Source organism: Limnohabitans sp. Rim8, assembly GCF_943326455.1.
Lineage (GTDB): Bacteria > Pseudomonadota > Gammaproteobacteria > Burkholderiales > Burkholderiaceae_C > Limnohabitans_A.
This window is the reverse complement of record NZ_CALPTI020000007.1, coordinates 55830-110183: the sequence shown is the minus strand read 5'-3', so window position 1 is coordinate 110183 and position 54354 is coordinate 55830. Positions and strand designations below refer to the sequence as shown.

Here is a 54354-nt window from a genome sequence, read left to right as displayed (position 1 = left end):
ACTGACGGGCGAAGTGCCGCAAGTCGTGTATGCCCGCGACATCGACTTTGCCAGCCAGCCCGAGCTGTATGGCCTGTACGCCAGCCGCCATGCGGCGCTGAATGCGCTGCGGGCCGTGGCCGACCAACACAAACTTTGCTACGGGCCGCTGGGCCTGGAAAAATTGCCCCCCGGCAAAGCCTGCTTCAGGGCTGCCATCCGCCAGTGCGCGGGTGTGTGCCGGGGCGACGAAATGCCTGAGGCGCACCGCGAGCGCTTGTTCAGCAGCCTGCTGGCGCTGCGCGTGGAATGCTGGCCTTACCCGGGCGCGGTCGGTTTGGTCGAGCGCGATGCCGAACTCACGCAAATCCACGTCGTGAAGCACTGGTGCTATCTGGGTAGCGCCCCGACCCCCGAGGCCGCTCGCCAACTGAGCCAGTCGGTCAGCCAAGTGGCTGCCCACTTTGACGCCGACGGCTACAAAATTTTGTGCCGCCCGGTGCTCACGGGGAGTGTAGAAATTTTGGCGTTGTGAAGCATCACACTTGTTCAAGCACGGCCTATTGAGTCCCCGTCAACCCTTCGCATCATGAAAATCCACCTGCAAACGCCCGAGGACATACGCCCCCAAATTTGGAAAGAACTGGGCCGCGCCAGCTTGGACCGGCACCACGAATGGCGCACACCGGTGTTGGCTTCCATCGATGCAGACGGCTTGCCCGATGCCCGCACCGTGGTGCTGCGGCAGGTGGACGTGGGGGCTGGCCTGCTGACTTTTTACACCGACAGCCGCAGCCCCAAAGTGGCCCAACTGCAGGCCCAAGGTGCAGCGATGTTGGTGTTTTGGAGTGCACGTTTGAGTTGGCAATTGCGGGTGCGGGTGACTTGCTCCGTGATCACTTCTGGCCCAGAGGTCGAGGCGCTTTGGCAAGGGGTCAAGCAGTCGGCGGCTGCGGGCGATTATTTGTCGCCCTTGGCACCGGGTGCGGTGTTGCCGCATGGCAGCAGATCAGCCGGTGCAGATGCAGCGCACGCCCCCACGTCCACGCACAGCTTTGCCGTGCTGCGTGCGCAAGTGCTGCAGATGGACTGGCTGGAGCTGTCGCGCCAAGGGCACCGCCGTGCGCAGCTGAGCGCCAACACCTGGGAGTGGCTCACGCCCTGAATACTTTCAGCGCCTGCTTTTGAGCCGCTGACTCTTGCGGCTTTTTTCAAAAAACGCGTCGGGTTTGGTTTGCACCCACTGGATAAAGCGGGCCATCTCTTCGGGCTGCTTCAAGGCTTCGACCGTGGCGTAGGTGCGGGCCAACTCGGTCTCGGTGAACAGCGCGTGGATTTGGCGGTGGCAAATGCGGTGCAGCAGCACGGTGTGTGCACCGCCATGCGACTTGGGCACCAAGTGGTGCGCATCTTGTTGGCTGGGCGGAATGGGGCGGTTACACAGTGGGCACAGCACGTCGTCAGCGCGCGGTGCGGGCAGGGCTTCAAGCTGGGCTTGAATGCGCTTTTTGCGAATCCGCCCTGTCACGGCTGCAAGACTGAGTTGACCATCGCCCAAGGCTACAACAGACGACCCGCTGCCTAGGCCGCTCCGGGCGATTGAGCCCAGCCGCTTTCAGGGCATCCGGTCATGTTGAATGGCCGTGACTTGGCCTGGATCAATGTCCGGCTTCAGTCGATGGGGAGTGCGTGCGCAGCCAATCTTTGAGCGCTGCATCAATGCGGGTTTGCCAACCATGACCGGTGGCACGAAAAGCCGATGAGACCTCGGGCGACAAACGGATGGTGGTGGGCACTTTGCGGTCTGGCTTGACGCTGCCTACAGGGCGACCTGCACCACGTGCCCGAATCGCTTGAGGCGTGTGGCTTGCGGCCAGTTCACCCTTGAGCGCCTGATCGACCGAGCGCAGCAAAGCCGCTTCAAATTCAAGCATTTCGGGGTCCACGGGGGACACTTGAGTGGTTTTGGATTTAGGCATCGAATCGCTCCTTCAGTTTCAGCAGCAGTTCAGGTCTCAGGTTGTCAAATTTGGCTTTGGCGTAAACCAACAAAAGAACAATCTCTCCGTTGGTCAAGTGGTTGAAATAAATCACTCTGGTACCGCCGCTCTTGCCCATGCCTTGGCGTGTCCATCGCACCTTGCGCAAGGGACCAGCCCCGGGAATCACATCTCCAGCCATTGGGTTTTCGCTGATCCACGCTATGAACTCAAACCGTTCGGAATCGGTCCAGACCTTGGCTGACCAAGCGATGAAGTCTGGGGTTTCGTGCACGGTCAACATTAATTAATTGTACTAGCAAAAAATTAGTTGATCGAACGATGGCAGCTGCAGGAGGCAGCAGATGCTCGGGGCTCGAGCATCTGCTAATGAAGCCGCGTGGGCTCAGTCTTAGGGCAACAAGTCAATCAAGATCTCGTTGCGCCGGTTCCAAGGCAAGGTGAACGGATCGTCGTAACGGGCCACTTGGGCCGTGGGGCTGAGCTTGAGGTTTTTGGCTTTGGCCCAAGCCTTCAGCCGCTCGGTTTGCTCTTCAACGCTGGCCTGCGTGGTGAAGCCGCTAAAACGCACGGCTACCACTTCGTGCTCGGCCACAGGACGCAGCTGAACTTGGGGGTTCAGTGGCTTGGGCAAGGTCTGCATGCTCTCGGCGGCGGGCATCACAAAGTGGACGCGCCAGCCTTCTGACTCGGGGGCGACGGTGACGGGCGCTGTCATCGAGATCTTGCGCTGCGCGCCCACCTCGGCTTGGACGTTGTCACCAAAAATATAAGACGCGATGCGCCGAAAGCCATTGCGGCTGGCCGCGTCAAAGTCGCCACTGATTTGGGTTTGCGCCACGGTGAACGCGGCGTAGCGGCGCACTTCAAAAGGCGGGTCTGAGACCAGCACGGTGTAACGCGGTTCTTCAACGGCCATGGCGGCTCCACAAAAAAGAAACAAAACAGAAAAAAACCAACGCATAAAAGCTCGCTTGAAAAAGGGGTCTGGTCAGACATTAAAGCAAATGGGGGGCAGGCCATCGGTCCGCTGGCGCACGCTTGCGCGAGCTGGGTGTCAACACCGCGGGTAACACCACCTGGTCCGTTGCTTCTTTTATTCTCTATATACTGTTTATAAATACAGTATTTGGCCATGCCCCTCCCCATGCTCGCCCTCATCGACGGCAACAACTTTTACGTCTCTTGCGAACGCGTCTTCCAGCCCTGGCTGCAAGGCCGGCCGGTGGTTGTGCTGTCCAACAACGACGGCTGCGCCATCGCCCGCAGTGACGAAGCCAAAGCCCTGGGCATCAAGATGGGCGCGCCTTACTTTCAGCTGCGCGAGCTCGAGCGCGATGCTGGCCTGATCGCGCTGTCTGCCAACTTCGCCCTGTATGGCGACATGAGCGACCGCATGATGAGCCTGGCCGCAGGCCTGGGCCATACCCAAGAGGTCTATTCCATTGACGAAAGCTTTGTGGACCTGAGTGGTATCTCTGGTGATTTGGTGCGCCGCGCCCGCACCATCCGCAGGCGCATCTTGAGGTGGATCGGCATCCCGACCTGCATCGGCATCGGGCCCACCAAGACGCTCGCCAAATTGGCCAATGCGATTGCCAAAAGCGCCGAGCGTAAGCCCGGCAGTTACCCGGCCCACCATGCGCAGATCTGCCACCTGGGGGCGTGCAGCCCGCAAGAGCTGGCCGAGCTCTTGCAGGCCACTGAAGTGGGCGAGGTGTGGGGCGTGGGTCCGCGCATTGCGGCGCAACTGCGGGCGCAAGGCATCACCACAGCGCAAGACCTGGCCGTGATGAGCCCGGCGGCTGCGCGGGCCATGTGCTCGGTGGTGCTGGAAAAAACCGTGCGCGAACTGAACGGCACGCCCTGCATCGAGTTTGAAGACGAACCCCCGGCCAAGCAGCAGATTGCCTGCACCCGCAGCTTTGGCCGCCCGGTGACCGAGCTGGCCGATTTGCAGCAGGCCGTGACCGAGTTCGCTTGCCGCGCGGCAGAAAAACTGCGCAAGCAAAAGGGCCATGCGGCGCAGGTGATGGTGTTCATCCGCACCAGCCCGTTCAGAAAGCAAGACGCGCAGTACAGCCGCAGCGCCTGCCTGCCGCTGCCCGTGCCCACCAGCGACAGCGCGCACATCACGCAGGCGGCATTGGCTTTGCTGGACAGCATTTACCAGCCGGGCTTTTTGTACGCCAAAGCGGGTGTGATGCTGATGGGCTTGCAGCCAGCCACGCGCCAACAGATGACGCTCGATTTGTCGCGCCACGCAGGCGATACCCAGCCCGCCAACCGTACACGCTTGATGCAGGCCATTGACCAGATCAACCAGCGCCACGGCCGGGGCAGCCTGAAGCTGGGCAGCGCGGGCACAGGGCACGCGGCGCAAATTTGGCACATGAAGCAAGATTTCAAAACCCCGGCCTACACGACCGACTGGCGGGGCTTGTTGACGGTGCAAAACGACGCCGTGCGGGCGGTCGATCAGTGGCCCTCAGCCCATGGCGGGTATTGAAAAGCGCTCTGACCCCAATGGTAGACTCAGGGCTCAAAAAATTTTTGCCCACTTTGTTTTGCCTCTGATTCCCAAGACCACCGCGACCGCGTTGGCAAATACCCCCCATACCAACGACCGACCCATCGACGTGGTGTACCTGTGGGTCGATGGCAATGACGCGATTTGGCGGGCTAAGCGCGAAGCGGCTTTGGCGCAATTGCCCCAAGACACGGGTGCGGCCATGGCGCGTTACAGCAACGTGGAAGGGCGCTTTCGTGACAACCATGAGCTGCGTTACAGCCTGCGCGCCCTGGAGAAGTTTTTCCCCCAGCACGGCCACGTCTACATCGTCACCGATGCCCAAGCCCCCGATTGGCTGCGGCCCTCGGACCGCTTGACGCTGGTGGACCACCGCGATCTGATGCCCGAGGCTTCACTGCCCACCTTCGATTCGGGCCACATCGAGTCGTGGATTCACCACATTCCGGGCTTGTCTGAGCGCTACTTTTATTTCAATGACGATGTGTTTTTGGGTGCGCCCCTGAACCCGGACGATTGGTTCACTGGCGATGGTTTTTATGTGACCTGGTCAGACGAGCCGGAGGTGACGGACGAGGCCATGCGCACGGACGCCACCTCGCTTGAAAATGCCTGCCGTTTGTCGATCGAATGGCTCACGGCGCAGGCCCGGCTGGCCTTGGCCGGACAGGCCGCAGCCCCGCTCAGCCGCACGCAAGACCCGCTGTACCAAAGCACCTTTCGCACCTTTGCCCATTCGCCCAGGCCCATGCGCCGCTCCATCTTGCTGGAGCTGGAAAACACCGCGCCTGAATTGTTTGCGGGTGTGCGTTCCACGGTCTTTCGCAGTTGGGACAAGCCCACCATCGTGTCTGACTTTGTCTTGCGTTGGGCGCTGGCACACGGCTTGGCCCAGTTGCGCACTTACCGACACGGCCATGTGTCCACGGGTGATGCCGATCAAGAGGCGCAGTTGCAAGTCTTGACGGCTGAGTTTGGTGCCTTGGATTTCTTTTGCATCAACGACACCACAGACGATGCGCAACACGACGATCCGCGTTTGCTCAAAGTGCAAACGGTGTTGCAGGCCATGCTGCCGAATGCCTCGGCTTTTGAGCAAGCGGGCCAGCATGCCAGTGGCTTGAGGACCGAAGTGGGCATTTCAGAAGCGGCAGCGGCCGAAATTCACCAAGGTGCGCAAGCCCCTGCGGCGCACCAAAGCCCGGTGTCAGGCGCTCGCCGAAGGGCTTGAGCGGAAAGACGCGGCCAGCGCCACGGCTTCTTTGACATCGATGCAAATGCCGTCTGCGCCCAAACTGCGGGCGTCGTGCTGTTGCAGTGTGAAGATGGGGCCACCCAGCAAAACCCCCGGTTCGGGGTTGCCAGAAGACGACTTGAGGGCGCGGATCAGACCCGGCAATGTTTTGAGCTGCGCCTCGGTGGCGCAAGAAATACCGATCACGTCAAACCATTCGTTGTTGACCGCGTGCATCAGTTCTTTTTCGCTGAGCGAGATCTCGATGACCACGTCCCAGCCGGCTTTGCGGAAAAAATCGGACACGATGGTCATGCCCAAAAAGTGCTGCGATCCCGGGGCTGATGCCAGCATGATGCGCTGCACATCGCCGCCCAGTTGTGGGCCGTTTTGGTATTCAAAACCCAGGCGGTGGGTGATCTCGTGCATGCGCACCAAGCCGCAGGTGACCTCGGTGAAGTCGCACAGATCTTGCTCCCACATCAAGCCCAGTTGACGGGCGGCGGGGGCGATCAGTTCCAGAAAAATCCGGTCGGTGGTCACGCCCTGGTGCAGCAGTTCATCGATGAATTGGGTGGTCTCGCTGGCGGAGCTCGATTTGCTCAACGCGACAAAGGTGGCCAACTGTTTGGGCGATATGCCCGGGCCTGCAGTGGGTGCGTTGGCGTCGTGCAGGTCGATCCTGTGCGCCTGCACCAGGCGCGGGATGATTTGCGTCTCGATGACTTCGGTCAAAGACCGTTTGCATTCGTCTTGACCGTTGGATGAGTCTGCGTTTTGCGGTTGCATGGCGCGGTGGGTCAAACTTTGTCCGAGGGATGACATGAGTGTCAACAAAGCGCTTGCATGTGCCTTCAACGGGTTGAAAGAAAGGCCCGGTAGATTGAGGTACATCAAGGTGTCCAAAAGTTAGTTTTGACCTTAACGGTTTCAACCTCCCTGTGCAAGTCACATTGGCCTGACATTTCTAGGGGTTATCACCTGTAAATCAAGGTGTACAGCAGGCTCGCATTATTCAAGGCTTAGCCGCGTTACAGGGCTTTCGCGCAGCGGAAATTCATCGGTGTTGTCTGCCAAGGCCAGTGAAGCTGGCGTTGGCGTGTGCGCAGTTTGTCGCGCTTGTTTGACGGCGTGTTTGCTGCTTCTGCCGCGTACCCGTTGGCGCCAAACTTGGAATGAGCGCGCTTTCAGGTTTTGCCGCATCAGGGCGATCACTTGCGTTTCGTCCAAACCATAGTTCAGCGCAATCGCTTCAAACGAGGTGCTGTCGTCCCAAGCCATGGCAATGATCTGTGAGGTGTCGGCAGCGTCGAGCCCCTCCAGCGGGGCGGCTTCAAATGCCACTGGGGCGCCTGAAGGAACGGTTGCGGTCGCCGGTGACGAGTTCAATTTGCCGGATTTGGCCCTGACGGCGGATGCTGAGCGTCAGGGGGCTGCCTGCAGGCCCTAATGCCGACAAACGTCGGTAAAAATCGGCCAAGCTGACCAAGGTTTGGCCTTGCAGGGCCAGCAAGGTGTCGCCGACCATCACGCCGCTTTGGGCCGCTGGGCTGTCGGGCGAGACACGCAGTACGCCCAAGCCGCCGCTGGGCAAAGCTTGGCTGCTGATGCCCAGCCACGAGGGCGCAGGGCCTGGGCGCTTGCCGGTGCGCAGCAGGTCGGGCAGGGGGTCTTTGAGCAGGTTCACCGGCACATACAGGTTGCCCGGCATGGGCAGCTGGTCGCCGAAGACGTCTTGCACCAGCAAAGAGCCGATACCGATCAGTTGCCCGCGCTGGTCAAACAGCCCGGCGCCACTCCAATTGTTCACGGCGGGCAGGGTCATCAAGGGGGCTTCCAGCAGGTACTCCCAGGCAGCCGCAAAGGGTTGGCGAGAGACCAGTTCCAGCGCCGTCAGCTCCGATTCTCTTTGGCCGAGTGTCCAAAGTTTTCCAGGGGTGGGCAAGGTGTCAGAGTCGCCCAAGGGGACGGCCTCCAGGCGCAGGGGCACCAAGGCCCGAATCAGCCCCAAACCACTGGCGTTGTCTACGGCACGCACTTGCCCCGGGACCCGTCTGCCTTGGTGGTCAATCAGGTCCACGCTTTCTGCCTCCAGCAGCAGATAACCGATGGTCAGCACCGTGTCCGGGGCGATGACCACGCCAGAGCCCTGTCTTTGTTGGCCCAAGGTGCGCGTGGTGTTGGCTTGTTCGTCACTGCGGGTTTGCACGCCCACGACCGATTGCATGATGCGCTGGACGGTGGATTCGTTCAGTGTCTGCCCAGGCTGTGCCCAAGCCAAAGGCCAAGCCAACAAGCCTGCACACAACACCATCAGCAATGGGTGGTTCATGGTCATTCCCCGTAAAAACGGCCAACAATGGTTCGATAAACGGCTGTCGATGGTCGTACACCGTTAACAGCCCAAATGCATTGTGTGCCGGTGCGACTTAACCCCATGCCCGGGGAGCCTACTGCTTACTTGGGCAAATCGCGCGCACCGCTGGCGGGGCGGTACATCTTGAACAGTTGCTCTGGCCCAATGCTGAAGTAATCGGCCGGACCACCGCCGCGCAGGATGTGTCCCGCGTTGGCCGTGTCATAAACGCCGTCCTTGAGCAAACGCTGCGCGATGTGAATGCCCACCACTTCACCAAACACCATCCAGGTGTCGATGTTTTGGCCTTGCAAGTCTTTCAGTTGCAAAATTTGTGTACAACGGCATTCAAAACTGACCGGACTTTGTGCCACGCGTGGCACGCCCACGATGCGCGAGGGCTCGGGCGTCAAACCCGCCAGATCGAACTCACTCACCTCAGGGGGCACGGCTTCGCAGGTTTGGTTCATCACCTCGGCCAGTTCGCGGGTGACCAGATTCCAGACAAACTCGCCAGTGGCTTCGATGTTGTTCAAAGAGTCCTTGCGCCCGATGCTGGAAAAACCAATCACCGGGGGCACGTAGTTGAAGGCGTTGAAAAAACTATAGGGCGCCAAGTTCAAAACGCCGCTGTTGCTGCGGCTGGACACCCAGCCAATGGGCCGCGGGCCTACGATGGCGTTGAAGGGGTCGTGTTTGAGGCCGTGGCCTGCTTTGGGTTCGTAAAAGTGCTGCATGGCTTGACTGTAAGCGGCAAAGGGCGGCTGGGGCAGTCATGCACCGGACAAGCCTTGCAGACTATGATCGCGTCCTCTTGAGGACCACCATGACACGAACCCTTCTCGCCGAATCGGCCATCCACCCGGCCATTCGCCAACGCATTGCCGAGCACCACTTGCCCGTGATCCAGCAGGTGCAAACTGCCATTGCCCAGCACGCCGTCGTGGTGGTGGGTTTGTCGGGTAATCCTTTTGTGGGCAAGGCTCGTAAGGCGCTGGCCGCAGCGGGCGTGGCGCACGAATACATCGAGCTTGGCAGCTATTTCTCTAAGTGGCGCTTGCGCAATGCCCTGAAAATGTGGACCGGTTGGCCCACATTTCCCATGGTCTTTGTGCGCGGCACGCTGGTCGGTGGGGCCGATGACCTGCGCCGCCTGATCGACAGCGGCGAACTGCAAACCCTGCTGCAATCCTGAAGTCCATGGCGTCCATCGCAAAACCTGAGTTGTGGCGCACCGAGGTGGGCGATGGGGTGGCCGTGCTTCACATTCCTGGCGCACTCAAGCGTGCACGCACCTTTGACATCGATGTGAGCCTGTGGGTGCGCGTGCCTGAAGACAACGCCGAGGCTTGGCACGAATTGACGCTGGAGATCGATGGCAAGCAGCAGTGGCACCGTCGCATCGCCAGCAGCTGCCCGGGTCAGACCGACGGGCTCGATTACCACTGCCGTGTGGTCCTTGAAGCCGGTCCGGCCCTGCGCATCCGCGCTGTGGCGGGCACCCGAGGCTCGGTGGTGCAGCGTTTGCACATCGAAGCCCGCGAAGACCTGATGGATTAGCCAATGACTTGGAGTTCAAGCAGCGGCCTGTTCTGCACCAAGCGCTCAAAGCCCAAGGCTTGCACATCAATGGTTTTGGACTTGCCTTGCAGCATCCACTCGGCCAGTGCCAAACCGGCCCCAGCGGAGTGCTGCATGCCGTGACCTGAAAAACCATTGATGAAATACAGGTTGCGCATGTCAGGGTGTGGGCCGATCACGGCGTTGTGATCGAAGGTGTTCATCTCGTAGTAACCCGCCCACGCCCGCTCGACGCGCAAAGCCGCCAGCGCCGGGATGCGGTGTGCCAGCGAAGCCCATTGTTCGTCGTTCCATTCGGCCCAGTTGGGCTCCAGCGGCAGCTTGGCTTCGGTGTGCAAAGGCTCTGCACCGGTGATCAAAAAACGGCCTTCAGGCCGCAGCCACCAGCCGCTCGGGTCGATCAGCAAGGGGCATTGCGGCAGTGGCTCGGGGCAAGACAGCACAAACACCGTGCGCCGCGCGGCTTCAATGGGCAATTGCACCCCGGCCATGGCCGCCACTTCGCCAGCCCATGGCCCCGCAGCATTGACCACTTGGCCGCAGGACAAGCTCCCGCCGCTGGCCAGCTGCACTGCGCTCACTTGCGTGTCGGTGTGCGCCATGCCCACCACCCGGTCGTGCACGCGTTGCACGCCTTGTGCCATGGCTTTTTTCAAAAATGCCTGGTGCAGGGCTGGGCCATCGAACCAGCCTTCGCCGCTCAGACCCAGACTGCCCAGGGCCACATCGTCCACGTTCAACCAAGGAAAGCGCTGGCGCAGGGCTTCGGGCCCGAGCAGCGCGACATCGGCCCCGGCTTGTTGGTGAATTTGATGGGCGTTTTGCATGCCAGCCACTTGCTCGGTTTGCGCCAAATACAAATAACCGGGCTCTTGCAAACCGAGCGCCACAGCTTGATCGGGCAGGCCCAAGTGCTGATCGGCCTGGCGCAAAAAACCGATGCCGTATTGGCTCAGGTGGATATTGACCGGGCAGGTGAACTGCTGGCGAATCGAGCTGGCCGACAGGGATGAAGAAGCTTTTTCGTAGCGCGTGTCCGACTCGACCAGCGTGACGCGCAGTCCAGGCTCCAGGCAGGTCAACCAATAGGCCGTGGCCGCGCCCATGACGCCGCTGCCCACGATCACCACATCGGCGCGGTTCACAGACGAAAGCCCTCGGCCAACGCCGCGCGGTAAACCAGTCGTGCGGCCACAGTGTCTTCAACCGCTTGGCCCAGTGACTTGAAAATCATGGTGGTGCCTGCCGGAGGCGGTGCAACACGGCCGCACAAAATTTCGCCGATCTCGGCAGCTACCGTTGCGCCCGAAAGCATCACATCGCCCGACTCTTTTTCAGCCGCTTCACGTTGATCGGCCACCACCCAGTTGGCCATGGCCGCATCGTCCAGCTCGCGCCAAGTGGGGCGGGGTGCACCCACGGCGGCGACAAAGGCGCCGGGCTTGAGCCATGCCCCTTGCAGCACCGGTTCGCTGGCGTTGGTCACCGTGCACACGATGTCGGCCCCGCGCACCGCTTGTTCTGCACTGGGGTAAGCCACACCATCGATGTCGCGTGCGCACAACTGGGCGTTGGCGGAGTTGGGGCTCCACACCCGAATCTCGGACACCTCGCGCACGGCGCGCAACATTTGTGCATGGCTGCGGGCCAGCACGCCGCTGCCCAGCATGGCCACCACCTGCGGGGTGCGCGGCACCAGCTTGTCTGCCGCTACGGCAGATGCAGCCGCCGTGCGCATGGCAGTGATGGTGTTGCCCTCCATCACTGCCAAGGTTTGCCCAGTGGCGGGGTCCATCAACACGATGGTGCTGAGCAAGGTTGGCAAACCCTTTTGTGCGTTGCCGGGCACCAGGGTGATGAGCTTGGTGCTCAGGGCATCGCCCAGTTGTGCGGGTTTGAGAAACAGCAGGCCGTCGTTGGAGGCTTGGCCAATCGGCATGACCATGCGCAGCGGCTGCACCACTTGCCCCAGCGACAATGCCACCAAGGCATCGCGCACGCCTTGGAGTAAATCGGGAACGCTCAGCAGTTCTTGAACGCGGGCTTCGTCAAAGTAATGGACCATGGGGCATCTCCAAGAGGCGCTTTTAGGGGGTGGTGTGATTTTGCCTTGGCGCAGCCCATGGAGAAGCCGTGTGGTACCGAGTTTCAAATTCTCGGATGTCTTGGGCATGCGTCAGGCTCATGCCCACGGCGTCCAAACCATGCAACAGCATCTCTTTGTGCAGAGGGTCGAGGTCAAAACGCAAGCGTTGTACGTCCCCTGAGGTGTACAAGCTTTGCGTTGGCAATTCCAGTTGCATGTGGCAAAGCAGAGGGTCTTGGGCCAAGCGCATCAAACGCGCCACATCGACTTCGGGCAGGACCAAGGCCAGCACACCATTGCGCAGGCAGTTGTCACTGAAAATGCCGCCAAAGCTGGCCCCGATCACGCAGCGGATGCCCAACTGTTGCATGCCCCAAACAGCGTGTTCACGGCTGGAGCCACAGCCGAAGTTGGGTCCGGTGATCAAAAATTGGGCTTCGGTCCAAGGCGCTTGGTTCAGCACAAAATCGGCGCGTTTTTGGCCTGCTGCATCAAAACGCATGTCGTGCAAAAACCCCTGGGACAGACCTTCACGGTCAATGCCCTTGAGGAATTGCTTGGGCATGATTTGGTCGGTGTCGACGTGCGGCAAGCTCAGGGCGGCCGCAGGGCCGGACAGGGTGGTGAGGGGGCTTCGGGTGTGGGAAGCTGGTGGCTTAAAGGTCATATGGTTGAGAAGTCCTGCGTGATGCCTCAGAGACTGGACAGGGTGCGCAAGTCGGTCAGCACTCCGCTCACGGCGGCAGCAGCCACCATGGCGGGGCTCATCAAATGGGTGCGCGCGCCTGCGCCTTGGCGGCCTTCAAAATTTCGGTTGGTGCTGGAGGCACAGCGGTCACCCGGGTTCAGGTGGTCTTCGTTCATCGCCACGCACATCGAGCAGCCCGACTGGCGCCATTCAAAACCGGCTTCTTGAAAAATACGGGCCAAGCCTTCTGCCTCGGCTTGGACGCGCACGCTGGAGGACCCCGGCACCACCATGGCGCGCACGCCGGGCGCCACGCGGCGGCCTTTCACATAGCGCGCGGCATCACGCAAATCGTCGATGCGGCTGTTGGTGCATGAGCCAATGAACGCATGGCTGATGGGCAAGCCCTGCAGTGCTTGGCCAGGTTTCAAATCCATGTAAGCCAAAGCGCGTTGCATGCCTTGGCGCCGTTGAGCGTCGCTTTCAAGAGCAGGGTCGGGCACCACACCGTCAATGGCCACACCCTGGTCTGGGCTGGTGCCCCAGGTGACGCGCGGCGCGATGAGGCGGGCGTCCAAGCTGACCTCGCGGTCAAACACGGCAGCGTCGTCGCTCTTGAGTTTTTGCCATTGCGCCACGGCGGCATCCCACAGTGACCCTTGCGGCACACGCGGGCGACCGTGCAGGTAGTCAAACAGGGTATCGTCCGGTGCCACGATGGCCCCACGCGCTGCGGCCTCCACGCTCATGTTGCACAGTGTCAGTCGGCCCTCTACACCCATCGCGCGTACCGCGTCGCCTGTGTACTCGATGACGTGGCCAGCAGCGCCATCGGCACCGATCTGCGCGATCAGGCTCAGCACCACATCTTTGGCCGTGATGCCCGACGGCAAGAAGCCGTGTACCGTGACGCGCATGTTTTTTTGGGGTCGGTACACCAAAGTCTGGGTGGCCAGCAGGTGTTCGATTTCGCTGCTGCCAATGCCAAACCCCAAAGCCCCCATGGCCCCGTGGGTGGTGGTGTGGCTGTCGCCAGCGGCCATGACCATGCCTGGCAAAACCCAGCCTTGTTCGCTGGCCACCACGTGTTCGATGCCTTGGCGTGTGTCCAGCATGTCAAACAGCTCAATGCCGTGGCGGGCACAGTTGTTGGCCAAGGTGTGCACTTGCCGGGCGCGGTCGGCATCTTGCAAAACCATGGTGCGGGCGTTGCGTACAGGCGTGGTGGCGTTGACGTGGTCGACCACAGCCAGGGTGCAGCCTGGCCGCCACACCGGCCGGCCTTGCGCATGCAGCGCCGCAAAAGCCTGTGGGCTGGTGTATTCGTTGAGCACCTGCCGGTCGACATAAAGCAGGATTTGCCCGGTGTCACCCAGTGGCCGCACCGTGTGCGCATCCACGATGCGCTGGTACAGGGTGCGCCCCGTCATGTCGGGGATGCAAGTGGCGATGTCTCTGCCCGTGAAACGGTGCCCGCAGCGTAAGCGGCGGTAGCGGCCACCACGTCAGCGACCGCTATGTCTGCGGCCGTCAAACCCGTGGGCAGCACGATCACGCCATCGGCATCGGCCACCAGATGGTCGCCCGGGGTGAAGGTCACGCCGCCGAAATGCAAAGGCTCATCGCGTTCGCCAGAGCCCGTGCGGCTGCCGCGCTTGGGCACCGTGCCCAGGGCTTTGACGCCGATGGCGATGGTGTTCAGTTCGTTGGCATCGCGCACCACACCGTGGATGACCAAACCCGCCCAACCGTTGCGTGAGGCGAGTTCGGCCATGACGTCGCCAAACAAGGCGCGCGCGATGGAGCCCCCGCCGTCAATCACCAGCACCTGACCGTGTCCGGGTTGGCTCACGGTGTCGCGCATCAGGCCAATGTCCTCAAAGCACCGCAAGGTGCGTATCGGCCCGGTAAAAGCTTGGCGCAGGCCGTAACTTTGGAACAGCACGGCACAGGCTTGCACATCCTCGCGAGCGTCGCAAAGGTCGGTGGTTTTCGGGATGGCTGACATGGCTCAGTCCATGCGCACGTTGGCTTCGCGCACCAGCTTGGCCCAAGAGGCGCTGTCTTCCGGGATGAAAGCCGCAAACGATTCGGGCGTGCCGCCAATGATTTCGCCGCCCTGAGAGGCGATTTTTTCGGCCACTTCGGGCAAGCGCAAAATGGCGGCGATTTCGCTGTTCAAGCGACGGGTGATGTCGGCAGGCAGTTTGGCTGGACCCAGCACGGCAAACCATTGCAGCATTTCAGCGTTGGCCACGCCCGCTTCGGCCATGGTGGGCACGTTGGGCATCAGGGGCGAACGTTTGTCGCTGGTGATGGCCAAGACCCGCAGCTTGCCCGCTTGGTAGTGCGGCATCACGTTGGGAGGGCTTTCAAAGTTCAGGTTGACTTGGCCCGACAGCAAATCGACGATGGCTTGACCACTGCCTTTGTAGGGGATGTGATTCATCTGCGTCTGGGTGGCCAACATGAAGCGGGCCGCTGCCAGGTGTTGTGCGCTGCCGCTGCCCGATGAGGCAAAACTCAGGCCCATGGGTTTTTGTTTGGCCAAGGCGATGAAGCCCTTGACGTCGTTGGCAGGCACACCAGGATTGACGGTCAGCAGCAAAGGCGTCGAGGCGACGCGGATGATGGGTGTGAAGTCTTTCACCACGTCGTAAGGCAGTTTGGGGTAGAGCGCAGGTGCCACCGAATTGGAGTTGCTGTGGCCCAGCAACAAGGTGTAGCCATCGGGCCGGGCTTTGGCCACGATGTCGGCGCCTACGGTGCCAGCCGCACCGGCTTTGTTGTCCACCACCACGGGTTGGCCCAAGCGGTCTTGCAGCTTTTGGCCAATGGTGCGGGCCAGCACGTCGGTGAAACCACCGGGTGCAAATCCCACCACGATGCGGATGGGTTTGTCAGGCCAGGTTTGCGCCATGGCGCCCGCGCTGAAGGACAGCCCCAAGGCCAATGCCATCGCCGTGCGGCGAGAAAAAGAAGCATGTGTCATCGTCTTTCCTTGTGGGGTATCAGTCAATTTGGGCGCCGGACTCTTTCACCACCACGGCCCATTTGGCCAGGTCGCGCTTGAGCATGTTGGCAAATTCGGCCGGTTGAGTGATCAGCACATCGGCCCCTTGCGCGTTGAAGCGCTCAATCACGTCTTTGTTTTTCAGGATGTCTTGCACATCTTGGTTGATGCGCCTGACCACCGCAGCAGGTGTTTTGGCGGGGGCAAACAGCCCGAACCAAGGCGATACATCGAATTCTTTGTAGCCTGACTCCGCGATGCTGGGGATGTTGGGGAAGTTGCCTGAGCGCACCGCGCTGGTCACGGCCACCGGGCGCAATGTGCCGGCCTTGATGGCGCCCGAGACCGAGGGCAGGCTGGTGAAGACCATGTTGATCTGACCGCCCATCAGGTCTTGCATGGCGGGCGCTGCGCCCCTGTAGGGAATGTGTTCGAGTTTGGTTTTGGCGGCAGCATTGAACATGACCCCCAACAAATGGTTGACCGAGCCGTTGCCCGCTGAGCCAAACGTCAGGGGTGCGCGGCTGCCTTGCTCGACCAAATCCTTGATGCTCTTGACTGGCGAGTCAGGCCGAACCACCAAGACAAAAGGCAAGGTCGCCAAGGTGGCCACAGGCTCGAAATCTTTTTCTGGATCAAAAGGCAGTTTTTTGTACAAGGCGGCGTTGATGGCGTGAGAGCCCGCGTAACTCATCAGCAAGGTGTGGCCGTCTGCTGCAGCCAGGGACACATGCTCCATGCCCACGTTGCCACCCGCGCCTGCGCGGTTTTCGACCACCACGGATTGGCCCCACTTTTCGCTGAGTCTTTGCGCCATGATGCGTGCCAATGCATCGGACGCACCGCCCGGGGTTTGCGGCACCACAATGCGCACGGGTTTGGACAAAAACTCTTGCGCCAGCACAGCGCTTTGAGTCAGACACAGGCCCAAAGACAAGGCCAAGATTTTTATACCGCGTAGGATCATTTCCGCTCCAATGAAAAGGTGCTTCAGAATGACACAGCACGCACGCCGTGCTTGTCTCACGGCGGACAAGCCACGGGGTGGCCCAGCCCAGGTGCTGTGACACAATGAAAAGCATGATGATTCGCCGAATTGCAGGTGCCCTGGGCGCCGAGCTGCACGGGGTCGATTTGACCCAAACTTTGAGCGGGGAGCAGCAACGCGAAATCCGCGATGCCTTGTTGCAAAACCAGGTCATTTTCTTCCGCGACCAAGACCTTTCGCCCCATCAATTCATGGCGTTCGCGCAAACGCTGGGGCAGCCGATCGAATACCCTTTTGTCAAAGGGCTGGAGGGTTTTCCGTGTGTCATCGAGGTCAAAAAACTCGAACATGAAAAAGTCAACTTTGGTGGCATTTGGCACTCCGACACCACCTATTTGCCACAGCCCCCCATGGGCTCGATGCTGTTGGCCAAAGAGATTCCACCATATGGCGGTGACACGCTGTTTGCCAACCAGTACTTGGCTTGGGAAGCGCTGTCGGACACCATGAAGCGCCTGCTGGACGGGTTGGTGGGCATCAGCAGTTCGGCCAAAGCCGACGTCTCCAAAACCCGCGAGGACCGCATCAAATCGGACGGCAAGGACAGTTCGCCCCAAGCGCATCTTGCGCACCACCCTTTGGTGAGAACCCACCCCGAAACCGGCCGCAAGGCGCTGTATGTCAATGTGGCGCACACCGCAGGCATCGTGGGCATGACGGACGCCGAAAGCGCGCCTTTGCTCAACTTTTTGTTTCAGCACCAAGTCAAGCCCGAGTTCACTTGCCGATTTGTTTGGCAGCCTCATTCGCTGGCGGTTTGGGACAACCGCTGCACGCAGCACAACCCCGTCAATGATTACCATGGTTTTCGACGGGTCATGCACCGCATCACACTGGCGGGTGACACGCCTTGCTGAGCGAAAATAGCGCCTGCTTTTTTCAGGTTCAGGAGTCGGTGTGAAATTCAAAATGTCAGAGAAGTCGCTGTTCGCGGTGTTATTGCGTTCACCGTGGTGGATCAGCTTTGTGTTGGTGGCGGTGATTGCTTTGGCGGCAGGAGCCTTGTTGCCCAAAGAATATGCCGGTGTGGGCATGCTGGGCGGTTTCCCTTTCTTTGTGATTGGCTGCATGGCCATGTGGCGCCAGCGCAACTTGCCCAGTGCCGCAGAACTTGAAAAAGGCATGAGCATGCTCTCGAGCATGGGTTGGCGTGATTTTTCTGCCTTGCTGGAGACAGCGTTCACCCGCCAGGGCTACACCGTCAAGCACCTGAATGGCGCTGCCGACATGCAATTGGAGAAAAAAGGTGTTCTCACGGTGGTCAGTGCCAAACGCTGGAAGGCCGCTGCCCTGGGGGTGGAGTCCTTGCGTGAATTGGTGGCTGCTCGGGACGCACTGGAGGCGCGCAACTGTGTGTGCATCACCCTGGGCCAAGTCAGTGCCAAAGCCAACGAATACGCCGAACAAAACCGCATCACCCTCATCTCGGATGCAGACTTGGTCATGCTGACAGCTGAAACCATCAAAATTTTGTGAGGCTTTGGCACCATGACCACTGAAAACCAGGTGCTGGACGCGCAAGCCTTGCGCGCACTGGCAGAGCGCCACACACCCAAAGCTTGCGATTGTTCTCTGGGGGCGTGTGAGGGCTGGGAAAGCGTGAGCGGTGACCGTTGGCCAGAAGGTGCCGTGCAACAACTGGGCAGCTTGCGGGCCACACTGGACGCCGATGGCTCACCTTTGCCAGAACCCAGTTTTGCAGAATTTCACCCCGCCGGCACACGCTACGAGTCACCCGAGGCGCCGATTGCCCCCCAGTTTTTTCCCTACAACCGTTGTGATGTTTTTGCGTGTGGCCAGTGCGACCGCGTGTTGCTCAAGTACACCGAGTTTGGTGGCTACTACGTTGACCACCGCGTTCGGGTGTTGAACCCCGAACGGGTGACCGATGCGCCCCTGCCAGACGCCGATTGAGATCAGTCGGGCTTGATGCCGTTTTCACGCACGACTTTGGCCCAGGTGTCGAGTTGGCCGTCGATGAAGGTCTTGGCGCGTTCCACACTGCCCCCTGCAATGCTGATGCCTTGCGCCTCCAAGCGCTTGGAGACTTCGGGGTTGCTCAGTGTCTTGTTCAATTCTTCATTCATGCGCTTGATGATGTCGGGTGGCGTTTTGGCCGAGGCCAGCAGAGCCCACCAAGCAGGTGCTTCAAAACCTGGAAAGCCAGCTTCGGCAATGGTGGGCACATCGGGGAATTCCGCCACACGCTTGGATGAGGTCACCGCCAGAGGACGCAGGCGTTTGCTGTCGATGTGTGGCTTGTTCAAGAACACTGTGCCAATGGTCAGCGGAATGTGACCTGCGATGGCGTCGTTCATCAAGGGGCCGCCGCCTTTGAAAGGCACATGGTTGAATTCCAGACCGCCATTTTTGGCCATCAAGGTCATGGCCAAATGGCCCAGACTGCCGTTGCCAATTGAGCCGTAAGCCACATTCTTTTTGGCCTTGGAGGCGGCAATCACATCGGCAAAGCTTTTGTATTCGCTGGCCGCATGGGTGGTGAGCATCATGGCCGACGTGCCCACCAGCACCAATGGCACCAAGTCCCGCTTGCTGTCGTAGGGCATGTTGGGCATCAGGCTTTGGTTGACGCCATGCGTGTCAAACACCACCGCAAAGGTGTAGCCGTCGGCCGGCGCACTGAGCACGCCTGCAGTGCCAATCACGCCGGATGCGCCGCCTCTATTTTCAACCACCACACTTTGTCCCAATTGTTGCGACAAAGGGCCGGACAAAATGCGTGCGACTTGGTCGACCGAGCCGCCTGGCGGGAAAACAGCGACCAATTTGATCGGTTGCTTGGTTGGCCAAGCTTGCGCCCAAGATACAAGGGGCATGCACGTCACCAAAGCAGCGCAAGCTGCACGGGTCATCCAGGATTTCATGGTTTTGGCTCTTGGAAATATCAAAAGCATGAGTATGGCCTGATCCCGTCGATCATGGTTCTAGCGCAAACCCTGAACAGGGCGGTTATTGGCAACAGTGTCGAACAGCTTAGACCGTGGCGATCGGGGTCGCTGGCGAGCCAATTGCTCCGGGCAAGCGCAGCGGTGGCGCGGTGAGCAAAAACCGTTGGCGGTCGTGGCTGCGCAGCCAATCGGCCAGCGGGGTCAGGTGCCAGATTTCGCCCAAGTGCACGCCCAGCTTGAACAAGCAATGCTCGTGCAAAGGCAGGGCGGCGCAACTGCCCGGCCGGGGCGTGGCGGGCAAGCCCTCGACGGCGTAGTTGTCGGCGATCAGGGCCACCAGACCCGAGTCGGTGATCCACTGCAGCAAGCGCTCGTCTCGACCCTCGAGCACCGCGCAGGCGTTTTCGACCGTGTGTGGATCGGGCTGTTTGTTCATCTCCAGCAGCATTTGGGCAAAGCCCGTGTGCAAACACACCATGTCGCCAGGCTCAATCACCACCCTGTCTTTTTGCAAGATGTCCATCAACAGGTCGTAGTCCACCCGCACCCGTTCACGCCCGAAGTGGGCGTGCAGGTCGATCATCACGGCGCGGCCTTGGACGCAGCGTTCGGACATTTTTTCGATGCCCAGCGCTTTGGCCGAGGATGTGGATTCGCGGGCAATTTCTGGAAAACCAAAAATACCGGCACCGCCGCTTCCGCTGGGGCCGATCACATCTGTACCGGCCCGAAAGCCGTTGTAATAAACCGCTTCGGGTATGCCATCGCCATTGGCATCGAACATGGAGCCCACATGCGCCAAACTGTCCCATTGGGTGCTGTACTGCAAGTGCATGATCACCAGATCGTCGCAAATCACATCGGTGCAGCTGGGGTCATCGCACCAAAGTTGGTAATTCATGTTGGCCTTGCCCTCGCGCAAGGTGGGGCGCAGCACGGGCGGCTGGCGTCTGGGGTTGAGCACATTACCACCCGGAAAATCCAGCGGCAAACTCAGGTTGAAAGTCTGACCCGTGCGGACTTCGGCGATGCCCTGCAAAACTTTCTCGGGTGTCAGAAGGTTCATGCGTCCGCATTGGTCGTCGGGGCCGAAGTCGCCCCAGTTAGAGCCCGGAGGGCGGTGTTTCCAGCGGGAGGATGAGGACATGATGGACTCCTGTTGTGCTGAAACCCTGGATGGGTCAGTCGGTTAAAGGAAGCGGGGCGGGTTTTTGAAACTCGCGCCACAGCAGATACAGACCGCTGGCGACCACCACCAAGGTGCCCAGCACCACGGTCAAATCGGGCACTTGGCCAAACACCCACCAGCCCAGCACGCTCATGTAAATGATCTGCTGGTACAGAAACGGGCCCAGCACCGCTGCCGAGGCATAGCGGTGGGCCACCGCCACAAAATAGTGGCCAATCCCGCCAGATAAACCGGCCAAGCCCATGATCAGCCATTCGAGCAAGGTGGCTGGGTTTTGCCACTGCCACAAGGCGATCGGCGTCATGACCAAGGTGGCCACTACCGCCGAAGTCAACTGGGTTGTTGCTGGGTTGTCGCTGCTGGCCAGGTAGCGGGTCATCATGTTGAACAGCGCGTACAAGACGGCATTGAGTGCCGACAGCAAAATGGCTGGGTGAAAGCCGCTGCTGCCCGGGCGGATGATGACCAGCACGCCGACAAAACCCATCGCAATCGCCAGCCAGCGCTTGGCATCCAGCCGCTCGCCCAGCCACCAGGCCGAGAGCAGTGCAATCAAGATCGGCACTGAAAACTGCATGGCCCCGGTTTCGGCCAGTTGCAAATACTGCAAGGCCCAAAAGTTGAGGCCTGTCATGCTGGCCAACATCAGGCCCCGCAGCAATTGCAGGCGGGGGTGGCGCCAGCGCCATAGGTCTCTCTTGAGGGAGGGCGCAAAGACAGCAATCGAAAACAGCGAATGCGTCAAAAACCGCATCCACACCACCTGCATCACGGGCAGGGTCATGACCAGCCATTTGGCAGACGCGTCCAGAACAGCAAACATCACCGTGGTCACGGTGACCAGCGCTATGCCGATACGACGGTTGCGGGCGCTGTCGCTGAAAAGTTGGCTCATGGGGCCAAGAAGAGTTTGGTCTTGGTTCGACTCGCCAAGCTCATGGTTTGGCTGGGGTTTCCAGGCCACCGGTGTAGAAGCGGTTGAAAGTGGGCGAGATGATCAGCTCATTGATGCAGGTGCGAGCCGGCATCTGAGCCAAAAACAAAATGACTTGACCCATGTCTTCGGCTTGCACCATGCGCTCGCGCTGCGCAGCCGATGGCGGCACAGGCCGTTTGTCCAGAATCGGAGTGGCCACTTCGCCGGTCAAGAGTGAGGTGGCGCGGATACCGTGCAGGCACTCTTCCATGTTGATGGACTCGGTCAGCGCCAGTACCGCGCGTTTGGTGGCGTTGTAAGCGGGGCCTGTGAGCTTGGACGCGTAAAGCCCAGCCCATGAGGAGACATTGATGATCAAGCCACCTTGTTGTTGGCGCATGGTGGGCAATACCGCGTGCACGCAATAAAAAAGCCCCGACAGGTTGATGGCCACCACGTCGTCCCAAGCCTCTGGGGTGACCACATCGAAATTGCGCTGTGTGGCGTTGGTGCCCGCGCTGGTGATCAGCATGTCGATGCGGCCGTGCCTCGCCACGATGTCTTGGGCGGTGGCTTTGACGGCGTGTTTGTCTGCCACATCCAGCAGCACCGCTTCGGCGCTGCCCAGACTTTGCAGTTGGGCCAGTGCGCTGGCGTTGGTGGCTGCATTGCGCCCGGAAATCACCACATGGGCACCGGCCTTGACCAGTTCAACCGCCCCAGCCAGTCCTATGCCGCTGCCGCCGCCCGTGATCCAGGCCACTTGACCATTGAGTGAAGTTGTCATTTGCTGTCCTGATCAAAATTGAAGACTTGGCTCCGGATCTGCCCAGAAAACCATGGGGCTATTGAAGCAGCACCAGTGCCTGGCGCCCTGATGCAGAGGTGACAGCAGGCGAAGCTATTTGAGGGGGCTAGGGGGATGTGGCGCGTTGGGTACCGCCAAAGGGTATTGCCCAATTCAAGCCAGTGCAGGAGACCGACCGCCATGAAAAAAGGGCTGTGCTTGCACACAGCCCTTTGATTTCTGGCTCCTCAACCTGGGCTCGAACCAGGGACCTACGGATTAACAGTCCGGCGCTCTACCGACTGAGCTATTGAGGAACAGCTTTCAATTATAGGGTTGTTTTTGACCTGTTTTGAGAGCGGGGTGCGGTTTTTTGTAATTTTTCGATCAGGTGTTTCAGACCCTTGGCGGTCTGCTCGGGCTGGTGGGCACCGGTGATGGCGCGCACCACGGCGATCGAACCCACACCGCTTTGCATCACGGAGGGCATGCGCTCTTCGTCGATGCCGCCAATCGCCACTAGAGGGTGGTGCTGCATCAGCTGGGCGTAGGCGTTCAGGCGTGACAGGCCTTGGGGCGCTGTGGCCATGCGTTTGAGCGTGGTCGGGAAAATAGCACCCAGCGCCAAATAACTGGGGCAGGCGGCATCGGCACGCAGCATTTCTGCGTAACCATGTGTGCTCAGGCCCAAGCGCAATCCGGCCAGCCGCAATTGCGCCAAAGGCGCGTCATTCATGTCCTCTTGGCCCAAATGCACGCCGTAAGCACCTTCTTCGATGGCGATTTGCCAGTGGTCGTTGATGAACAGCAAGCTGTCGGTGCCGCGCACGGCTTGAACCGCGAGCCTAACTTGTTGGCGAATGGCATCAGGGTCTTCGGATTTGAAGCGCAACTGCAGCGTCTGCACCCCGGTCTGGGCCATGCGGTGCACCCATTGCGCATCGGGCAAAACCGCATACAGGCCAAGATTGCGCGGGCAGGGCGCAAAGGCCTTGTCTCTGGGGTGGGCGCTGAGGCCAAAATCTTGCGGCTGTGTGGGCCAATCGGCCACAGAAAAATGGCCGGTACGCAGGGTTTGCTGGCGCCATGCCTGCGCCACGCATTGGGCGTCATGCTCCAAAAAACCGAGTTGTCGGCATGCTTGCAAGACCCCTGCGTGTTCCACATCCCAACCGGCCTCTTGGTCTTGCATGCTCATGTCGTCGATGCGGGGCTCGCCTGCCAGCATGCCTGCATGAGTTTGGGCTAAGGTTTGTGCAATGCCCTTGCTGGTGGCCATGGATGTGTTCATGCTTGGTGCCAAAAAGGGGTGCCGAGCACGGGTGTGCTGGGCTGAGCGTTGTCTTGCGCTTGCATGGCGCCCGCCAAAAACGCGGAGCGGCCTGCCGCCACCGCATGGGCAAAGGCCTGCGCCATGCGCACCGGGTCTTGCGCCAAGGCCACGGCCGTGTTGAGCAGCACCCCGTCGTATCCCCACTCCATGACTTGGCAGGCGTGCGAGGGCAAACCCAAGCCCGCGTCCACGATCATGGGCACATTCAGCCGTTCTCGCAGGGTGCGGAGCGCGTACGGGTTGATCGGGCCTTTGCCGGTGCCGATGGGGGCTGCCCAAGGCATCACAGCCTGGCAGCCCACGTCCACCAAGCGTTGGCACAAGACCAGGTCGTCGGTGGTGTAAGGCAAAACTTTGAAGCCGGACTGGATGAGCGCCGCAGCTGCAGCGGGCAAGTTCAGGGTGTCGGGCTGGAGTGTGTAGTCATCTCCGATCAATTCGAGTTTGATCCAGTCGGTCTCAAAGACTTCGCGCGCCATCTCTGCCGTGGTGATGGCCTCTTGTACGCTATGGCAGCCTGCAGTGTTGGGCAAGACAGGCACTTTGACTTGTCGCAGCAGGTTCCAAAAACTTTGCGAGGCCTCGCCGCCACTGCCCGTTTGCCTTCGCAAGGAAGCGGTCAACATGGCCGGGGTTGAATGCTCAATGGCCTCGATCAAAACGCTGGGCGAGGGGTAGCGTGAGGTGCCCAGCATCAGGCGGCTGTCAAAGCGTTCGCCGTAAAGCACGAGGGGATCTGGGGTCAGCGAGGGGGTGTTCATGGGGAAGTTCGTGGGGTCTTAACCGCCAGTGATGGGCGAGATCAATTCAATTTGGTCGCCATTTTGCAGCAGGTGCTCAGGGTATTGGGCCCGAGGGACAAATTGCAAATTGACCGCAGCGGCAAAGGGTGGAGAAATCTCAACCTGCGCAATGGCGTCGGCCAAGCTGGTCCCTTGCGGCAGCTTATAGAGGGCTTGGTTGATGCGCACTTGGATGGTGGGTTCAGGCATGTTGGAACTTCAAGTTGAACTGTGTGGCCAGATCTGTGGTTTGGTGTTGCACCCACTCCATCACCACGTCCAGCATGGCGGGGGAGATCAAAAAACCATGGCGGTACAGGCCGTTGATTTGCAAGACGCGTTCGCCCAGGCAACGGATGGCGGGCAGGTTGTCGACCAAAGTGGGGCGGGCTTGGGTGCTGGCCTCCAAAATGCGTGCCTCGGCAAAACCGCTGTGCACCGTGTAGGCGGCGCTCAGCAGCTCTAAGGTGGAGCGGACGCTCACGGCTGACAGGTCTTCGGTCTCGATTTCGGTCGCACCGATCACAAACACGTGGTTTTCTTTGGGCGCAATGTAGATGGGGTAGCGTGGGTGGATCAGCCGTGTAGGCCGCTGCAGTTCGACGTCGGGTGCGTAAAGCCGCAGCACCTCGCCCCTGACGCCGCGCAGTTGCCTCCAGTTTTCGCGGGCGCCCAGACCTCGGCAGTCAAAAACCCAGTCGGGTTGCCCGCTCTGGCCGGGTTGAAAGTCGTCGGGCGATGCCGGGCTGTTCCAACGGACCTCCACACCCAGTTGCGCCATGCCTTTGAGCAAAGAGGCCAGCAATTCGCGGTTGTCGAGTTGGCCTTCACCGGGCAAATACAAAGCTTGGTTGAAGCGTTGCTCCATACCGGGCTCCAAGCTTTGCAAAGCCTGTGCATCCAGCCTTTGGGTGGTGGGCAATTCGGGGCATTGGTCTTGTGTGCGCAGCAAGAGGCCCTCAAAGCGTTTGGCCTCGGCCGCGTCTTGTCGGTGCCACAGCACCAAGGTGCCGTTTTGCTGGAAAAACACCGGCTCAGGCAGGGCTGCGATCAACTCAGGCCAACGCGTCAGGCCATGGTGGCCCATGCGCACCACAGGCATTTCGGTGATGGCCGATTCGGCCAAAGGCGCCAGCATGGCTGCGGCCACGCGCGCGGCCGAGCCTTGGCCGTCTTCGCCTTGCGCTTCGTGCACTTGCACGCGGTGACCGATTTGGGCCAAGGCGTTGGCCAACATTCGGCCCATCAGGCCTGCGCCCAAAACCACACTGAAAAGGGGCTTGTTCATGTCAAAGATTCCAGTCGGGATCGCCGATAATTTGCGGCATGAATCACCATCCTCAACGTTACGCGCGCTTGCTCACCATTGCTGGATCGGACAGCGGCGGGGGGGCCGGCATTCAGGCCGATCTGAAAACATTTGCTGCTTTGGGCTGCTATGGCATGAGCGCGATCACCGCTCTCACAGCCCAAAACACGGTGGGTGTGCAGGGTATTCATGCGGTGCCCGCGTCGTTTTTGAAAGCGCAAATTCAGGCGGTGATGGACGACATCGGCGTGGATGCCCTGAAGATCGGCATGTTGCATGAGCCGGCCATTGTGTCGGTGGTGGCTTGGGCCATTGACCATTACAAGATTCGCCAAGTTGTGCTGGACCCAGTGATGGTGGCCACCAGTGGTGACCGATTGATCGCCCAAGAAACTGTGCAAGTCTTGGTGCGTGAATTGTTTCCGCGCGTCTCGGTGGTCACACCCAACCTGGATGAGGCCCAGTTGCTGCTGGGGCAATCTATTCCCGACGCGCAGGCGCTGGACGCTGCGGCGCAGGGGCTCTTGGCGCTGGGCGCCAAGGCGGTGTTGCTCAAGGGCGGACATTTGGTCGGCGATGAGGTGGTGGACCTGTTGGTGCAGACCGAGGGGCCCACACGCCGCTTGGCGTCGTCCCGCATCCCCAGCCGCAATGTGCATGGCACGGGCTGCACGCTGTCGTCGGCCATCGCGGCCCACCTGGCACTGGGTCACAATTTGGAAGATGCGGTCGTGTTGGCCCGCACATTCATTTTGAATGCCATTGAACAAGGCGCACAGGTGCAGACCGGTCAAGGGCATGGACCGCTCAATCATGGTTTTTCTCCCCAACCCTTGCGCCGACTGGCTACCGCAGCCAGTGCGCAAGGCTGAGCAGTTTGGTTGCCATGATGGGGGAGTTTGGCAGTCAAGACAGCGTTCGGCAAAATGACCTCAAATCAGGCCAAGACGTTTGTGCAGGACGGTCGACGTGGTGGTGTACTGCAGCAAGATTTTTTCTTGGGGCTTGAGCAAAGCCACTGCACCGAATGCCGCCAAAGTGGCTTCGTGGAAACCACAAAGGATGAGTTTCTTTTTGCCGGGGTAGGTGTTGATGTCGCCGACCGCAAAAATACCGGGCTCAGACGTGCCAAAGTTTTCGGTGTTGACCACCAATTGCTTGCGCTCCATGGCCAGCCCCCATTGCGCAACGGGGCCTAATTTGGGCGACAGGCCCAGGCAGGTTTGCAGGACATCCAAGGTCAACCATTCGGATTCGCCTTGCGGGTTGAGCAACTCCAGGGCGTGTAGTCGGCCCGCCTCGACCCGAAGGCCCGTGGGCTGACCTGCCATGAAACGCATGCGGCCCTCTCGGCAGGCTAGGCGCATGCCGGCGATCAAATCGGGTTCAGCACTGAATTGGTCACGGCGGTGCAGCAGGGTAACGCTGGCGGCGGCTTGTGGGCCTGTGCTGGCGTCCAAGCAAGTCTGCAAGGCGGCGTCGCCATCACCGGCCACCACCAAGTGTCGGCCGGCCCAATGCTCGGGCACCGGGTGTTCGGCAAAGACTTGCGTGCCTTCTAAGGGCGCTAAGCCTTCGAGTGCCAAGCGGCGCGGCACAAAAGCACCCACGCCTGCTGCAATGAACAAGGTGTGGGTCAGAAATTTTTGTCCGGTATCGGTCATCACGACCAGGCGCTGGTCGGCTTGGCGTTCGATGTGGGTGATGTGCTGACTCAGGTGCAGCGTGGGCTTAAAAGGCAAGACTTGTTGCTGCAAGCGCTCGACCAAGTCTTGGCCGGTGCAAAAAGGAATGCCCGGTATGTCGTAGATGGGTTTGCTGGCGTAGAGCTCGGCGCATTGCCCTCCCACATGGGGCAGGGCATCGACCACGTGGCAGTGGATCCCTTGAAGGCCCAGCTGGAAGACTTGGAAAAGGCCTACCGGGCCCGCGCCGATCACCAGGGCCTGTGTTTCGATCGGCGAACGCATGGGCCGGGTCAGCGAATCAACTCGGACAGCTTGCCGGTCTTGTCTTTCCAGTCGTCGGCGTTGGGCATCGGGGTTTTGCGCTTGGTGATGCTCTTCCAGCCCGGCAACAAGGCCAATTCGGCATTGAGTTGAGTCATGTGTTGCTGGTCGGCGGGCAGGTCCTCTTCGGCAAAGATGGCGTTGACCGGGCACTCTGGGATGCACACAGCGCAATCAATGCACTCATCGGGGTCGATGGTCAGAAAGTTGGGGCCTTCGCGAAAGCAATCCACGGGGCAAACGTCCACACAGTCGGTGTATTTGCACTGGATACAGGATTCGGAAACAACGTGGGTCATGATGGACTTGGAGTGAAAGAGTTTTGCGCAGCCAAACGACGCAGTTGAACATTTTAAGGGGGTTTCGGCGGCGCCCGGCCCCCAGGCTGGCGGTGTCTATGAGGCCAGCAGGGCTTTGGGCCACAGATATGGGGTTCCGTTTCAGTTCACCAACACGGCACCCGAGGTCTTGTGGCTGGCCGTGTCCACCAACACCATCGCGCCCAAAATCCGCGATTGTGTGAAAGGCAGCGTTGCCAAGGGCTCTTGCAGGGTCAACATCACATGGCCGATGGCATTGGGGGGCAGTTCGGTGGCTTCTTCTTCGGCCAAGCTGTTGACGTTCAAGCGGTGCACCACGTTCTGCACTTTCACCTTGACCCATCGGTGACCGTGCAGTGCCCAGTAAAGGCGGCCTGCTACCAGGGGCTCGTCGTCCATCCAAGCGATGGTGGTGCTGAGCTGGCGCTGGCCTTCGGGGCTGCCGTGTTCGGCCAAGAGCCAATCGCCACGCGAGACATCCACTTCGCGGTTGAGCACGATGCCTGCGCTGTGGCCTGCGGCCTTATCCAGCGCTTGGCGGGTGGCGCTCAGCACTTGGGATACCACGGCGGTTTGGCCGCTCGGGAAGACCCTGACGGTCTGGCCCGGCGCAATGCTGCCCGTGGCCACACGGCCCCAAAACACGCGGCGGCCTTGGGTGGTCACTGCGGAGTCATGGAATTTTTCGACCCATTGCACCGGGAAGCTGAAGGCCACATCGGTCTCGGCGGGGGTGACCGGAAGGTCTTCGAGGATGCTGAGCAGGCTGGGGCCCGCGTAGCCGCACCAGTTGGTTTGCTCGGCGTTGTGGGTCTCTACCACGTTCCAGCCTTTCAGGGCCGACACCGGCACCATGGCCGCGATGCGAATGCCTGCGGCTTGAGCAAATTTTTCCAGAGCACCTGCGATATTTTTGTAAGCCGCTTGAGCATCGCCCACAGCATCGAGCTTGTTGATGGCGAACACGATGGACGGAACGCGCAGCAAGTTGACCAAGAGCGAATGGCGGCGTGTTTGAGGCAACAGTTGCAATTCGGGGTTGGCCCAGTCGAGCTTGATGGCATCGACCAGCACCACAGCCGCATCCGCACTCGATGCGGCCGTGACCATGTTGCGGGTGTACTGCTCATGGCCGGGCGCGTCGCCGATGATGAACTTGCGCGCTTCGGTATTGAAATAGCGATACGCCACATCAATGGTGATGCCTTGCTCGCGTTCGGCGCTCAGGCCATCGGTCAGCAAGGCCAGGTCTGTTTCTCCTGAGCGCTGCACCCCGGCCAAGTGGTCTTGCAGCACGGCCTTGGTGTCCACCAACAAGCGGCCAATCAGCGTGCTCTTACCGTCGTCGACCGAACCGCAGGTGATGAATTTCAGTGCGTTCATTAAAAGTACCCGTCTTTCTTGCGCTTTTCCATGGAAGCATCGGAAGTCTTGTCGTCCATGCGCGTTGCGCCGCGCTCGCTCACATCGGCGGCCAGTGTTTCAATCACAATTTGCTCGGGGGTGGCGGCAGTGCTTAGCACCGGGCAGGTGCAGGTGATGTCGCCCACAGTGCGAAAACGCACCTTGCGCAGCACCACAGTCTCGCCGTCTTGGGCGGGTGTTAGCGGGGTGACCGGTACCAGCAGGCCCCGGCGGTCTAACACCTCGCGCTGGTGCGAGTAGTAGATGGAGGGCAGGGCCACTTTTTCTCGGGCAATGTATTGCCATACGTCCAATTCGGTCCAGTTGCTGATCGGGAACACGCGAAAGTGTTCCCCGGGCTGCAGTTTGTGGTTGAACAGCGTCCAAAGCTCCGGGCGCTGGGCCTTGGGCTGCCACTGGCCGAAGCTGTCGCGGTGCGAAAAGATGCGTTCTTTGGCGCGAGCCTTTTCTTCGTCACGACGCGCGCCGCCGATCAGCGCGTCAAAGCCGAACTCTTCAATCGCTTCGAGCAGCGTGACCGACTGGTGCACGTTGCGGCTTTCGCCTGGGTGGGCCAGGCGCACTGTGCCGCGCTTCATCGAATCTTCGACGCTGCGCACGATCAGCTCTGCGCCCAGTTCCTTAGCACGGAAGTCACGGAAGTTGGTGACTTCTTGGAAGTTGTGGCCGGTGTCGATCATGAGCAACGGATAGGGAATGCGGCCGCTACCGGAGGGGCTGGTTTTTCCGCCAAAGGCTTTTTCGGCGCATTTGAGCATGACCAGCGAATCCTTACCACCCGAAAACAGCAGGGTGGGGCGCTCGAACGCGGCCGCCACTTCGCGCAGGATGAAGATGGTCTCTTCTTCCAATGCGTCCAGGTGTGCATTGCTCAGGGTGTTCAGTTCGGTGGTCGTTGTGGCGGCCATGGTTTTCTCTTATCTTCTTGTAGGCGTCCGCAGTGGGGGCTCCTACATCTCATTTGATCTGCGGTGTGTCTGTTATTTCTTGACGTGCAGTCCGCATTCCTTGGCTGCCTCGTCCTCCCACCACCAGCGCCCGGCGCGGAACTCTTCACCCACGCTGATGGCCCGAGTGCAAGGCGCGCAACCAATGCTCGGAAAAAATTGGTCGTGTAGCGGGTTGTAGTCCACCTTGTGGGTAGCGATGTAGTGCCACACGTCGCCCCAAGTCCAGCAGGCCAATGGGTTGAATTTGTAGAGTGACTTGGTGGCCACTTCACTTTCGTCCAACACAGGCACCTCGGCGCGGGCTGTCGACTGCTCCTGGCGTAAACCAGTGATCCAGGTTTTTTGGCCTTTCAGGGCTCGGGACAGCGGTTCCGTTTTTCGGATGGCACAGCAGGCTTTGCGCAGGTCGATGCTCTGGTAGATGGCGTTCTGGCCTTGTTCGCGCACGAACTCGATGACCGATTGTTGAACGGGGCGGTACACCACGATGGGCGCACGCGAATGCGCTTGGGTGCGCTCAAGTAGCGCCAAAGTCTCGGTGTGCAGCGAACCGGTTTCGAGCACAAATACAGGAATGTCCAGCTGAAGGCTGTTGATGAGGTGGGTGATCACCATGTCTTCCGCCCCTAGGCTTGAAGCTTGCGTCACCGGAGCAAAATCGGCCGCAGCCCGGTGTAGCAGCGCCTGAGTTTCGGCCAGCTTGGCTGCAAATTGGGGGCTGGCCTTGGCGTGCAAATCCGTGGCTTTGGCACGGGCGTTGCGAGGGGACAAAAGGCTGGAAGTCATCAGGTGTTCAGGGCGAAGGGTGGTTGCGTTGCGGCTGCCGAGCCTTGGTAGAACCCGGCAAAGCGGGCGAACTGGCGTTGCGCGGCTGAGGCGTCCACGCCCTCGCGCAGCACGGCCACGTCAAAACCGGTGCGTTGCATTTGTACCAACTGGTCGATCAGCACATCACCCGTGGCGCGCAATTCGCCCGCAAAGCCCAAGCGGCGGCGCAGCAAAAAGGCTTGGCTGTATGCCCGGCCATCGGTGAATTTGGGGAACTGCAAATCGATGCGCGTCACACCGCTCAGGTTGAGGGTGCGCGGGTCCACGTCGTTGGCCAGCAAGATCGAGGCTGGCGATTGGCCAGCAAGATGTTCGGGAGCGGTGAGGATCTTCATGGTCAGTTTTCCCGGCCTTCAGGCGGTGGTTTCATAGCCGTGGTGACGAGCGGCGTTGGCCGCCGTCTTGAACGGGTCTTGCCCCACGCGGCGCAGGGTTTCAATGAAGTATTCGTGGCGTCCTTGCGCGGGCAAGCGCAGCGTTTTGTAGGTGTCCAAAACCGCTTCGATCACGTCGGGCACCTCAACCGACGAAAACGCTGGACCCACCACTTTGCCGGGGCCTGTGGGGCCGGACAGCGCTTTGCCATCTGAGCCACCCAGCGTCACCTGGTACCACTCCTTCCCGTCCTTATCCACACCCAAAATGCCGATGTGGCCCGAGTGGTGGTGACCACAGGAGTTGATGCAGCCGCTGATGTGAAAGTCGATGTGGCCCAGGTCGTTGAGTTCGTCCAGGTCTTGGTAGCGCTCAGTGATGGCGGCCGCCAAGGGCAGTGAACGGGCATTGGCCAAAGCGCAGTAGTCACCGCCGGGGCAGGCAATCATGTCGGTCAATAGGCCAATGTTGGGCTGGGCCAGACCGAGCGCTTTGGCTTCGCGCCATAGCGCATGCAGTTGGTCTAGGCGCACCCAAGGCAGCACCAGGTTTTGGCTGTGTGTCACGCGGGCTTCACCTGCGGAGTATTTGGACACCAAAGCGGCGGCGCCATCCAGCTGGTCGGCGGTGGCGTCGCCCGGCGCTTGGCCCGGACGCTTGAAAGACAGGGTCACGGCACGCAGCGCGGGGTTCTGGTGCGGTTGGATGTTTTGCGCCATCCAGCGGGCAAAGGCGGGTGTTTGTGCTGCTTCGATGCTCACGTTGGCGCCAGCCTTGGCCGCCCAATCTGCGGAGTCGGATGGCAGGTCCAGGGCTGGCGCTGCAAAGCAAGCGGCCACGCGGTCAAATTCAGCTTGTGGGATGGTGTGCAAGCCGCCGTCTTTGACCAGAATGTCTTGGTACTCGGCTTCGACTTCTTCAAAGTAGCGCTGGCCCTTGGCTTTCACCAAAATTTTGATGCGCGCTTTGTAGATGTTGTCGCGGCGGCCCCAGCGGTTGTAGACGCGGATCACGGCCTCGAGGTAATTCATGATCTGGTTCCAGGGCAGGAAAGCGCGAATGACCGAGCCCACCATGGGGGTGCGCCCCATGCCGCCGCCCACTTGTACCTTGAAGCCCACTTCGCCCGCGGCGTTTTTCACCATCTGAAGGCCCACGTCATGCCAGCCGATGGCGGCGCGGTCCTCCAAAGCGCCGGTGATGGCGATCTTGAACTTGCGTGGCAAAAAGGCAAATTCGGGGTGCAGCGTGCTCCACTGGCGGATCAGTTCGGCATAGGGCCTGGGGTCTACCACCTCGTCCACGGCCACTCCGGCCAACTCGTCGGTGGTGGTGTTGCGGATGCAGTTGCCGCTGGTCTGAATGCCGTGCAGGTTCACGCTGGCCAAGAGGTCCATCACATCGGCCGATTTGGACAGGGGAATCCAGTTGAATTGAACGTTTTGGCGGGTGGTGAAGTGACCAACATGGGTGGTCAGTTTTGGGGCGGGTCCTGCAATTTTGTCCTGCATGGCTTGGGCCTGGGCCAACAGGGTGGGGTCAGGCGTGTCGTACTCGCGGGCAATTTGGGCCAGTACCTGCAACTGGTTGGCTGAGATCTCGCCATAAGGGACGGCCACGCGCAGCATGGGTGCATAGCGCTGCACGTACCAGCCGTTTTGCAGGCGCAGGGGCTTGAACTCATCGGCGCTCAACTGACCGGCTTGAAAGCGCTCCAGCTGGTCGCGGTGCTGCGCTGCGCGAGCGCGCAAAAATTGTTTGTCAAATTGGGTGTACTGGTACATGGGTCGTTGATTTGGAAAATCAGTGGGGACCGGCTGGATAAGCGGATCAACCCAACGGTTTCATGCTTTTCCCTGGATAAGTGAGCTTCTGAATGTAGACCTTGCTTATTCCAAAACAAACGACTTTTTAGTTTTGCATATATTCTTTAGTTGCATAAGAGCGTTGGTGATCCTCTGCAAAAGCACAGGTTCTGAGCGTCATGTGGATCTGTGTTCCCCTGATGCGAGAGTCAGGTGCGCCCACAGCTGGGTTGTTTCGGTCTATAATTGACCTGTTTTGCGACTTGCAGAACGCACGCCATTTGCTTTTCCGGCAGTTGGCGCAAGTCATTTACCCGCTCAAATCCTTCACTGGAAGCCAGCGAAACAACAAGGAAACACCATGATTGCATCCTCAATCAAGGCAGAGGTCGTCAAGGCCAATGCACGCGCTGCCAACGACACTGGGTCCCCAGAAGTCCAAGTGGCTTTGCTGACAGCCCGTATCAATGAGTTGACGCCCCACTTCAAAACACACGCCAAAGACCATCACGGTCGCCGTGGTCTGCTGCGCATGGTGAGCCGTCGCCGCAAACTGCTGGACTACCTCAAGTCCCGTGATGCTGACCGTTACGTTGCGTTGATCGCCAAACTTGGCTTGCGTAAGTAACCGTCTATCCAGATGAAAAGCGCCTGAGTTAGTTCACTAGCTCAGGCGCTTTATTCTTTTTTTCTGTCGGAATTTGTCTCAAAGAACCCGCGCTGTGTCATTCCACAAGGCTTTCATGCAAATGTTGGCAAGGTTTTGTGGAATGGCATCGAGTTCAGAGCGTCAACTTCCAGGCCCTCGGCGCAGCCTCATGCGCTTTTGTTTTCAGGAGTTCTGAACATGTCCATTTTCAATAAAGTTACCAAAACATTCCAGTGGGGCCAGCACACGGTCAAGATGGAAACCGGCGAAGTCGCTCGCCAAGCCGGCGGCGCTGTGCTGCTCGACATGGACGGCACTGTGGTGCTGGCCACTGTCGTGGGCTCCAAGATCGCCAAGGCCGGTCAAGATTTTTTCCCGCTCACGGTCGATTACATCGAGAAGACCTATGCCGCAGGCAAGATCCCTGGCAGCTTCTTCAAGCGTGAAGCCAAGCCCAGCGAGCATGAGACCCTGACCAGCCGTCTGATTGACCGCCCGATCCGTCCTCTGTTCCCAGAAGGTTTTTACAACGACGTGCATGTGGTCATCCACACCGTGTCTCTGAACCCTGAAGTTGACGCCGACATCGCCGCAATGATCGCCGTGTCAGCCGCCTTGTCCATCTCGGGCATTCCGTTCAACGGCCCCATCGGTGCGGCCCGTGTGGGTTACATCAATGGTGAGTACGTTCTGAACCCCGGTCAGACCCAGCGCAAAGACAGCGTGATGGATCTGGTGGTGGCCGGTACTGAAGCCGCTGTGTTGATGGTCGAATCCGAAGCCCTGCAACTGTCCGAAGAAATCATGTTGGGTGGTGTGGTGTACGGCCACACCCAATCGGCGATTGCCATCAACGCCATCCACGAGTTGGTGCGCGAAGCCGGCAAGCCTGTTTGGGACTGGCAAGCGCCTGCCCGCGACACGACTTTCGAAGCCAAGCTGGCTTCTTTGGCAGAAGAGAAGTTGCGCGCGGCCTACCAGATCCGCAACAAGCAAGCCCGCACACACGCTTGCCGCGAAGCCTACGCTTCGGTCAAAGTGGCTTTGGCTGAAGAGGGTGTGGCATTTGACCCGGTCAAGCTTGACAACCTGTTGTTCGAAATCGAAGCGCGCATCGTGCGCAGCCAGATCCTGGCTGGTGAGCCCCGCATCGACGGCCGCGACACACGCACTGTGCGTCCCATCGAAATCCGCAACAGCGTGCTGCCCCGCACCCACGGCTCGGCCTTGTTCACACGTGGCGAGACCCAGGCTTTGGTCATTACCACCTTGGGCACCGAGCGCGACGCACAGCGCATTGACGCGTTGGCTGGCGAGTTCGAAGACCGCTTCATGTTCCACTACAACATGCCTCCCTTTGCCACTGGCGAAGTGGGCCGCATGGGCAGCACCAAGCGCCGTGAAATCGGCCACGGCCGTTTGGCCAAGCGTGCTTTGGCCGCGGTGTTGCCGAGCAAAGAAGAGTTTCCCTACACCGTGCGTGTGGTGTCCGAGATCACCGAATCGAACGGTTCTTCGTCCATGGCTTCGGTCTGCGGCGGTTGCTTGTCGATGATGGACGCTGGTGTGCCGATGAAAGCCCACGTGGCCGGTATCGCCATGGGCTTGATCAAGGAAGACAACCGCTTTGCGGTGTTGACCGACATCTTGGGTGACGAAGATCACTTGGGCGACATGGACTTCAAAGTGGCCGGCACCACCCACGGCATCACTGCACTGCAGATGGACATCAAGATCCAGGGCATCACCAAAGAGATCATGCAAGTCGCTTTGGCCCAAGCCAAAGAAGCCCGCATGCACATTCTGGGCAAGATGCAAGAAGCGATGAGCCAAGCCAACACCGAGGTGTCTGATTTCGCACCCAAGCTCTTCACCATGAAGATCAACCCAGAGAAAATCCGTGACGTGATCGGCAAGGGCGGCGCAACCATTCGCGCCTTGACCGAAGAGACCGGTTGCCAGATCAACATTTCTGAAGACGGCACGATCACCATCGCTGCAACCGACGGCGAGAAGGCCGAAATTGCCAAGAAGCGCATCGAGCAGATCACGGCCGAAGTCGAAATCGGCAAGGTCTACGAAGGTCCAGTCACCAAGATCCTGGACTTCGGCGCTTTGATCAACCTGTTGCCCGGCAAAGACGGTTTGCTGCACATCAGCCAGATCGCCCACGAGCGCGTTGAGAAAGTCACCGACTACCTCAGCGAAGGCCAGATCGTCAAAGTCAAGGTCATGGAAACCGACGAAAAAGGCCGCATCAAGTTGTCGATGAAGGCTTTGTTGGACCGTCCTGCACAGGCCTAAATGGCGCTTTGGTTTCGGGTGGTCAATGGCTGCTCGAAACCCGCGTTGATTCACCATGAACGTCATTGAAATCCAAAGCTTCGGCGCCCCTGCGGTGCTGGTGCCCGGCACCCGTCCTGAGCCCATGGCCGGGGCAGGCGAGTTGCTCATTCGCGTCTCGGCCAGCGGCATCAACCGCCCCGATGTGCTGCAGCGCACCGGCAACTATCCTGTGCCACCGGGTGCGTCGGATATTCCGGGCCTCGAGGTGTCAGGCGTGGTGGTGTCTGGCGATGCCGCCGCCATGGCCCAAGCGGGTTTGGCTGTGGGCGACCGCGTGTGCGCGCTGGTGGCCGGTGGTGGTTATGCGCAGCTGTGCGTGGCCCCTGTGGCCCAATGTTTGCCAGTGCCCAAGGGCCTGACGGACACCGAAGCCGCTTCGCTCCCCGAGACCTTCTTCACCGTGTGGAGCAATGTGTTTGACCGCGGGCGCTTGCAAGCGGGCGAGACCTTGTTGATCCAGGGGGGTACCAGTGGCATCGGCGTCACAGCCATCCAGATGGCCAAAGCAGCCGGTGCGACGGTGATCGTGACGGCGGGCTCAGACGCCAAATGCCAAGCCTGCTTGGATTTGGGTGCAGACCACGCCATCAACTACAAAACCACCGATTTCGTGGCCGAGGCGAAGCGCCTGACTGGCGGCGTGGGTGTGAATGTGATTTTGGACATGGTCGCGGGTGATTATGTGGCCCGCGAAGTGGAGACTTTGGCAGAGGATGGCCGTTTGGTCATCATTGCTGTGCAAGGTGGCATCAAGAGCGAGATCAATGCCGGCTTGGTATTGCGCCGCCGCTTGACCATCACAGGCTCTACGCTGCGGCCTCGTCCTGTGGCCTTCAAGGCGGCCATTGCCCAGTCCTTGCGTCATACCGTGTGGCCTTGGATTGAGTCAGGCCGCATCAAGCCGGTCATTCACAGCGTGTTTGGCGCGATGGATGCGGCTGGTGATCTGCCATCGGGTGCGGCCCAAGCCCATGCCCTGATGGAGAGCAACCAGCACATCGGTAAATTGGTGGTGACCTGGTGATGAGCAAGTCTCTCAAATTGATGATCGGCAACTGGAAGATGCATGGCGATTTGTCAGCCAATGCAGCTTTTGTCGCTGGGCTGAAGGCTGAGGTGTCAGGGCTTGATTGCCGCGCGGCATTGTGTGTGCCGGCTGTTTATCTGGCTCAAATGCAGGTTTTGTTGTCTGGCTCTGGCATCGATTTGGGAGCCCAAGACCTCTCTGGGCACGAGGTAGGCGCTTTCACAGGCGAGGTCTCTGCCCTCATGCTGCGCGACTTTTCGGTGCGCTATTGCATAGTGGGTCATTCTGAGCGTCGTCTGTTTCACGCCGAATCAGACGCCTTAGTGGCCGCCAAAGCCCAGCGCGCATTGGCTGCGGGCATCACACCCATTGTGTGTGTCGGCGAGAGTTTGGCCGAACGCGAAGCGGGCCAGACCGAGGCCGTGGTGAAGCGTCAGCTGGCAGCAGTGATTCAAATCAACGGTCACTGCATCAGTGAAATTGTGGTGGCTTATGAACCGGTTTGGGCGATCGGTACCGGTCTCACTGCTTCGCCCGAGCAAGCCCAAGAGGTCCACGGTGTTTTGCGGTCTCAATTGATGGCCGCCTCTTCGCACGCAGACCGGGTTTCTGTTTTGTACGGTGGCAGCTTGACGGCGCATAACGCGGCCGAATTGTTGGCCCAGCCTGATGTCGATGGTGGCTTGATCGGCGGTGCGTCGCTCAAGGCCCCAGACTTTTTATCCCTGCTGAAAGCCGCCTCGCGCTGAGCTTTCGATGCTTTTTTCTTGATATTTCGGAGAACTCTGATGAGCGTGATGTTGACTTTGATTTTGGTGGTTCAGATGTTGTCGGCCCTGGCCATGATCGGATTGATCCTGATCCAGCACGGCAAAGGTGCCGATATGGGTGCTGCTTTTGGCAGCAGTGGATCGGGCAGTTTGTTTGGTGCCACGGGCGGTGCCAACTTCATGTCCAGGACCACGGCGGTTTTGGCTTTTGTGTTTTTTGCCTGCACCTTGTCCTTGGCCTATTTTGGCAATCTGACCCCATCTTCGTCGGGCAGCGTCTTGGAAGGTGCTTCGGTCAGCACGCCAACGGCCCCGGTTGATGCCAGCCCGGCTGCGCAAATCCCAGGCAACACACCTGCGCCCGCTGTCGACAAAAGCGTACCACCAGCCATTCCAGCGAAATAATCCGGAATTGTCAGCTGCCGTTCAGCATTGCTGCTCTGCACAATTTTGCAGACCTATCGAAGGAAATCAAGGTAATTTCAGAGTAAAATAAGAGTCTATTCGGTGAGCGACATGCACTCAAGGTGTACCTCATGCAAACCGACTTGTGTATCCAGCCGTCGTGGTGAAATTGGTAGACACGCTATCTTGAGGGGGTAGTGGCGAAAGCTGTGCGAGTTCGAGTCTCGCCGACGGCACCAGACAAACAGAAACGCTCGGGCTCAAGGCCTGGGCCGATCATTCGGTCATCAACCGTCAGTCTCAAAATGAACCTCGAACAGTACCTTCCGATTCTCTTGTTCATTTTGGTCGGCATTGCTGTCGGCGTTATTCCCCAGGTTTTGGGCTATGTCCTCGGCCCCAACAGACCTGACGCGGAAAAAAATTCCCCTTACGAATGCGGATTCGAGGCTTTTGAAGACGCTCGAATGAAGTTCGACGTCCGTTATTACCTGGTCGCCATACTTTTCATCTTGTTCGATCTTGAAATCGCCTTCTTGTTTCCTTGGGCTCTGGCGCTCAAAGAGGTGGGGATGGCGGGTTTCATAGGGGCGGTTGTCTTTTTGAACATTCTGGTTGTGGGCTTTGTCTACGAGTGGAAAAAAGGCGCCCTCGATTGGGAATGATCGTTTTTAGTGCACAGCAAACAGCCTGTTTGAGGATTCAAAATGATTGAAGGCGTGATGAAAGAAGGCTTTGTGACCACGAGTTACGACTCGGTGGTGAACTGGGCCAAGACAGGTTCGCTCTGGCCCATGACCTTTGGTTTGGCCTGCTGCGCGGTAGAGATGATGCATGCGGCTGCAGCACGCTACGACTTGGGTCGTTTTGGCGCCGAGGTGTTTCGTGCCAGTCCGCGTCAAGCCGACTTGATGATCGTGGCGGGTACGCTTTGTAACAAGATGGCCCCGGCCTTGCGCAAGGTCTATGACCAGATGTCCGAGCCGCGATGGGTCATTTCTATGGGCTCATGCGCCAATGGTGGTGGTTACTACCATTACAGCTACTCCGTGGTGCGTGGATGTGACCGGATTGTGCCGGTCGATGTTTATGTGCCGGGTTGCCCGCCAACCGCTGAAGCCTTGATTTACGGCATCATGCAGTTGCAGCAAAAAATTCGCCGTACGCACACCATTGCGCGTGCCTGAAGGGAATGACGATGAATTCTTTCGCCATTCGCCCCGAGGACTTGCGCGACACCCTGACCACGGCCCTGGGCGACAAAGCCCACGCCGTCAGTGTCGCTCTGGGTGAAGTCACCGTGCATGTGGGTGCATCCCAGTACCTCGATGTGATGACCTGCTTGCGTGATGCGCCGGGTTGCCAGTTTGAGCAACTCATCGACTTGGCCGGTGTGGATTACTCGGCTTACCGCGAAGTGGGCACCGACGGTCCCCGCTTTGGCGTCACAGTGCACTTGCTGTCTGTCAGCCTCAACCAGCGTGTTCGGGTCAAAGTGTTGTGCCCCGACGACGATTTGCCTTTGGTCGACTCGGTCAATTCTCTTTGGAATTCGGCCAACTGGTACGAGCGCGAAGCCTTTGACTTGTACGGCATTGTGTTTGAGGGTCACAACGACCTGCGACGCATCCTGACCGACTACGGTTTCATTGGTCACCCGTTCCGCAAAGATTTCCCGCTCTCAGGTCACGTTGAAATGCGTTACGACGCCGAACGCCAGCGCGTGATTTATGAACCCGTGAGCATAGAGCCGCGTGAAATCACGCCGCGCATCATCCGCGAAGACAACTACGGAGGCCTGAACTGACATGGCCGAAATCAAGAATTACACGCTGAACTTCGGCCCTCAGCACCCGGCTGCACACGGAGTGCTGCGCCTGGTGCTCGAATTGGATGGCGAGGTGGTGCAACGTGCCGACCCGCACATTGGTCTGCTGCACCGCGCCACTGAAAAGCTGGCCGAAAGCAAAACCTACATCCAGTCACTGCCCTACATGGACCGCCTGGACTATGTCTCCATGATGTGCAACGAGCACGCTTACTGCTTGGCCATCGAAAAGATGCTGGGCCTTGAAGTGCCCAAGCGCGCCCAGTACATCCGCGTGATGTTCTCGGAAATCACCCGCATCCTGAACCACCTCATGTGGCTCGGCTCGCACGGCAACGATTGCGGCAGTTCTACGGTTTTGATCTACACCTTCCGCGAACGCGAAGACTTGTTCGACCTGTACGAAGCCGTCTCGGGCGCCCGCATGCACGCGGCCTATTTCCGTCCTGGTGGTGTCTACCGCGACTTGCCCGACAGCATGCCGCAGTACAAGGTCAGCAAGATTAAAAATGCCAAGGCGATTGAGCAACTCAATAAGAACCGTCAAGGTTCGATGTTGGACTTCATCGACGATTTCACCCAACGCTTTCCGAAGTGCATCGACGAGTACGAGACCTTGCTCACCGACAACCGCATCTGGAAACAGCGCACGGTGGGTGTGGGCGTGGTGTCGCCAGAGCGTGCCCTCAATTTGGGCATGACCGGCCCCATGCTGCGCGGCTCTGGCGTGGCCTGGGATTTGCGCAAAAAGCAGCCCTACGATGCTTACGACCAGGTTGAATTTGATGTGCCTGTGGGCAAGACCGGTGACAGTTACGACCGCTATTTGGTGCGCATGGCCGAGATGCGCGAGTCCAACCGCATCATCGCGCAGTGCGTGAAGTGGCTGCGTGTCAACCCTGGACCCGTCATCACCGACAACCACAAAATTGCGCCGCCTTCACGTGAAGGCATGAAGTCCAACATGGAAGACTTGATTCACCATTTCAAGCTCTTCACAGAAGGTTTCCATGTGCCAGAAGGCGAAGCCTACGCCGCTGTCGAACACCCCAAAGGCGAGTTTGGCATTTACATGGTGAGTGATGGTGCCAACAAGCCCTATCGCCTCAAAATTCGTGCCCCGGGCTTTGCCCATTTGGCCACCCTCGATGAAATGGCCCGTGGCCACATGCTGGCCGATGCGGTCGCGATCATCGGGACCATGGACATTGTTTTTGGAGAGATTGACCGATGATCTCTGATTCCACAAGAGCACGCTTCGCGCGTGAGGTTGCCAAGTTCCCCTCAGATCAAAAGCAGTCGGCTGTCATGGCTTGTCTGTCGATCGTTCAACAAGAACAAGGCTGGGTCAGCCCCGACAGTGAGCAAGTCGTGGCCGAGGTGTTGGGCATGCCCGTCATGGCGGTGCACGAAGTCACCACCTTTTACAACATGTACAACCAAAAGCCGGTGGGCAAGTTCAAGTTGAACGTTTGCACCAACTTGCCTTGCCAGTTGCGCGGTGGTGCACAGGCACTCGCCCATCTGGAGCAGAAGTTGGGCGTGAATGTGGGCGGAACGACAGCCGACGGCCTGTTCACTTTGCAGCCGAGCGAATGTCAAGGCGCTTGCGCTGATGCGCCGGTGCTGCTGGTCAACGACCGCCACATGTGCAGTTTCATGAGCCACGAAAAACTCGACCAACTTGTTGACAGCCTGAAGAAAGCCGAGGCCGCCTGATGAACGTCGAACAAATCCTGAGCCAGTTCCAAGCCACGGGCGTGGAAAGCTGCTTCCATGATCGTCACATCAACCCGCAAATTTATGCGGGTCTGAATGGCCGCAACTGGGGCATTCAAGACTACGAAGCGCGTGGTGGTTATGCGGCTTTGCGCAAAATTTTGGGCAAAGACGGAGGCGAAGGCCTCACGCAAGACCAAGTGATCGCCACCGTCAAAGAATCGGGCCTGCGCGGTCGTGGCGGCGCGGGCTTCCCGACGGGTCTCAAGTGGAGCTTCATGCCCCGACAGTTCCCAGGACAAAAGTATTTGGTGTGCAACTCGGACGAAGGCGAGCCGGGCACTTGCAAAGACCGTGACATCATGGAGTACAACCCGCACACGGTGATCGAGGGCATGGCCATCGCGGCTTACGCCATGGGCATCAGCGTGGGTTACAACTACATCCACGGTGAAATCTTCCACACCTATGAGCGCTTTGAATTGGCGCTGGAAGAAGCCCGCGCAGCCGGTTATTTGGGCGACAACATTTTGGGCAGCTCTTTCAGCTTCCAGTTGCACGCTTCTCATGGTTTTGGCGCTTACATCTGCGGCGAAGAAACCGCCTTGCTCGAATCGCTCGAAGGCAAAAAAGGCCAGCCGCGCTTCAAACCCCCGTTCCCAGCCAGCTTTGGCCTGTACGGCAAGCCCACCACCATCAACAACACCGAGACCTTTGCAGCCGTGCCTTGGATCATCCGCAACGGTGGTCAGGCTTACCTCGAATGCGGCAAGCCGAACAACGGCGGCACCAAGATCTTCTCGGTCAGTGGTGACGTCGAGCGTCCCGGTAACTATGAAGTGCCCATGGGCACACCGTTTTCCAAGCTGCTCGAGCTCGCCGGTGGTGTGCGCGGTGGTCGCCAACTCAAGGCGGTGATCCCTGGTGGTTCGTCCTCTCCAGTCATCCCGGCCGAGTTGATGATGAAGCTCACCATGGACTACGACAGCATTGCCAAAGAAGGCGGTTCGATGTTGGGTTCGGGTGCGGTGATCGTCATGGACGAGACGCGTTGTATGGTCAAGGCCTTGGCGCGGTTGTCTTACTTTTATTCGCACGAGTCCTGCGGTCAGTGCACACCTTGCCGCGAAGGCACAGGCTGGCTCTGGCGCATGGTGGATCGCATTGAACATGGCCAGGGCCGCGCGAGCGACATCGACATGCTCGACAGCGTGGCTGGCAACATCATGGGCCGCACGATTTGCGCCTTAGGCGATGCCGCGGCCATGCCTGTGCGCGGCATGCTCAAGCATTTCCGTCACGAATTTGTACACCTCATCGAGCACAAGACCTCCATGGTCGGTGGCGATGCAACAGCGGTGAAGACCCATGGTTGAAATAGAACTCGACGGTCAGAAAGTGGAAGTTGCCGAAGGCAGCATGGTCATGCATGCCGCCGAAAAAGCAGGCACCTACATCCCCCATTTCTGCTACCACAAGAAACTTTCCATCGCGGCCAACTGCCGCATGTGCCTGGTCGAGGTCGAAAAGGCCCCCAAGCCCATGCCCGCCTGCGCCACGCCCGTGACGCAAGGGATGATCGTGCGCACCAAGAGCGACAAGGCGATTGCTGCCCAGAAGTCGGTCATGGAGTTCTTGCTGATCAACCACCCGCTCGATTGCCCCATCTGCGACCAAGGCGGTGAGTGCCAGTTGCAAGACTTGGCCGTGGGTTACGGTGGCAGCAGCTCGCGCTACGAAGAAGAAAAACGTGTGGTTTTCCACAAAGAAGTCGGTCCGCTGATCTCGATGGAAGAGATGAGCCGCTGCATCCATTGCACACGTTGCGTGCGGTTTGGCCAGGAAGTGGCTGGCGCCATGGAGCTGGGCATGTCACACCGGGGTGAACACGCCGAGATCGAAACCTTCTTGGGCCAGACGATCGACTCTGAACTCTCGGGCAACATGATCGACATCTGCCCTGTGGGTGCCTTGACCAGCAAGCCTTTCCGCTACCACGCCCGCACTTGGGAGCTGTCACGCCGCAAATCGGTGGCGGCGCACGACTCCTCGGGTGCGAACCTGATCGTGCAGGTCAAGAACAACCAAGTCATGCGCGTTGTGCCCCTGGAAAACGAAGACGTCAACGAGTGCTGGATCGCCGATCGCGAACGCTTCTCTTACGAAGCCTTGAATGGCCCTGAGCGCTTGACCCAGCCCATGCTCAAGCAGGGTGGTGAGTGGAAAACCGTCGATTGGCAAACCGCCCTCGAGTACGTGGCCAACGGCCTGCGCAACATCCAGCGCGACCACGGTGCCAACAGCATCGGCACCTTGGTCAGCCCGCACAGCACCTTAGAAGAGTTGTATCTGGCTGGCGCTTTGGTGCGCGGCCTGGGTTCGGACAACATCGATCACCGCCTGCGCCATGCCGAATTTGGCGCTGCAGAAGGTGTGCGCACCTTGGGCATGCCAATCTCAGCCTTGTCCAGTTTGCAGCGCGTTTTGGTCGTCGGCTCCAACCTGCGCAAAGACCATCCATTGTTTGCTCTGCGCGTGCGTCACGCCGTGCGCCATGGCGCTCAGCTGAATGTCATCACAACCCCTGCGGCTTTCAGCCACGCCGACGCTTGGGCCATGCCCGTGGCGCAGGCCGTGTTGTCCGACGATTCATGCTGGGCGCAAGCCTTGGTCGATGTGGCCGCTGCCATTGCCGCAGAAAAGGGCGTTAGCGCTCCAGCGGCTGGCAACGCCACAGCGCAAGCACAAGCCATCGCCAAGTCTTTGCTGGGCGGCGAGCGCAAAGCCGTGTTGCTGGGCAACGCTGCAGCGCACGCGTCCAATGCATCAAGCCTCTTGGCCTTGGCCAACTGGATCGCTGAGCAAACCGGCGCAAGCGTCGGTTACTTGACCGAAGCAGCCAACACCGTGGGTGCGCAGTGGGTCGGGGCCCAACCGCAAACCGGCGGCAAGCATGCAGGCCAGATGCTGGCTGGCGGCCTCAAAGCCGCGATCTTGCTCAATACCGAGCCTGAGTTCGACAGCGCCGCCGGTGCTGCTGCCTCCCAAACTCTGGGTCAGGCAGAGATGGTGGTCACGCTCAGCCCGTTCAAGGCCAATATGGCTTTCAGCGATGTGTTGTTGCCCATTGCCCCCTTCACCGAAACATCGGGCAGCTTCGTCAATGCCGAAGGTCGCCTGCAAAGCTTCCATGCCGTGGTCAAGCCATTGGCCGAGACCCGTCCTGCTTGGAAAGTGTTGCGTGTGTTGGCCAATTTGCTGGAGATCCCGGGCGTTTCTTTTGAGACCTCGCAAGACGTGCTGGCCCGTGCCACGGCACAACCGATGTCCGCCTCGAACGCAACGCGCGCCGCGATCACTTTGACCGCAACGACCACGGCACCTGTGAGCGCCTCGATTTACCAACTCGACGGCATCGTTCGCCGCGCGCCGTCTTTGCAATTGACCGCAGACGCACGTCAGGAGGTCGCCGCATGATTGACGCTCTTTACAACGGTGGCCTGAATCTGGTCGCCGCCAACTGGTGGGCCACCTTGGTCTGGCCTGTGCTGTGGATCTTGATCAAGATCGTCGCCATCTTGGCCCCGCTCATGGGCGCGGTCGCTTACTTGACGCTTTGGGAGCGTAAGCTTCTGGGTTTTATGCAAGTGCGCCACGGCCCCAACCGCGTGGGCCCGATGGGTTTGCTGCAACCGATTGCCGACGCCATCAAATTGCTGACCAAAGAATTGATCAATCCCACGGCAGCCAGCATGGGCCTGTTCCGTTTGGGCCCGATCATGGCCATCATGCCGGCCTTGGCTGCATGGGTGGTGATTCCGTTTGGCCCCGACCAAGCGCTGGCCAACGTCAACGCGGGCTTGTTGCTGGTGATGGCCATCACCTCGATTGAGGTGTATGGCGTGATCATCGCGGGCTGGGCTTCTAACTCCAAATATGCCTTTTTGGGCGCGTTGCGCGCTTCAGCCCAAATGGTCAGTTACGAAATCGCCATGGGCTTTTGCTTCTTGGTGGTTTTGATGGTGTCCGGCAGCATGAACCTGACCGAGATCGTCATGGCGCAAGGCAAGGGCGCTGCGGCAGACATGGGCCTGGGTGTGTTCTCTTGGAACTGGTTACCTTTGTTGCCCATCTTCATTGTTTATTTGATTTCGGGTGTCGCCGAAACCAACCGCCACCCCTTTGACGTGGTTGAAGGTGAAGCCGAAATTGTGGCCGGTCACATGGTCGAGTACTCGGGCATGGGCTTTGCCATCTTCTTCCTGGCCGAATACGCCAGCATGTGGTTGGTGTCGATTTTGGCGGTGATCATGTTCCTGGGCGGCTGGCTGTCACCCATTGACCACGCCTTGTTCAACTGGATTCCAGGCTGGATCTGGCTGGGCCTCAAGACATTCTTGGTGGTTTCCATGTTCATCTGGATTCGCGCCACATTCCCGCGCTTTCGCTATGACCAGATCATGCGTTTGGGCTGGAAGATCTTCATCCCTGTCACTTTGGTGTGGTTGCTGATCGTGGGTGCATGGTTGCACTCGCCTTGGAACATCTGGCTTTGAGCGGTTCACGAACATGACAACAATGACTGCTTCCTCTTTCTCGATCAAGGACTTCCTCAAGAGCTTCATGCTCGTGGAGTTGCTCAAGGGCATGGCCCTGACTGGGCGATATGCGTTTGCGCGCAAGGTCACGGTGCAATTCCCGGAGGAAAAAACGCCGCTGTCGCCACGTTTCCGTGGTCTGCACGCCCTGCGCCGGTATGACAACGGCGAAGAGCGCTGCATCGCCTGCAAACTCTGTGAAGCCGTGTGCCCTGCAATGGCCATCACCATCGAAGCCGGTCAACGCGAAGACGGTTCGCGCCGTACCACGCGTTATGACATCGACTTGACCAAGTGCATTTTTTGCGGTTTCTGCGAAGAAAGTTGCCCAGTGGACTCGATCGTCGAGACCCACATCTTGGAATACCACGGTGAAAAGCGCGGCGACCTGTACTTCACCAAGGACATGCTGTTGGCTGTGGGTGACCGTTACGAAAAAGAGATCGCCGCCGCCAAGGCCGCAGACGCTCCTTACCGTTGAACACTGCCAAGTCCTGAACATTTAAAAAGACCAAGCTATGGACGTCAAGACCGGTTTCTTTTACCTCTTTTCGGTGGTGCTGCTGTTTGCCGCTTTCCGAGTGGTGACCGCACGCAACCCCGTGCACGCAGTGCTGTACCTCATGTTGGCTTTTTCGCAGGCGTCGGCTGTGTGGCTGCTGCTGAATGCCGAATTTTTGGCCTTTGTGTTGGTCTTGGTGTATCTGGGCGCCGTGATGGTGCTGTTCCTATTTGTGGTGATGATGTTGGACATCAGCATCGACGCCGTACGCCAAGGTTTCTGGAAAAACTTCCCTTTGGCAGCCACTTTGGGTGCCATTGTGGCTTTGGAGATGGCCGCTGTGCTGCTCTCGGGCTTTCGCTTGTCTGAAGCTCCGGCCATGGCCCCTGGCGCAGTGCCGGTGGACAACGGCAAAGCCTTGGGCATCTTGCTGTACACCGAATACCTGATGCCCATCCAGATTGCGGCAGCCATTTTGTTGGTGGCCATGATTGCCGCGATTGCCTTGACGTTGCGCACCCGCAAGGACAGCAAGGCGATCGATCCGTCCATTCAAGTCAAAGTGCGTGCGGCAGACCGCATGCAGCTGGTCAAAATGGCGCCTACCCAAGCGGCACCGGCACCTGTTGCACCAACCGATACGCCAGAAGCCGAGGTGAAAAAATGATGACATTGACCCTGGGGCACTTTTTGTCGCTCGGTGCCATGCTGTTCGCGTTGTCCGTGATCGGCATTTTCTTGAACCGCAAGAATTTGATTGTTTTGCTCATGGCCATCGAGCTGATGCTGTTGGCTGTCAACATGAACTTTGTGGCTTTCTCACATTTCTTGGGTGACATGCACGGCCAGGTCTTCGTGTTTTTCATCTTGACCGTGGCGGCTGCTGAGTCGGCCATTGGACTGGCCATTTTGGTGCTGCTGTTCCGCAACAAGAACAACATCAATGTGGACGAACTCAATTCGCTCAAGGGTTAAAACAACATGAGTCAAACCCTCAACGCCAGCACGCTGTTGGCAGTTCCCTTGGCCCCATTGGTGGGCTCTTTGCTGGCCGGTATCTTGGGTACCCAATTGGGTGGCAACTGGATTGGTCGCCGCTTGTCACACACTTTCACCATTTTGGGTGTGTTGGTGGCCTTCATCCTGTCGGCGATGACGCTCAGCCAAGTCATCAACGGTGCCCGCTTCAACGAAAGCCTCTACACCTGGATGGTGGTGGGTGACTTGAAAATGGAAATTGGCTTCATGGTCGACAGCCTCACGGCCATGATGATGTGCGTTGTCACATTTGTCTCGCTCATGGTGCACATCTACACCATTGGGTATATGGATGAAGACGAAGGCTACAACCGCTTTTTTGCCTACATTTCGCTGTTCACCTTCTCTATGCTGATGCTCGTCATGAGCAACAACTTGCTGCAGTTGTTCTTTGGTTGGGAGGCCGTGGGCTTGGTGTCGTACTTGTTGATCGGTTTTTGGTACAACAAGCCTACCGCCATCTTTGCCAACATGAAGGCTTTCTTGGTCAACCGTGTGGGTGACTTTGGTTTCATCATTGGCATTGGCCTGATCGCGGCGTACACCGGCACGCTCAACTACACCGAGCTGTTTGCCAAAGCCAGCGAATTGGCCACCATCGACTTTCCTTGGTACATATTCGGCATGGACGCCATGCTGATTACCGTGATTTGCATTTGCCTCTTCATTGGGGCCATGGGCAAGTCGGCGCAGTTTCCGTTGCATGTTTGGTTGCCTGACTCCATGGAAGGCCCCACCCCCATCTCTGCACTGATCCACGCTGCCACCATGGTGACAGCCGGCATCTTCATGGTGGCTCGCATGTCGCCCCTGTTTGAGTTGTCCGATTCGGCACTCAACTTCATGATGGTGATTGGTTCGATCACAGCGCTGTTCATGGGCTTTTTGGGCATCATCCAAAACGACATCAAGCGCGTGGTGGCTTATTCCACTTTGTCGCAGTTGGGTTACATGACTGTCGCTTTGGGTGCTTCGGCCTATTCTGTTGCGGTATTCCACCTGATGACCCACGCCTTCTTTAAGGCGCTGTTGTTCTTGGGTGCGGGCTCCGTGATCATGGGCATGCACCACAACCAAGATATCCGCTGGATGGGCGGCGTGCGAAAGTACATGCCGATCACTTGGATGACATCGCTGCTGGGCTCGCTGGCCTTGATCGGTACGCCTTTGTTCTCGGGTTTTTACTCCAAGGACAGCATCATCGAAGCTGTGCACCTGAGCACCTTGCCTGCCGCTGGCTTTGCCAATTTCGCGGTGCTGGCAGGTGTGTTCGTCACGGCCTTCTATTCGTTCCGCATGTATTTCTTGGTTTTCCATGGCCAAGAGCGCTACGACCAAAATCCTGATGCACACCACGGACACGGTGATCACCATGGTCATGATGACCACGGCCATGACAAGCCCCATGAGTCACCTTGGGTGGTCACGGTGCCCCTGGTGCTGCTGGCCATTCCTTCGGTGTTGATCGGTTTCATGACCATCCAGCCCATGCTTTATGGCGACTTCTTCAAAGACGTGATCTTCATCGACGCGGCCAAACACCCAGCCATGCAGCAACTCGGTGAGTTGTTCCACGGCCCGGTGGCCATGGCTTTGCACGGCATGACCATGGCGCCTTTCTGGTTGGCTTTGGCGGGCGTGGTGGCGGCTTGGTACATGTATCTGATCAACCCGAAAGTCCCGGCATTCTTCGCCCGCGCTTTGCGACCGCTGATTGTGGTCCTCGAGCAAAAATACTTCATGGACTGGTTCAACGAAAACGTTCTGGCCAAGGGCGCACGCGGACTGGGCCTTGGTTTTTGGAAGGTGGGCGATCGCACCATCATTGATGGCTTCTTCGTCAACGGCTCTTGGAAGTTGGTGGGTTGGGTGTCCGGTGTGGTGCGTTGGTTCCAATCGGGTTTCCTGTACCACTACGCTTTGGTCATGATTTTGGGTGTGTTCGTGCTGATGACGTATTTCGTCTGGCTTGCTTAACGGTTTTGAGGACAACATAAAAATGGGATTGTTAAGCCTTGCCATCTGGATGCCGATTGTTTTCGGTGTCATCTTGCTGGCCTTCGGTCGTGACAGCCAAGCGGGCGCAGTGCGCTGGCTGGCGCTGGTCGGTGCGATCGCCAGTTTGTTGGTCACTCTGCCTCTGATTTCGGGCTTTCAGCTCGGCACTTCCGAGATGCAGTTTGTCGAAAAATTCTCTTGGATTGAGCGCTTCAATGTGCACTACCACTTGGGTGTAGACGGCATCTCGCTGTGGTTGGTTCCTTTGACGGCTTTCATCAACGTGGTGGTGGTCATTGCGGGCTGGGAGGTCATCACCCGCAAGGTCAACCAGTACATGGCTGCCTTCTTGATCCTGTCAGGCCTGATGATCGGCGTGTTCTGTGCGCTCGACGGTATCTTGTTCTACGTCTTCTTTGAAGCCACCTTGATCCCGATGTACTTGATCATCGGCATCTGGGGCGGCCCCAACAAGATTTACGCGGCCTTCAAGTTTTTCTTGTACACCTTGCTCGGCTCTTTGTTGATGCTGATCGCCCTGATCTATTTGTACGTCACGTCGGGTGGCAGCTTTGACATCCTGACCTGGCACAAGCTGCCATTGGCGGGCGGCGTGCAGACCCTGTTGTTCTTTGCTTTCTTTGCAGCTTTTGCAGTCAAGGTACCCATGTGGCCGGTGCACACCTGGTTGCCCGATGTGCACGTCGAAGCGCCTACCGGTGGCTCGGCCGTTTTGGCGGCCATCATGCTCAAGCTGGGTGCCTATGGTTTTCTGCGCTTTTCAATGCCCATCGCTCCCGATGCGGCCCGTGAGTGGGGCATGCTGATCGTGGTGTTGTCTTTGGTGGCCGTGGTCTATGTAGGCTTGGTCGCCATGGTGCAACAGGACATGAAAAAACTGGTGGCTTACTCGTCTGTGGCGCACATGGGTTTCGTCACCTTGGGCTTTTTCATCTTCAACCCGCTTGGCGTGTCCGGCGGCATCGTGCAGATGATCGCCCACGGTTTTGTGTCAGCCGCCATGTTCTTGTGCATTGGTGTCTTGTATGACCGGGTGCACTCGCGTGAGATTGCCAGCTACGGCGGCGTGGTCAACACCATGCCCAAGTTCGCTGCTTTCGCCTTGCTGTTTGCCATGGCCAATGCCGGCTTGCCGGGCACCGCAGGTTTTGTGGGCGAGTGGATGGTGATTTTGGGTGCTGTGAAATTCAACTTCTGGGTCGGCTTGCTGGCCGCCTCAGCACTGATCTTTGGTGCTGCCTACACGCTTTGGATGTTCAAACGCGTTTATTTGGGTCCTGTGACCAATGACGACGTCAAGGACTTGACCGACATCAACGCCAGAGAATTCCTGATGCTGTCTTTGCTGGCTGTGGCCGTGCTCTACATGGGCATCTACCCCAAACCGTTCACCGATGTGATGGATGCCTCGGTGCTGGACTTGCTCAAGCACGTGGCTGCGTCCAAGTTGCCTTGAGCAGCAGGGTCCATACCGTTTCGCCTGAATTGAAGAATTGAAAGAACCCAGATGATGGACAACTCCAGCTGGATGACGATGTATCCGGAGATCGTGTTGCTGGTCATGGCCTGCGTGGTGACACTGGCTGACCTCTTCGTGAAAAGCCCCAAGCGCACCGGCACTTATGTGTTGACGCTGGCCTCTTTGGGGGGCGTCGCTTTGCTGCACGCTTTTTACGCCGATGCGGGCCAGACCCTTTACGGTTTTGGTCGCATGGTGGTCAGCGACCCGATGGGGCATTGGCTCAAGTGCTTTGCCACCATCGCTGTGATGGTGACCTTGGTGTATTCGCGCCCCTATGCTGCCGACCGCGACATGATGCGCGGTGGTGAAATTTTCAGCCTGAGTTTGTTCGCCCTGCTGGGCATGAGCATGATGATCTCGGGTCAGAACTTCATCGTGATTTATTTGGGTCTGGAGTTGTTGACCCTGTCAAGCTACGCACTGGTGGCCTTGCGCCGTGACCACACCCAAGCCACCGAAGCCGCCATGAAGTACTTTGTGCTGGGTGCGATGGCTTCTGGCTTCTTGCTCTACGGCATGTCCATGATGTATGGCGCTACCGGTAGCCTGGAGCTGTCGGCGGTGCTTAAAGCCATTGCTTCGGGCCAAGTGAACCACCAGGTGTTGGTGTTTGGTTTGGTCTTCATCGTGGCCGGCTTGGCTTTCAAGATCGGTGCTGTGCCATTTCACATGTGGATTCCCGACGTTTACCAAGGGGCCCCAACTGCAGCCACCTTGATGATCGGTGGGGCGCCCAAGTTGGCAGCCTTTGCTATTTTGGTGCGTTTGCTGGTGGAAGGCATGCTGCCCTTGGCGTTTGATTGGCAACAGATGTTGGCGCTGTTGGCGATAGGCTCTTTGCTCATCGGTAACTTGGCGGCGATTGCGCAGACCAACCTCAAGCGCATGTTGGCCTATTCGACCATCTCGCAAATGGGTTTTGTGCTCTTGGGTTTTGTGGCAGGCGTGATCAACGGCGAGACCACCCTAGCGGCCAATGCCTACAGCTCGGCCATGTTCTACATGGTGTCCTATGTGCTGACCACTTTGGCGGCATTCGGCATCATCATGCTGCTGGCCCGTCAAGGCTTTGAGAGCGAAGAGATCACTGACTTGGCAGGTCTCAACCAACGCAGCCCCTTGTATGCGGGCGTGATGGCGATTTGCCTGTTCTCGATGGCTGGCATTCCGCCCATGGTGGGCTTTTACGCCAAGTTGTCGGTTTTGCAGTCCTTGGTGGCATCCGGTCAGGCTTTCTACATGGGCTTGGCCATCTTTGCGGTCATCATGTCGTTGATTGGCGCTTTTTACTACCTCCGAGTGGTCAAGGTCATGTACTTTGACGAACCCGTCACGGCCACCACCGTGTCGGCCTCGCTGGATGTGCGCTTGGTCTTGTCCACCAACGGTTTGCTGGTGCTGTTGTTGGGCATTTTCCCCGGCGCGCTCATGGCTTTGTGCGCCGACTCGATCGTGCGTATGCTGGCCGTCTGATCGCTTTCAATCAGCATGAACACCTCCACCCAAATTGTCGCTTTGATCCTCTTGGCCTTGGTGGCGGCCAATGTGCCTTTCATCAACCAGCGTGTTTTGTTATTGGGACCACAGCGGCTTTCTAAGCCTTTGGTCTGGCGTTTGGCTGAGTTGGTGCTGTTGTACTTTGTGGTGGGCGGTGTGGGCTTGGCTTTAGAAAACCATGCCGGTCAGATTGCGCCCCAAGGCTGGGAGTTTTATGCGGTGACTGGCACCATGTTCGTCACCTTGGCTTTTCCGGGTTTTGTTTACCGCTACCTGATGCACCGCAAACACTGAGCGCAGCGCAGCCCTCAACCTTGCTGGCATGTCTGACGACCATCTGATCGAGCGCCGGGTTCACCAAGAGGAGCTCTTGCGTGGCCACTTCTTGCAGGTGTTGCGCGACACCGTGCAACTGCCCAACCACAAGCTCGCCACCCGTGAATACGTGGTTCACCCAGGTGCGGTGATGGTGATTCCCATGCTCGAGACCCCAGATGGTCTGCGCTTGGTGATGGAGCGGCAGTTTCGTCACCCCGTGGGGCAGGTCATGACCGAGTTTCCGGCCGGCAAGCTCGATCCCGGTGAGGATCCTTGGCTGTGCGCACAGCGCGAGCTCTTGGAGGAAACCGGCTATACCGCCCATCAGTGGGCACGCGCAGGGGTCTTGCACCCGGTCATCGCGTATTCGACCGAAGTGATCGAGATTTGGTTTGCGAAAGATCTGACGCTGGGAGAACGGCAACTGGACACGGACGAGTTTTTGGACGTCTTCACCGCCACCCCTGCTGAATTGATGGCCGCTTGCCAGCGAGGCCTGTTGACCGATGCCAAGACCCTAACGGGCCTGCTTTGGTTGCAAAATGTGCAATCCGGCCAATGGCCCCTCGAGTGGCAAACCATCGCCTGATGGCTTGCCGTGAAAGCCCGCACCACGTTGACGACCACCCCATGAAAGTCCTTGACTTGCAATGCAGCCTGGGCC

General features: G+C 59.0%; 62 protein-coding genes and 2 tRNA genes (2 of these 64 running past the window's edge). 33 read left to right on the top strand and 31 right to left on the bottom strand.

Annotated features, from left to right (window positions below; translation table 11 throughout):
* Positions 1-514 carry the 3' portion of an excinuclease Cho gene (gene cho / locus Q1M54_RS07095; protein WP_300555667.1) on the top strand. Its footprint begins 362 nt before the window's first position, so only the last 514 of its 876 coding nucleotides appear in the window; the start codon falls outside the window, past its left edge; the stop codon is at positions 512-514.
* Positions 515-568: 54 nt separating this feature from the next.
* The gene (locus tag Q1M54_RS07090) at positions 569-1144 is read left to right on the top strand and encodes a pyridoxamine 5'-phosphate oxidase family protein (protein ID WP_300555665.1); all 576 of its coding nucleotides are present in this window, start codon (positions 569-571) and stop codon (positions 1142-1144) included.
* Positions 1145-1150: 6 nt separating this feature from the next.
* Here the strand turns inward: Q1M54_RS07090 and Q1M54_RS07085 are convergent, their stop codons facing one another.
* From Q1M54_RS07085 to Q1M54_RS07070, 4 genes are all read right to left on the bottom strand, one after another.
* Complete coding sequence (locus tag Q1M54_RS07085; RefSeq protein WP_300555663.1) at positions 1151-1507, bottom strand: HNH endonuclease signature motif containing protein; 357 nt, start codon at positions 1505-1507, stop codon at positions 1151-1153.
* Between the two features lie 130 nt (positions 1508-1637).
* Positions 1638-1958, bottom strand: a complete 321-nt coding sequence (locus Q1M54_RS07080) for a BrnA antitoxin family protein (protein WP_300555661.1) — start codon at positions 1956-1958, stop codon at positions 1638-1640.
* A complete protein-coding gene (locus Q1M54_RS07075) occupies positions 1951-2262 on the bottom strand; it encodes a transcriptional regulator (protein ID WP_300555659.1) in 312 nt (103 codons plus the stop codon). The genes Q1M54_RS07080 and Q1M54_RS07075 overlap by 8 nt, the downstream gene beginning before the upstream one ends.
* Positions 2263-2370: 108 nt before the next feature.
* Entirely contained in the window at positions 2371-2898 is a 528-nt protein-coding gene (locus Q1M54_RS07070; RefSeq protein ID WP_300555657.1) for a heme-binding protein, read from the bottom strand.
* 228 nt (positions 2899-3126) lie between these two features.
* Between Q1M54_RS07070 and Q1M54_RS07065 the strand changes: the two genes are divergently transcribed.
* Both Q1M54_RS07065 and Q1M54_RS07060 read left to right on the top strand, forming a co-directional pair.
* Positions 3127-4488 (top strand): Y-family DNA polymerase, encoded by a 1362-nt coding sequence (locus tag Q1M54_RS07065; RefSeq protein ID WP_300555655.1) that lies wholly within the window; start codon positions 3127-3129, stop codon positions 4486-4488.
* Entirely contained in the window at positions 4475-5740 is a 1266-nt protein-coding gene (locus Q1M54_RS07060) for a Stealth CR1 domain-containing protein (RefSeq protein WP_300555653.1), read from the top strand. Before Q1M54_RS07065 ends, Q1M54_RS07060 begins: the two co-directional genes overlap by 14 nt.
* Here Q1M54_RS07060 and Q1M54_RS07055 read toward each other — a convergent pair.
* The 4 genes from Q1M54_RS07055 to Q1M54_RS07040 all read right to left on the bottom strand — a co-directional run bounded on the left by Q1M54_RS07055 (position 5717) and on the right by Q1M54_RS07040 (position 8836).
* A complete protein-coding gene (locus Q1M54_RS07055) occupies positions 5717-6568 on the bottom strand; it encodes a B12-binding domain-containing protein (RefSeq protein WP_300555651.1) in 852 nt (283 codons plus the stop codon). The two genes, Q1M54_RS07060 and Q1M54_RS07055, sit on opposite strands and share 24 nt — an antisense overlap.
* A gap of 186 nt (positions 6569-6754) precedes the next feature.
* Positions 6755-7087 carry a TIGR03643 family protein gene (locus Q1M54_RS07050; RefSeq protein WP_300555649.1) on the bottom strand — a complete coding sequence of 111 codons (333 nt, stop codon included), beginning with the start codon at positions 7085-7087 and terminating at the stop codon, positions 6755-6757.
* Positions 7077-8075, bottom strand: coding sequence for a S1C family serine protease (locus Q1M54_RS07045; RefSeq protein WP_300555647.1), 999 nt, complete (start codon positions 8073-8075; stop codon positions 7077-7079). The genes Q1M54_RS07050 and Q1M54_RS07045 overlap by 11 nt, the downstream gene beginning before the upstream one ends.
* Positions 8076-8200: 125 nt before the next feature.
* Complete coding sequence (locus Q1M54_RS07040) at positions 8201-8836, bottom strand: flavin reductase family protein (protein WP_300555644.1); 636 nt, start codon at positions 8834-8836, stop codon at positions 8201-8203.
* Positions 8837-8925: 89 nt separating this feature from the next.
* On the opposite strand from Q1M54_RS07040, the gene Q1M54_RS07035 reads away from it, so the two are divergent.
* Together Q1M54_RS07035 and Q1M54_RS07030 are read left to right on the top strand one after the other, a co-directional pair.
* Entirely contained in the window at positions 8926-9294 is a 369-nt protein-coding gene (locus Q1M54_RS07035) for a glutaredoxin domain-containing protein (RefSeq protein ID WP_300555643.1), read from the top strand.
* A gap of 5 nt (positions 9295-9299) precedes the next feature.
* On the top strand, positions 9300-9659 hold the full coding sequence (locus Q1M54_RS07030) for a hypothetical protein (protein ID WP_300555641.1): 360 nt from the start codon (positions 9300-9302) through the stop codon (positions 9657-9659).
* Here Q1M54_RS07030 and Q1M54_RS07025 read toward each other — a convergent pair.
* From Q1M54_RS07025 to Q1M54_RS06995, 7 genes are read right to left on the bottom strand one after another with little or no spacing between them, the layout of a single operon-like run.
* The gene (locus Q1M54_RS07025) at positions 9656-10825 is read right to left on the bottom strand and encodes an FAD-binding oxidoreductase (protein WP_300555639.1); all 1170 of its coding nucleotides are present in this window, start codon (positions 10823-10825) and stop codon (positions 9656-9658) included. The genes Q1M54_RS07030 and Q1M54_RS07025 overlap by 4 nt on opposite strands.
* A complete protein-coding gene (locus tag Q1M54_RS07020) occupies positions 10822-11745 on the bottom strand; it encodes an ornithine cyclodeaminase family protein (RefSeq protein WP_300555637.1) in 924 nt (307 codons plus the stop codon). Before Q1M54_RS07020 ends, Q1M54_RS07025 begins: the two co-directional genes overlap by 4 nt.
* A 22-nt stretch (positions 11746-11767) precedes the next feature.
* Positions 11768-12433 (bottom strand): 3-isopropylmalate dehydratase small subunit, encoded by a 666-nt coding sequence (gene leuD / locus Q1M54_RS07015; protein WP_300555635.1) that lies wholly within the window; start codon positions 12431-12433, stop codon positions 11768-11770.
* Positions 12434-12459: 26 nt separating this feature from the next.
* Complete coding sequence (gene leuC, locus Q1M54_RS07010; protein ID WP_300555633.1) at positions 12460-13884, bottom strand: 3-isopropylmalate dehydratase large subunit; 1425 nt, start codon at positions 13882-13884, stop codon at positions 12460-12462.
* Complete coding sequence (gene rraA, locus Q1M54_RS07005; RefSeq protein WP_300555631.1) at positions 13881-14462, bottom strand: ribonuclease E activity regulator RraA; 582 nt, start codon at positions 14460-14462, stop codon at positions 13881-13883. Before rraA ends, leuC begins: the two co-directional genes overlap by 4 nt.
* Before the next feature lie 3 nt (positions 14463-14465).
* Positions 14466-15446: a tripartite tricarboxylate transporter substrate binding protein gene (locus Q1M54_RS07000; protein WP_300555629.1), complete on the bottom strand. Its 981-nt coding sequence runs from the start codon at positions 15444-15446 to the stop codon at positions 14466-14468.
* 19 nt (positions 15447-15465) lie between these two features.
* Positions 15466-16434, bottom strand: coding sequence for a tripartite tricarboxylate transporter substrate binding protein (locus Q1M54_RS06995; protein WP_300555627.1), 969 nt, complete (start codon positions 16432-16434; stop codon positions 15466-15468).
* 113 nt (positions 16435-16547) lie between these two features.
* Here Q1M54_RS06995 and Q1M54_RS06990 point away from each other — a divergent pair, with 113 nt between their 5' ends.
* The 3 genes from Q1M54_RS06990 to Q1M54_RS06980 are packed head-to-tail and all read left to right on the top strand — an operon-like array spanning position 16548 to position 18429.
* Complete coding sequence (locus Q1M54_RS06990) at positions 16548-17372, top strand: TauD/TfdA family dioxygenase (protein ID WP_300555625.1); 825 nt, start codon at positions 16548-16550, stop codon at positions 17370-17372.
* Between the two features lie 40 nt (positions 17373-17412).
* Positions 17413-17991, top strand: coding sequence for a restriction endonuclease (locus Q1M54_RS06985; protein ID WP_300555623.1), 579 nt, complete (start codon positions 17413-17415; stop codon positions 17989-17991).
* Between the two features lie 12 nt (positions 17992-18003).
* Positions 18004-18429, top strand: a complete 426-nt coding sequence (locus Q1M54_RS06980) for a hypothetical protein (protein WP_300555621.1) — start codon at positions 18004-18006, stop codon at positions 18427-18429.
* A gap of 2 nt (positions 18430-18431) precedes the next feature.
* Here the strand turns inward: Q1M54_RS06980 and Q1M54_RS06975 are convergent, their stop codons facing one another.
* The 9 genes from Q1M54_RS06975 to Q1M54_RS06935 all read right to left on the bottom strand — a co-directional run bounded on the left by Q1M54_RS06975 (position 18432) and on the right by Q1M54_RS06935 (position 25719).
* Positions 18432-19400 carry a tripartite tricarboxylate transporter substrate binding protein gene (locus Q1M54_RS06975; protein WP_300555619.1) on the bottom strand — a complete coding sequence of 323 codons (969 nt, stop codon included), beginning with the start codon at positions 19398-19400 and terminating at the stop codon, positions 18432-18434.
* A 109-nt stretch (positions 19401-19509) separates the two neighbouring features.
* The gene (locus tag Q1M54_RS06970; protein ID WP_300555617.1) at positions 19510-20571 is read right to left on the bottom strand and encodes a cyclase family protein; all 1062 of its coding nucleotides are present in this window, start codon (positions 20569-20571) and stop codon (positions 19510-19512) included.
* A gap of 34 nt (positions 20572-20605) precedes the next feature.
* Entirely contained in the window at positions 20606-21508 is a 903-nt protein-coding gene (locus Q1M54_RS06965) for a DMT family transporter (protein WP_300555615.1), read from the bottom strand.
* A 40-nt stretch (positions 21509-21548) separates the two neighbouring features.
* On the bottom strand, positions 21549-22316 hold the full coding sequence (locus Q1M54_RS06960) for an SDR family oxidoreductase (protein ID WP_300555613.1): 768 nt from the start codon (positions 22314-22316) through the stop codon (positions 21549-21551).
* A gap of 241 nt (positions 22317-22557) precedes the next feature.
* Positions 22558-22633 (bottom strand) — tRNA-Asn (locus tag Q1M54_RS06955).
* Between the two features lie 11 nt (positions 22634-22644).
* Positions 22645-23607, bottom strand: a complete 963-nt coding sequence (gene thiE, locus Q1M54_RS06950) for a thiamine phosphate synthase (protein WP_300555611.1) — start codon at positions 23605-23607, stop codon at positions 22645-22647.
* On the bottom strand, positions 23604-24410 hold the full coding sequence (locus tag Q1M54_RS06945) for a thiazole synthase (RefSeq protein ID WP_300555609.1): 807 nt from the start codon (positions 24408-24410) through the stop codon (positions 23604-23606). The genes thiE and Q1M54_RS06945 overlap by 4 nt, the downstream gene beginning before the upstream one ends.
* An 18-nt stretch (positions 24411-24428) precedes the next feature.
* Entirely contained in the window at positions 24429-24641 is a 213-nt protein-coding gene (thiS, locus tag Q1M54_RS06940) for a sulfur carrier protein ThiS (protein ID WP_300555607.1), read from the bottom strand.
* Positions 24634-25719, bottom strand: a complete 1086-nt coding sequence (locus Q1M54_RS06935; protein ID WP_300555605.1) for an FAD-dependent oxidoreductase — start codon at positions 25717-25719, stop codon at positions 24634-24636. Before Q1M54_RS06935 ends, thiS begins: the two co-directional genes overlap by 8 nt.
* 38 nt (positions 25720-25757) lie before the next feature.
* Between Q1M54_RS06935 and thiD the strand changes: the two genes are divergently transcribed.
* Positions 25758-26612, top strand: a complete 855-nt coding sequence (gene thiD, locus Q1M54_RS06930) for a bifunctional hydroxymethylpyrimidine kinase/phosphomethylpyrimidine kinase (protein ID WP_300555603.1) — start codon at positions 25758-25760, stop codon at positions 26610-26612.
* A gap of 60 nt (positions 26613-26672) precedes the next feature.
* Here thiD and Q1M54_RS06925 read toward each other — a convergent pair whose 3' ends face one another.
* The 7 genes from Q1M54_RS06925 to Q1M54_RS06895 all read right to left on the bottom strand — a co-directional run bounded on the left by Q1M54_RS06925 (position 26673) and on the right by Q1M54_RS06895 (position 33431).
* Positions 26673-27710 carry an NAD(P)/FAD-dependent oxidoreductase gene (locus tag Q1M54_RS06925; protein WP_300555601.1) on the bottom strand — a complete coding sequence of 346 codons (1038 nt, stop codon included), beginning with the start codon at positions 27708-27710 and terminating at the stop codon, positions 26673-26675.
* 8 nt (positions 27711-27718) lie between these two features.
* Positions 27719-28048: a ferredoxin FdxA gene (gene fdxA / locus Q1M54_RS06920; protein ID WP_026039781.1), complete on the bottom strand. Its 330-nt coding sequence runs from the start codon at positions 28046-28048 to the stop codon at positions 27719-27721.
* A gap of 141 nt (positions 28049-28189) precedes the next feature.
* The gene (locus tag Q1M54_RS06915) at positions 28190-29452 is read right to left on the bottom strand and encodes a GTP-binding protein (protein WP_300555598.1); all 1263 of its coding nucleotides are present in this window, start codon (positions 29450-29452) and stop codon (positions 28190-28192) included.
* A complete protein-coding gene (gene cysD / locus Q1M54_RS06910; protein WP_300555596.1) occupies positions 29452-30402 on the bottom strand; it encodes a sulfate adenylyltransferase subunit CysD in 951 nt (316 codons plus the stop codon). The genes Q1M54_RS06915 and cysD overlap by 1 nt, the downstream gene beginning before the upstream one ends.
* A gap of 72 nt (positions 30403-30474) precedes the next feature.
* Positions 30475-31230: a phosphoadenylyl-sulfate reductase gene (locus Q1M54_RS06905; RefSeq protein ID WP_300555594.1), complete on the bottom strand. Its 756-nt coding sequence runs from the start codon at positions 31228-31230 to the stop codon at positions 30475-30477.
* Entirely contained in the window at positions 31230-31607 is a 378-nt protein-coding gene (locus Q1M54_RS06900; protein WP_300555592.1) for a DUF934 domain-containing protein, read from the bottom strand. Before Q1M54_RS06900 ends, Q1M54_RS06905 begins: the two co-directional genes overlap by 1 nt.
* Before the next feature lie 18 nt (positions 31608-31625).
* Positions 31626-33431, bottom strand: a complete 1806-nt coding sequence (locus Q1M54_RS06895) for a nitrite/sulfite reductase (protein WP_300555590.1) — start codon at positions 33429-33431, stop codon at positions 31626-31628.
* A gap of 382 nt (positions 33432-33813) precedes the next feature.
* On the opposite strand from Q1M54_RS06895, the gene rpsO reads away from it, so the two are divergent.
* From rpsO to Q1M54_RS06780, 23 genes are all read left to right on the top strand, one after another.
* On the top strand, positions 33814-34080 hold the full coding sequence (gene rpsO / locus Q1M54_RS06890) for a 30S ribosomal protein S15 (protein WP_019428565.1): 267 nt from the start codon (positions 33814-33816) through the stop codon (positions 34078-34080).
* 219 nt (positions 34081-34299) lie between these two features.
* Entirely contained in the window at positions 34300-36405 is a 2106-nt protein-coding gene (pnp, locus tag Q1M54_RS06885) for a polyribonucleotide nucleotidyltransferase (protein ID WP_300555588.1), read from the top strand.
* A 55-nt stretch (positions 36406-36460) separates the two neighbouring features.
* Positions 36461-37471, top strand: coding sequence for an NAD(P)H-quinone oxidoreductase (locus tag Q1M54_RS06880; RefSeq protein WP_300555586.1), 1011 nt, complete (start codon positions 36461-36463; stop codon positions 37469-37471).
* A complete protein-coding gene (gene tpiA, locus Q1M54_RS06875) occupies positions 37471-38223 on the top strand; it encodes a triose-phosphate isomerase (RefSeq protein ID WP_300555584.1) in 753 nt (250 codons plus the stop codon). Before Q1M54_RS06880 ends, tpiA begins: the two co-directional genes overlap by 1 nt.
* Positions 38224-38262: 39 nt before the next feature.
* On the top strand, positions 38263-38649 hold the full coding sequence (secG, locus tag Q1M54_RS06870) for a preprotein translocase subunit SecG (protein ID WP_300555582.1): 387 nt from the start codon (positions 38263-38265) through the stop codon (positions 38647-38649).
* A gap of 154 nt (positions 38650-38803) precedes the next feature.
* A tRNA-Leu gene (locus Q1M54_RS06865) sits at positions 38804-38888 on the top strand.
* 66 nt (positions 38889-38954) lie between these two features.
* Complete coding sequence (locus Q1M54_RS06860; RefSeq protein WP_300555580.1) at positions 38955-39314, top strand: NADH-quinone oxidoreductase subunit A; 360 nt, start codon at positions 38955-38957, stop codon at positions 39312-39314.
* A 42-nt stretch (positions 39315-39356) separates the two neighbouring features.
* Positions 39357-39836, top strand: a complete 480-nt coding sequence (locus tag Q1M54_RS06855; protein ID WP_019428187.1) for an NADH-quinone oxidoreductase subunit B — start codon at positions 39357-39359, stop codon at positions 39834-39836.
* 11 nt (positions 39837-39847) lie between these two features.
* On the top strand, positions 39848-40456 hold the full coding sequence (locus tag Q1M54_RS06850) for an NADH-quinone oxidoreductase subunit C (protein WP_300555577.1): 609 nt from the start codon (positions 39848-39850) through the stop codon (positions 40454-40456).
* A gap of 1 nt (position 40457) precedes the next feature.
* Positions 40458-41711, top strand: coding sequence for an NADH-quinone oxidoreductase subunit D (locus Q1M54_RS06845; RefSeq protein WP_300555575.1), 1254 nt, complete (start codon positions 40458-40460; stop codon positions 41709-41711).
* A complete protein-coding gene (gene nuoE, locus Q1M54_RS06840) occupies positions 41708-42196 on the top strand; it encodes an NADH-quinone oxidoreductase subunit NuoE (RefSeq protein ID WP_300555573.1) in 489 nt (162 codons plus the stop codon). The genes Q1M54_RS06845 and nuoE overlap by 4 nt, the downstream gene beginning before the upstream one ends.
* Positions 42196-43572: an NADH-quinone oxidoreductase subunit NuoF gene (nuoF, locus tag Q1M54_RS06835; protein ID WP_300555571.1), complete on the top strand. Its 1377-nt coding sequence runs from the start codon at positions 42196-42198 to the stop codon at positions 43570-43572. The genes nuoE and nuoF overlap by 1 nt, the downstream gene beginning before the upstream one ends.
* Entirely contained in the window at positions 43565-45673 is a 2109-nt protein-coding gene (gene nuoG, locus Q1M54_RS06830; RefSeq protein ID WP_300555569.1) for an NADH-quinone oxidoreductase subunit NuoG, read from the top strand. Before nuoF ends, nuoG begins: the two co-directional genes overlap by 8 nt.
* On the top strand, positions 45670-46752 hold the full coding sequence (gene nuoH, locus Q1M54_RS06825; protein WP_300555567.1) for an NADH-quinone oxidoreductase subunit NuoH: 1083 nt from the start codon (positions 45670-45672) through the stop codon (positions 46750-46752). Before nuoG ends, nuoH begins: the two co-directional genes overlap by 4 nt.
* 13 nt (positions 46753-46765) lie before the next feature.
* Positions 46766-47275, top strand: coding sequence for an NADH-quinone oxidoreductase subunit NuoI (gene nuoI, locus Q1M54_RS06820; protein ID WP_026039779.1), 510 nt, complete (start codon positions 46766-46768; stop codon positions 47273-47275).
* Positions 47276-47312: 37 nt separating this feature from the next.
* Positions 47313-47963: an NADH-quinone oxidoreductase subunit J gene (locus Q1M54_RS06815; RefSeq protein WP_300555565.1), complete on the top strand. Its 651-nt coding sequence runs from the start codon at positions 47313-47315 to the stop codon at positions 47961-47963.
* The gene (nuoK, locus tag Q1M54_RS06810) at positions 47963-48271 is read left to right on the top strand and encodes an NADH-quinone oxidoreductase subunit NuoK (protein WP_300555762.1); all 309 of its coding nucleotides are present in this window, start codon (positions 47963-47965) and stop codon (positions 48269-48271) included. Before Q1M54_RS06815 ends, nuoK begins: the two co-directional genes overlap by 1 nt.
* A 6-nt stretch (positions 48272-48277) precedes the next feature.
* A complete protein-coding gene (nuoL, locus tag Q1M54_RS06805) occupies positions 48278-50311 on the top strand; it encodes an NADH-quinone oxidoreductase subunit L (RefSeq protein ID WP_300555563.1) in 2034 nt (677 codons plus the stop codon).
* A gap of 22 nt (positions 50312-50333) precedes the next feature.
* A complete protein-coding gene (locus Q1M54_RS06800; RefSeq protein WP_300555561.1) occupies positions 50334-51809 on the top strand; it encodes an NADH-quinone oxidoreductase subunit M in 1476 nt (491 codons plus the stop codon).
* A 51-nt stretch (positions 51810-51860) separates the two neighbouring features.
* Entirely contained in the window at positions 51861-53348 is a 1488-nt protein-coding gene (gene nuoN / locus Q1M54_RS06795; RefSeq protein ID WP_300555559.1) for an NADH-quinone oxidoreductase subunit NuoN, read from the top strand.
* 15 nt (positions 53349-53363) lie between these two features.
* Positions 53364-53666 carry a DUF2818 family protein gene (locus Q1M54_RS06790; protein ID WP_300555557.1) on the top strand — a complete coding sequence of 101 codons (303 nt, stop codon included), beginning with the start codon at positions 53364-53366 and terminating at the stop codon, positions 53664-53666.
* 28 nt (positions 53667-53694) lie between these two features.
* Positions 53695-54279, top strand: coding sequence for an NUDIX hydrolase (locus Q1M54_RS06785; protein ID WP_300555555.1), 585 nt, complete (start codon positions 53695-53697; stop codon positions 54277-54279).
* A gap of 41 nt (positions 54280-54320) precedes the next feature.
* Positions 54321-54354: the start of a DUF1178 family protein gene (locus tag Q1M54_RS06780; RefSeq protein WP_300555553.1), read on the top strand. The gene runs 506 nt beyond the window's last position; the window shows 34 of its 540 coding nt (coding positions 1-34); its start codon is at positions 54321-54323; its stop codon lies off the right edge, out of view.

Coding starts and splice junctions, on each gene's coding strand:
- pnp (WP_300555588.1), top strand. CDS start 34,300: ATGTCCATTTTCAATAAAGTTACCAAAACATTCCAGTGGGGCCAGCAC.
- nuoL (WP_300555563.1), top strand. CDS start 48,278: ATGAGTCAAACCCTCAACGCCAGCACGCTGTTGGCAGTTCCCTTGGCC.
- Q1M54_RS06880 (WP_300555586.1), top strand. CDS start 36,461: ATGAACGTCATTGAAATCCAAAGCTTCGGCGCCCCTGCGGTGCTGGTG.
- Q1M54_RS07000 (WP_300555629.1), bottom strand. CDS start 15,446: ATGACACATGCTTCTTTTTCTCGCCGCACGGCGATGGCATTGGCCTTG.
- Q1M54_RS06860 (WP_300555580.1), top strand. CDS start 38,955: ATGAACCTCGAACAGTACCTTCCGATTCTCTTGTTCATTTTGGTCGGC.
- Q1M54_RS06995 (WP_300555627.1), bottom strand. CDS start 16,434: ATGATCCTACGCGGTATAAAAATCTTGGCCTTGTCTTTGGGCCTGTGT.
- Q1M54_RS07080 (WP_300555661.1), bottom strand. CDS start 1,958: ATGCCTAAATCCAAAACCACTCAAGTGTCCCCCGTGGACCCCGAAATG.
- nuoH (WP_300555567.1), top strand. CDS start 45,670: ATGATTGACGCTCTTTACAACGGTGGCCTGAATCTGGTCGCCGCCAAC.
- Q1M54_RS06975 (WP_300555619.1), bottom strand. CDS start 19,400: ATGAAATCCTGGATGACCCGTGCAGCTTGCGCTGCTTTGGTGACGTGC.
- Q1M54_RS06915 (WP_300555598.1), bottom strand. CDS start 29,452: ATGAACGCACTGAAATTCATCACCTGCGGTTCGGTCGACGACGGTAAG.
- Q1M54_RS06790 (WP_300555557.1), top strand. CDS start 53,364: ATGAACACCTCCACCCAAATTGTCGCTTTGATCCTCTTGGCCTTGGTG.
- secG (WP_300555582.1), top strand. CDS start 38,263: ATGAGCGTGATGTTGACTTTGATTTTGGTGGTTCAGATGTTGTCGGCC.
- Q1M54_RS06815 (WP_300555565.1), top strand. CDS start 47,313: ATGGACGTCAAGACCGGTTTCTTTTACCTCTTTTCGGTGGTGCTGCTG.
- Q1M54_RS06925 (WP_300555601.1), bottom strand. CDS start 27,710: ATGCGTTCGCCGATCGAAACACAGGCCCTGGTGATCGGCGCGGGCCCG.
- leuC (WP_300555633.1), bottom strand. CDS start 13,884: ATGACGGGGCGCACCCTGTACCAGCGCATCGTGGATGCGCACACGGTG.
- Q1M54_RS06845 (WP_300555575.1), top strand. CDS start 40,458: ATGGCCGAAATCAAGAATTACACGCTGAACTTCGGCCCTCAGCACCCG.
- Q1M54_RS06990 (WP_300555625.1), top strand. CDS start 16,548: ATGATGATTCGCCGAATTGCAGGTGCCCTGGGCGCCGAGCTGCACGGG.
- Q1M54_RS06855 (WP_019428187.1), top strand. CDS start 39,357: ATGATTGAAGGCGTGATGAAAGAAGGCTTTGTGACCACGAGTTACGAC.
- Q1M54_RS07075 (WP_300555659.1), bottom strand. CDS start 2,262: ATGTTGACCGTGCACGAAACCCCAGACTTCATCGCTTGGTCAGCCAAG.
- tpiA (WP_300555584.1), top strand. CDS start 37,471: ATGAGCAAGTCTCTCAAATTGATGATCGGCAACTGGAAGATGCATGGC.
- Q1M54_RS06960 (WP_300555613.1), bottom strand. CDS start 22,316: ATGACAACTTCACTCAATGGTCAAGTGGCCTGGATCACGGGCGGCGGC.
- Q1M54_RS06785 (WP_300555555.1), top strand. CDS start 53,695: ATGTCTGACGACCATCTGATCGAGCGCCGGGTTCACCAAGAGGAGCTC.
- Q1M54_RS06970 (WP_300555617.1), bottom strand. CDS start 20,571: ATGTCCTCATCCTCCCGCTGGAAACACCGCCCTCCGGGCTCTAACTGG.
- Q1M54_RS06900 (WP_300555592.1), bottom strand. CDS start 31,607: ATGAAGATCCTCACCGCTCCCGAACATCTTGCTGGCCAATCGCCAGCC.
- Q1M54_RS07045 (WP_300555647.1), bottom strand. CDS start 8,075: ATGAACCACCCATTGCTGATGGTGTTGTGTGCAGGCTTGTTGGCTTGG.
- Q1M54_RS06935 (WP_300555605.1), bottom strand. CDS start 25,719: ATGAACAAGCCCCTTTTCAGTGTGGTTTTGGGCGCAGGCCTGATGGGC.
- fdxA (WP_026039781.1), bottom strand. CDS start 28,048: ATGACCCACGTTGTTTCCGAATCCTGTATCCAGTGCAAATACACCGAC.
- nuoG (WP_300555569.1), top strand. CDS start 43,565: ATGGTTGAAATAGAACTCGACGGTCAGAAAGTGGAAGTTGCCGAAGGC.
- nuoI (WP_026039779.1), top strand. CDS start 46,766: ATGACAACAATGACTGCTTCCTCTTTCTCGATCAAGGACTTCCTCAAG.
- Q1M54_RS06850 (WP_300555577.1), top strand. CDS start 39,848: ATGAATTCTTTCGCCATTCGCCCCGAGGACTTGCGCGACACCCTGACC.
- Q1M54_RS06945 (WP_300555609.1), bottom strand. CDS start 24,410: ATGAACACCCCCTCGCTGACCCCAGATCCCCTCGTGCTTTACGGCGAA.
- rraA (WP_300555631.1), bottom strand. CDS start 14,462: ATGTCAGCCATCCCGAAAACCACCGACCTTTGCGACGCTCGCGAGGAT.
- Q1M54_RS07065 (WP_300555655.1), top strand. CDS start 3,127: ATGCTCGCCCTCATCGACGGCAACAACTTTTACGTCTCTTGCGAACGC.
- Q1M54_RS07040 (WP_300555644.1), bottom strand. CDS start 8,836: ATGCAGCACTTTTACGAACCCAAAGCAGGCCACGGCCTCAAACACGAC.
- cysD (WP_300555596.1), bottom strand. CDS start 30,402: ATGGCCGCCACAACGACCACCGAACTGAACACCCTGAGCAATGCACAC.
- Q1M54_RS06965 (WP_300555615.1), bottom strand. CDS start 21,508: ATGAGCCAACTTTTCAGCGACAGCGCCCGCAACCGTCGTATCGGCATA.
- Q1M54_RS07090 (WP_300555665.1), top strand. CDS start 569: ATGAAAATCCACCTGCAAACGCCCGAGGACATACGCCCCCAAATTTGG.
- leuD (WP_300555635.1), bottom strand. CDS start 12,433: ATGACCTTTAAGCCACCAGCTTCCCACACCCGAAGCCCCCTCACCACC.
- Q1M54_RS06980 (WP_300555621.1), top strand. CDS start 18,004: ATGACCACTGAAAACCAGGTGCTGGACGCGCAAGCCTTGCGCGCACTG.
- Q1M54_RS06800 (WP_300555561.1), top strand. CDS start 50,334: ATGGGATTGTTAAGCCTTGCCATCTGGATGCCGATTGTTTTCGGTGTC.
- Q1M54_RS07035 (WP_300555643.1), top strand. CDS start 8,926: ATGACACGAACCCTTCTCGCCGAATCGGCCATCCACCCGGCCATTCGC.
- Q1M54_RS07020 (WP_300555637.1), bottom strand. CDS start 11,745: ATGGTCCATTACTTTGACGAAGCCCGCGTTCAAGAACTGCTGAGCGTT.
- nuoE (WP_300555573.1), top strand. CDS start 41,708: ATGATCTCTGATTCCACAAGAGCACGCTTCGCGCGTGAGGTTGCCAAG.
- thiD (WP_300555603.1), top strand. CDS start 25,758: ATGAATCACCATCCTCAACGTTACGCGCGCTTGCTCACCATTGCTGGA.
- Q1M54_RS07055 (WP_300555651.1), bottom strand. CDS start 6,568: ATGTCATCCCTCGGACAAAGTTTGACCCACCGCGCCATGCAACCGCAA.
- Q1M54_RS07070 (WP_300555657.1), bottom strand. CDS start 2,898: ATGGCCGTTGAAGAACCGCGTTACACCGTGCTGGTCTCAGACCCGCCT.
- thiE (WP_300555611.1), bottom strand. CDS start 23,607: ATGAACACATCCATGGCCACCAGCAAGGGCATTGCACAAACCTTAGCC.
- thiS (WP_300555607.1), bottom strand. CDS start 24,641: ATGCCTGAACCCACCATCCAAGTGCGCATCAACCAAGCCCTCTATAAG.
- nuoF (WP_300555571.1), top strand. CDS start 42,196: ATGAACGTCGAACAAATCCTGAGCCAGTTCCAAGCCACGGGCGTGGAA.
- Q1M54_RS06905 (WP_300555594.1), bottom strand. CDS start 31,230: ATGACTTCCAGCCTTTTGTCCCCTCGCAACGCCCGTGCCAAAGCCACG.
- rpsO (WP_019428565.1), top strand. CDS start 33,814: ATGATTGCATCCTCAATCAAGGCAGAGGTCGTCAAGGCCAATGCACGC.
- Q1M54_RS06895 (WP_300555590.1), bottom strand. CDS start 33,431: ATGTACCAGTACACCCAATTTGACAAACAATTTTTGCGCGCTCGCGCA.
- nuoK (WP_300555762.1), top strand. CDS start 47,963: ATGACATTGACCCTGGGGCACTTTTTGTCGCTCGGTGCCATGCTGTTC.
- Q1M54_RS07030 (WP_300555641.1), top strand. CDS start 9,300: ATGGCGTCCATCGCAAAACCTGAGTTGTGGCGCACCGAGGTGGGCGAT.
- nuoN (WP_300555559.1), top strand. CDS start 51,861: ATGATGGACAACTCCAGCTGGATGACGATGTATCCGGAGATCGTGTTG.
- Q1M54_RS07060 (WP_300555653.1), top strand. CDS start 4,475: ATGGCGGGTATTGAAAAGCGCTCTGACCCCAATGGTAGACTCAGGGCT.